Annotated in this window: 41 protein-coding genes and 1 pseudogene (2 of these 42 running past the window's edge); 12 read left to right on the forward strand and 30 right to left on the reverse strand. The window is 39.8% G+C overall.

The window, feature by feature from the left end; all coding sequences use genetic code 11:
* The 20 genes and pseudogenes from C2M33_RS02200 to C2M33_RS02300 form a co-directional block, all read right to left on the reverse strand.
* Positions 1-895, reverse strand: partial view of an aminoglycoside phosphotransferase family protein gene (locus C2M33_RS02200; protein WP_105173566.1) — the 5' portion only. 53 nt of this gene lie to the left of the window's left edge; the window shows 895 of its 948 coding nt (coding positions 1-895); it begins with the start codon at positions 893-895; its stop codon lies beyond the left edge, outside the window.
* 145 nt (positions 896-1,040) lie between these two features.
* A complete protein-coding gene (locus C2M33_RS02205; RefSeq protein WP_105173567.1) occupies positions 1,041-3,296 on the reverse strand; it encodes an acyl-CoA dehydrogenase in 2,256 nt (751 codons plus the stop codon).
* A gap of 253 nt (positions 3,297-3,549) precedes the next feature.
* Positions 3,550-5,082 (reverse strand): phospholipase D family protein, encoded by a 1,533-nt coding sequence (locus C2M33_RS02210; protein WP_105173568.1) that lies wholly within the window; start codon positions 5,080-5,082, stop codon positions 3,550-3,552.
* Between the two features lie 158 nt (positions 5,083-5,240).
* The gene (locus tag C2M33_RS02215; protein WP_105173569.1) at positions 5,241-5,435 is read right to left on the reverse strand and encodes a (2Fe-2S)-binding protein; all 195 of its coding nucleotides are present in this window, start codon (positions 5,433-5,435) and stop codon (positions 5,241-5,243) included.
* A gap of 880 nt (positions 5,436-6,315) precedes the next feature.
* The gene (locus C2M33_RS02220) at positions 6,316-6,765 is read right to left on the reverse strand and encodes a hypothetical protein (RefSeq protein WP_158685547.1); all 450 of its coding nucleotides are present in this window, start codon (positions 6,763-6,765) and stop codon (positions 6,316-6,318) included.
* Positions 6,765-7,655, reverse strand: a complete 891-nt coding sequence (locus tag C2M33_RS02225; RefSeq protein ID WP_233999072.1) for a hypothetical protein — start codon at positions 7,653-7,655, stop codon at positions 6,765-6,767. Before C2M33_RS02225 ends, C2M33_RS02220 begins: the two co-directional genes overlap by 1 nt.
* A 101-nt stretch (positions 7,656-7,756) precedes the next feature.
* Positions 7,757-9,106, reverse strand: a complete 1,350-nt coding sequence (locus C2M33_RS02230; RefSeq protein WP_105173572.1) for a hypothetical protein — start codon at positions 9,104-9,106, stop codon at positions 7,757-7,759.
* Positions 9,107-9,222: 116 nt separating this feature from the next.
* Positions 9,223-10,251 (reverse strand): tyrosine-type recombinase/integrase, encoded by a 1,029-nt coding sequence (locus C2M33_RS02235; protein ID WP_105173573.1) that lies wholly within the window; start codon positions 10,249-10,251, stop codon positions 9,223-9,225.
* Positions 10,241-10,960 carry a hypothetical protein gene (locus C2M33_RS02240; RefSeq protein WP_105173574.1) on the reverse strand — a complete coding sequence of 240 codons (720 nt, stop codon included), beginning with the start codon at positions 10,958-10,960 and terminating at the stop codon, positions 10,241-10,243. Before C2M33_RS02240 ends, C2M33_RS02235 begins: the two co-directional genes overlap by 11 nt.
* Positions 10,961-10,963: 3 nt before the next feature.
* Complete coding sequence (locus C2M33_RS02245; RefSeq protein WP_105173575.1) at positions 10,964-11,644, reverse strand: ATP-binding protein; 681 nt, start codon at positions 11,642-11,644, stop codon at positions 10,964-10,966.
* 8 nt (positions 11,645-11,652) lie between these two features.
* The gene (locus C2M33_RS02250; RefSeq protein WP_158685549.1) at positions 11,653-13,137 is read right to left on the reverse strand and encodes a Mu transposase domain-containing protein; all 1,485 of its coding nucleotides are present in this window, start codon (positions 13,135-13,137) and stop codon (positions 11,653-11,655) included.
* Positions 13,138-14,807: 1,670 nt separating this feature from the next.
* The gene (locus C2M33_RS02255) at positions 14,808-15,260 is read right to left on the reverse strand and encodes a hypothetical protein (RefSeq protein ID WP_105173577.1); all 453 of its coding nucleotides are present in this window, start codon (positions 15,258-15,260) and stop codon (positions 14,808-14,810) included.
* Between the two features lie 833 nt (positions 15,261-16,093).
* Positions 16,094-16,249 (reverse strand): annotated as a pseudogene (locus C2M33_RS21520) (RHS repeat-associated core domain-containing protein); the annotation flags it as partial.
* A gap of 258 nt (positions 16,250-16,507) precedes the next feature.
* On the reverse strand, positions 16,508-17,077 hold the full coding sequence (locus C2M33_RS02265; protein ID WP_105173579.1) for a PIN domain-containing protein: 570 nt from the start codon (positions 17,075-17,077) through the stop codon (positions 16,508-16,510).
* Complete coding sequence (locus C2M33_RS02270) at positions 17,078-17,530, reverse strand: helix-turn-helix domain-containing protein (protein WP_105173580.1); 453 nt, start codon at positions 17,528-17,530, stop codon at positions 17,078-17,080.
* A gap of 293 nt (positions 17,531-17,823) precedes the next feature.
* Complete coding sequence (locus tag C2M33_RS02280; RefSeq protein ID WP_105173581.1) at positions 17,824-18,771, reverse strand: tyrosine-type recombinase/integrase; 948 nt, start codon at positions 18,769-18,771, stop codon at positions 17,824-17,826.
* The gene (locus C2M33_RS02285; protein WP_105173582.1) at positions 18,758-19,237 is read right to left on the reverse strand and encodes a hypothetical protein; all 480 of its coding nucleotides are present in this window, start codon (positions 19,235-19,237) and stop codon (positions 18,758-18,760) included. The genes C2M33_RS02280 and C2M33_RS02285 overlap by 14 nt, the downstream gene beginning before the upstream one ends.
* Positions 19,234-19,989, reverse strand: a complete 756-nt coding sequence (gene istB / locus C2M33_RS02290) for an IS21-like element helper ATPase IstB (protein ID WP_105173583.1) — start codon at positions 19,987-19,989, stop codon at positions 19,234-19,236. The genes C2M33_RS02285 and istB overlap by 4 nt, the downstream gene beginning before the upstream one ends.
* Before the next feature lies 1 nt (position 19,990).
* Positions 19,991-21,526: an IS21 family transposase gene (gene istA, locus C2M33_RS02295; RefSeq protein WP_105173584.1), complete on the reverse strand. Its 1,536-nt coding sequence runs from the start codon at positions 21,524-21,526 to the stop codon at positions 19,991-19,993.
* 231 nt (positions 21,527-21,757) lie between these two features.
* Entirely contained in the window at positions 21,758-22,054 is a 297-nt protein-coding gene (locus C2M33_RS02300; protein ID WP_105173585.1) for a hypothetical protein, read from the reverse strand.
* A 294-nt stretch (positions 22,055-22,348) separates the two neighbouring features.
* On the opposite strand from C2M33_RS02300, the gene C2M33_RS02305 reads away from it, so the two are divergent.
* Positions 22,349-23,209, forward strand: coding sequence for a hypothetical protein (locus C2M33_RS02305; protein WP_158685550.1), 861 nt, complete (start codon positions 22,349-22,351; stop codon positions 23,207-23,209).
* 619 nt (positions 23,210-23,828) lie between these two features.
* Here C2M33_RS02305 and C2M33_RS02315 read toward each other — a convergent pair.
* On the reverse strand, positions 23,829-29,978 hold the full coding sequence (locus tag C2M33_RS02315; RefSeq protein ID WP_105173588.1) for an RHS repeat-associated core domain-containing protein: 6,150 nt from the start codon (positions 29,976-29,978) through the stop codon (positions 23,829-23,831).
* Positions 29,951-31,237 carry a SpvB/TcaC N-terminal domain-containing protein gene (locus C2M33_RS02320; RefSeq protein WP_105173589.1) on the reverse strand — a complete coding sequence of 429 codons (1,287 nt, stop codon included), beginning with the start codon at positions 31,235-31,237 and terminating at the stop codon, positions 29,951-29,953. Before C2M33_RS02320 ends, C2M33_RS02315 begins: the two co-directional genes overlap by 28 nt.
* A 305-nt stretch (positions 31,238-31,542) precedes the next feature.
* On the opposite strand from C2M33_RS02320, the gene C2M33_RS02325 reads away from it, so the two are divergent.
* The gene (locus C2M33_RS02325) at positions 31,543-33,813 is read left to right on the forward strand and encodes a CHRD domain-containing protein (RefSeq protein WP_105173590.1); all 2,271 of its coding nucleotides are present in this window, start codon (positions 31,543-31,545) and stop codon (positions 33,811-33,813) included.
* Between the two features lie 85 nt (positions 33,814-33,898).
* Here the strand turns inward: C2M33_RS02325 and C2M33_RS02330 are convergent, their stop codons facing one another.
* From C2M33_RS02330 to C2M33_RS02345, 4 genes are all read right to left on the reverse strand, one after another.
* Positions 33,899-34,558: a hypothetical protein gene (locus tag C2M33_RS02330; protein WP_105173591.1), complete on the reverse strand. Its 660-nt coding sequence runs from the start codon at positions 34,556-34,558 to the stop codon at positions 33,899-33,901.
* A 30-nt stretch (positions 34,559-34,588) separates the two neighbouring features.
* Entirely contained in the window at positions 34,589-35,080 is a 492-nt protein-coding gene (locus C2M33_RS02335; protein ID WP_233999074.1) for a DUF6436 domain-containing protein, read from the reverse strand.
* A 7-nt stretch (positions 35,081-35,087) separates the two neighbouring features.
* A complete protein-coding gene (locus tag C2M33_RS02340; RefSeq protein ID WP_105173593.1) occupies positions 35,088-36,554 on the reverse strand; it encodes a methyl-accepting chemotaxis protein in 1,467 nt (488 codons plus the stop codon).
* Positions 36,555-36,630: 76 nt separating this feature from the next.
* Positions 36,631-37,185 carry an isochorismatase family protein gene (locus C2M33_RS02345; RefSeq protein WP_105173594.1) on the reverse strand — a complete coding sequence of 185 codons (555 nt, stop codon included), beginning with the start codon at positions 37,183-37,185 and terminating at the stop codon, positions 36,631-36,633.
* A 253-nt stretch (positions 37,186-37,438) separates the two neighbouring features.
* Here C2M33_RS02345 and C2M33_RS02350 point away from each other — a divergent pair, with 253 nt between their 5' ends.
* Positions 37,439-41,890: an EAL domain-containing protein gene (locus C2M33_RS02350; protein ID WP_082873989.1), complete on the forward strand. Its 4,452-nt coding sequence runs from the start codon at positions 37,439-37,441 to the stop codon at positions 41,888-41,890.
* Here the strand turns inward: C2M33_RS02350 and C2M33_RS02355 are convergent.
* The 4 genes from C2M33_RS02355 to C2M33_RS02370 all read right to left on the reverse strand — a co-directional run bounded on the left by C2M33_RS02355 (position 41,865) and on the right by C2M33_RS02370 (position 48,996).
* Entirely contained in the window at positions 41,865-44,378 is a 2,514-nt protein-coding gene (locus C2M33_RS02355) for a response regulator (protein WP_233999075.1), read from the reverse strand. The two genes, C2M33_RS02350 and C2M33_RS02355, sit on opposite strands and share 26 nt — an antisense overlap.
* A 336-nt stretch (positions 44,379-44,714) precedes the next feature.
* On the reverse strand, positions 44,715-45,608 hold the full coding sequence (locus C2M33_RS02360) for a cation diffusion facilitator family transporter (protein ID WP_063701154.1): 894 nt from the start codon (positions 45,606-45,608) through the stop codon (positions 44,715-44,717).
* Positions 45,609-45,867: 259 nt separating this feature from the next.
* Positions 45,868-47,802: a methyl-accepting chemotaxis protein gene (locus C2M33_RS02365; RefSeq protein WP_105173596.1), complete on the reverse strand. Its 1,935-nt coding sequence runs from the start codon at positions 47,800-47,802 to the stop codon at positions 45,868-45,870.
* Between the two features lie 228 nt (positions 47,803-48,030).
* Positions 48,031-48,996: an AraC family transcriptional regulator gene (locus C2M33_RS02370; RefSeq protein WP_105173597.1), complete on the reverse strand. Its 966-nt coding sequence runs from the start codon at positions 48,994-48,996 to the stop codon at positions 48,031-48,033.
* Positions 48,997-49,093: 97 nt separating this feature from the next.
* Here C2M33_RS02370 and C2M33_RS02375 point away from each other — a divergent pair, with 97 nt between their 5' ends.
* The 9 genes from C2M33_RS02375 to C2M33_RS02415 all read left to right on the forward strand — a co-directional run.
* Positions 49,094-49,414 (forward strand): DUF962 domain-containing protein, encoded by a 321-nt coding sequence (locus C2M33_RS02375; protein WP_063701346.1) that lies wholly within the window; start codon positions 49,094-49,096, stop codon positions 49,412-49,414.
* A gap of 8 nt (positions 49,415-49,422) precedes the next feature.
* On the forward strand, positions 49,423-50,172 hold the full coding sequence (locus C2M33_RS02380; RefSeq protein WP_105173598.1) for a class II aldolase/adducin family protein: 750 nt from the start codon (positions 49,423-49,425) through the stop codon (positions 50,170-50,172).
* Between the two features lie 9 nt (positions 50,173-50,181).
* Positions 50,182-51,069, forward strand: coding sequence for a bile acid:sodium symporter family protein (locus tag C2M33_RS02385; RefSeq protein WP_063701163.1), 888 nt, complete (start codon positions 50,182-50,184; stop codon positions 51,067-51,069).
* Positions 51,070-51,336: 267 nt separating this feature from the next.
* A complete protein-coding gene (locus tag C2M33_RS02390; protein WP_063701165.1) occupies positions 51,337-52,242 on the forward strand; it encodes a sensor domain-containing diguanylate cyclase in 906 nt (301 codons plus the stop codon).
* A 122-nt stretch (positions 52,243-52,364) separates the two neighbouring features.
* Positions 52,365-53,318 carry an SPFH domain-containing protein gene (locus C2M33_RS02395; protein ID WP_063701167.1) on the forward strand — a complete coding sequence of 318 codons (954 nt, stop codon included), beginning with the start codon at positions 52,365-52,367 and terminating at the stop codon, positions 53,316-53,318.
* A gap of 8 nt (positions 53,319-53,326) precedes the next feature.
* The gene (locus C2M33_RS02400; protein ID WP_105173599.1) at positions 53,327-53,779 is read left to right on the forward strand and encodes an NfeD family protein; all 453 of its coding nucleotides are present in this window, start codon (positions 53,327-53,329) and stop codon (positions 53,777-53,779) included.
* Between the two features lie 103 nt (positions 53,780-53,882).
* A complete protein-coding gene (locus C2M33_RS02405; protein WP_063701171.1) occupies positions 53,883-54,719 on the forward strand; it encodes a patatin-like phospholipase family protein in 837 nt (278 codons plus the stop codon).
* Positions 54,720-54,808: 89 nt separating this feature from the next.
* Complete coding sequence (locus tag C2M33_RS02410; protein ID WP_105173600.1) at positions 54,809-57,007, forward strand: carbohydrate-binding family V/XII; 2,199 nt, start codon at positions 54,809-54,811, stop codon at positions 57,005-57,007.
* A 200-nt stretch (positions 57,008-57,207) separates the two neighbouring features.
* Positions 57,208-57,671: the 5' end (the start) of a methyl-accepting chemotaxis protein gene (locus C2M33_RS02415; RefSeq protein ID WP_105173601.1), read on the forward strand. The gene runs 1,162 nt beyond the window's last position; the window shows 464 of its 1,626 coding nt (coding positions 1-464); the start codon lies at positions 57,208-57,210; its stop codon lies beyond the right edge, outside the window.

A 57,671-nucleotide genomic window follows, 5' to 3' on the forward strand; every position in this document is an offset into this window, starting at 1 on the left:
TTTTTGCATGTTCTGGGCTCCAACCTGCTAAAAAACGATAAAAATCGCTCCATGCGTAACACCAAAGCGCTCGCCAACTGCTAACAACATGCGCAGGGTTTACATTCGGTTGATAACGTTTTAGTGCCTGTGTAAGGGTGTCAAAATAGCGATTTAAATAGTCATCTGCAACTGATTTTAATGCCGTATCATCTAAGCAACTGCCTAAAAAATACATGACATCAATCACCCCAACACCCTTACCAACATATTGAAAATCATAGCCAAGAACATGCTGGTTTTGTGGCGTAATCGCAAAATTGGCAAGCTTAGCATCACCATGAATTAACGTTTGAAAAGGTGACTCACCCAGCGCTATATCAATAGCGTGCGCCTGCGCTTTTAAGCTTAAATCGCTCATACGCTGTAGCTCATCGGGCCGCGTTGCTAAATGCCAGTAACTACCTCGCGGCCAAAGGCCATCGGCAGAGCTTGCTAAATGAAAAGCATGAAAGTGTGCAAGCCAGTTTATAATTGCTTGAATGTCGCTGTGTGTAGCACTTGCTGGCTGGTAGCCAAGCGCACTGAAATCAATAAATACCAGCACTTGTTTACTGCCCTCTTGTATTGCCTCAATACAGTGGATAGCCGCAGCTTCATGGGGTAATTGCTCAGCGTAATGCCGATACCAATTAAATTCGACTAAGTAAGATTGGCGCTTTCTGGCAAGTGCAAAATCACTTTGTTTAATACGACTATGATTAATCTGGCTAGGCACTTCAATCGCTTTAATTACCCTCGCATCACCATTCATTTGGCAACGAATAATCTCACCGCATCCGCTCCACACTGATGCCGCTTGCTGTAGCTCTGTAATGTTTGAAAAGTGAGAAGTAACAAATTGCCTAAGATCCATAACGCTCTGTACTTTATATAAACTGATGGCAATGGTAGGTGAAATTAGCTATTGGCACAACGGCCTATAGGCAATAAAAAACCCGTGCTAAACACGGGTTTTCGAAGATAAAGTCCTAATACAGCTAAGGACTTGCATTGTTGAATTACTCGTTTACCACACTTTTAAGTGGGTTAACTGGCTTTGCATTGTCATCCAGTAAGTTCATATCAAAATCGAACTCATCAACACGAATCGCTTTTTCTCGTTTCTTGTTGTAATCAATCAGTTTTGCATACTCTTCTTCGTTGATAACACTTGCAACAAGTGCATTATCAAGTGTTTCTGCAAAACGAACGCCCGGCTTGATAGTCTTAGCACGCAGTGCTTTTTTAACTTTTGCAAGTAAATCAAGGCATGCCATTTTCGCTTTGTACGCTTGCTCATTGATGTAATGACCATCACCTTCAATTGGTTTAACCAAGTGAGTGATTTGCGCTTTAAATGCCGTATCCATTTGCGCTTGAGTCGCAAGTTCACGGATTAAATCATCACTGATCTTAGGCATTTTCATTGAGTAGTTCATCGTAATGAAACGCATAAATTTACGAGTACCACTTGCAGGGAAGTTATCTAAGAACTTATGCAATGCTTCTTCAGCGCTTTGTAGTGCAAAGCGAGTCGCATAGTGGAAGTAAGGCGCAGCTTGCTCACGTTCACTGCTTGCTACTTTTTGCTCGTAGTATTTAATTGATGCCATCGCCGCATACAAGAAGCTCATTACGTCGCCTAAACGTGCAGATAACATTTCTGCTTGCTTAAGTTTGCCGCCCAGTACCAATAACGAGAAGTCAGCGTAAACGGCAAGTTTTGCAGATAGTTTGTGCGCTGCTTTTTCGTAATCACGTACTTCTGGTAGTGACGATTTAGCACCCGCAGTAAACGGTAATACACCTAAACGGAAAGCTCGTAAGCTATTAGCTACGCTGTAACCCACTGTTTTACGTAAGATGCTGTTGAATTCTTTATCTGCATTTTTGTCTTCGCTGTGGATAGACTCAACCATAGTTTGTAGGTAAGGGTGACAACGCATTACACCTTGACCAAAAATCATAAGGTTACGAGTAAGAATGTTTGCACCTTCAACTGTGATTGCGATTGGTTGTGCAACATATCCACTTGCTAATGTATTTTGCGGACCATTTTGAATTGCTTTACCTGCTTGAATATCCATTGCTGAATCAAGCACGTTACGACCAATTTCTGTCATGTGGTATTTAGCAATCGCAGTAACTACAGATGGTTTTAAGCCCATGCCTAAACCTTCTGTTGTTAGAACACGCATTGCTTCTTGAAGGTAAGTTTTACCTGCGATATCAGCAAGCTTCTCTTGGATACCTTCGAATTGACCAATCGCCAGACCAAACTGCTCACGTACTGCTGCGTACTCTGAAGCACCTTTAAATGCTACTTGTGATGAACTAACACCAAGTGCCGGTAACGAAATACCACGGCCTGCACCTAAACAGCTAACCAGCATTTGCCAGCCACGGCCGATGTTCTTTTGACCACCAATGATGAAGTCCATTGGTACAAATACTTTTTCACCGCGAGTCGTACCGTTGTAAAAACGGATGCCCATAGGATCATGACGATTACCAAGTTCAACACCTGGGTGATCTTTAGGAATAAGCGCACAGGTAATACCTAGGTTTTCTTTGCCACCTAGTAAACCATTAGGGTCAACTACTTTAAATGCTAAACCTAATACTGTCGCAATTGGCGCAAGTGTGATGTAGCGTTTGTCCCAGGTAATTTCTAAACCTAACACTTCTTCGCCATTGAACTGACCACGTTTAACAACACCGATATCTGGAATACCACCCGCATCTGAACCCGCTTCTGGGCTAGTTAGTGCGAAACATGGAATATCACGACCATTTGCAAGACGTGGTAAGTAGTGATCTTGTTGCTCTTTAGTACCAAAGTGAAGTAATAGCTCACCTGGGCCTAATGAGTTAGGAACCATCACGGTTACCGCAACCGCAGAACTCTTAGTCGCGATAGTCGCAACAATTGTTGAGTTTGCATAAGGGCTGAATTCTAAACCGCCGAATGATTTAGGAATGATAAGCGAGAAAAAACGCTCTTTTTTCAAGAAATCAAGAATGTAGTCAGGAAGATGAACACCGTTTTGAATTTCAGAATCATCAATCATTGATAATAATTCTTTCACTGGGCCATCTAAGAATGCTTGCTCTTCAGCGCTCAGCTTAGCTGCTGGCACGTCACGAAGTGCATCGAAATCAGGTTTACCTTGGTAGATTGAACCTTCTAACCAAACATCACCCGCATCTAACGCTTCTTGTTCTGTAATTGAAATACTAGGTAATACTTTTTTTAATTTTGTACGTAAGCTCATAATAAACTCATCCGACCAGATAGTAATACCTACATTACGTCATAAAACGAGCAATAGATCAATTGGTCCAACCAGTTTTTTTAACATTTTTTTATATTTATTTTTTCTTTGCACGCTAAGCACTTGAATACAATGGGTTTACACGTGTACGCTCAAACGCCTTTTTTTATCCCGAAATGGTTAACAACTAAAGGCTGAAAACAAAAAGCCCAACTAAAAAGTTGGGCTTAGGTATAAATACTGAAGGAATGGCTTATAGCTCATCTTCGATAGGGAATAACGAAATAAACCACACTTGAAAGCGTCGCCACGAAGACGTTTGTGGTTCTTCATCAAACTGCTCATTACTCACTGTGTCGAGCCAAACTAAGTCATTATCTTTGAGCTCAACTTTCCAGGCATATTCAGGCACTTGCGTATCAACCCAATGGGCCAAAAAGCGGCTAAGCTTTTCGCTTTCGATTAATACGCCCATCTCGGTATTTAAATCAAGCGAGCGAGGGTCGAGGTTCATGGTGCCCACAAAAATCTTTTCATCATCAAAGGTCATGGTTTTTGCGTGTAAACTTGCTTGTGATGACCCAGTTACTTTACGCCCCGCTTTGCGCTTAATGGCCATTAAGTCACTGGGTTTTAACTCCCACAGCTTAACCCCACCTTTTACGAGATCTTCTCGGTACTTTTTATAACCAGCATGCACCGCGGATACATCAGTAGCTGCTAAAGAATTAGTCAGTACAGTGACATCAACGCCCTGCTTTGCCCAATTGGTTAGTAATTTAACGCCCTGCTCACGAGGAATAAAGTAAGGCGACACAATAATTGCTTTTAGTTTCGGCTCACCCATTTCTTTAAATAACATTGGCGACATATTGGCCGATTTTTCACTGACGTCGTTCATTACCTTATCGGGATGATCATAAAACAACACAGACTTTTGCCAATCGAATTCTATTTCATCGTGCAATAAGCGTTTTACAAAGGCGCTTTCGCGTAACTGCTCAACGTAATTACTCTGCTGATTCTGCTCAACATAGGTCGATAAGGATTTAGTGATATCAATAAGTGATTGCTCATCACGTTCACCGTGCAAATCTTCAACAGGGTAAGACAGCTGATGATTCCAATATAAATCAAATGCTTTTGATGCCTCTGGCACAATTTCGCCAACACTCATAACATCTAAATCAATAAATTCAGAATGATCTTCAGCCGAGAAATACGCATTACCTATGTTGCGCCCACCGGTGATAAAAATCCGATTATCAACGATAAAGCTCTTGTTATGCATGCGTCTAGAAAGCTGGCTAAAGTTGGTAACAAAACCAAGCGCTCTAAAACGACGGTTAGGAAATGGATTAAATAATCGAACTTCAATATTAGGGTGAACAGCCAGTGCAGCTAAATCAAGCTCACTGTCGGCTTGCGATAAGTCATCAAGCAACAAGCGAACTCTTACTCCCCTATCTGCGGCTTTTAATAAAAAGGCCGTAAATAAAATGGTGGTTTGCTGTCTGTGGTATAAATAGTACTGCACATCAATGGTGTGCTCTGCAGAATCAATGAGTGCCAACCTAGCTACAAAGGCATCGACCCCATCTGCTAAAGGATAAAACCCTGATAACCCAGGATGATTATTACCCACTGCATCTCCTATGGTACTGGGTGTATCCGCTGCAATGGCATAGCTTGGTTGAATGGACTCTCGTGAAGGTAACTGCGCACAGCCCGCGGTGATTAAAATGAGTACTGCACAAAAAAGTGATTTTGAAGAGTCTATTATCATGGCTTCCTACCAATGACCGTGTGATACACGTATCTGCTTTGTTATAACCCTAATAAATGAAGGGGTTAAAAGCAAATAAAAACTCGTAAGTATGGGGATAAATTAGAAGAATTAAACGAAGGAAAAATTGTTAAGCACGCATGCTTAAGAGCAAGTAATTAAGCTACTTGCTCAGTCATATCTGCAATTTCGATCAGTTTGCGATTAAGTATTTTTTTACAACAACCACAACACTTGCCGCACTGGCTACCCACTTGCAGCTCTTTAGATAAATCGCGCATCGTCATAGCGCCATCATCAATTGTTTGTTCGATTTTTTTATCAGTCACACCATGACATAAACAGATATACATGAATGCAAACCACTCTCATTTCTCTTGATGGTCAGCATATTAATCTAAACGGTAATAGTTCGCAATAGTGTTATAGGCAATATTTGCATAACTTTTATACCGAAATTTCCTAAATGGCACACAACTAAAAATTTTCCCTTACGATTTGGGCAGTTAGTTAAAGGCGGCTAAAGAAAAAATTTTAAACTTTTTTGAGGGGGTTAGTTTTGTAGTTGAAAGAAAAAGAGGGGATCGCTTAAATACAGAGCATTAGGTATGTAAAAAAAGAGAAGCCAACGCTTCAGAAACTCGTAATCGTTAGGAACATATCTGGTTTTTCTCAATAAGCAAAAGGCAAAAAGAATGACCTGATCCTATAGTCTTTTCACGGACTTTAGCCTCCCTATGAGATTAATATCTGGCAACTGTTTGACCATACAGCCAACGCTTGGTTTGTATAAAAAGCTATGTGATCAAGTGAGTAAAATTGGGCTGGTAGCTAATTCTTTTGATGGGATGAATCGTTTTTATAACTTCATTTGCCATTCAGAAATCGTTGAGCTTATAAACCTTTTATTTCAACCAGCTCCACCAACGAGCTAAAAAGCACTCAAACAACTAATTCTGTATCGACTCATTTATTGCAAATAGCCGCCACATGAATACACCTCATTAAGGGCAAATAAAACAAGTACCGTGTTCATGTAAATTCAGTAAACGGTGTTACTTTAAAACAGCAGTGCTAGCTATTTGAGCCAGCGCCACTAGATGGTGGCACTGACACAGATTGCACGGCCTGCTGTTAGCAAGTGCGCAGCTCTACTGGGGTTAACTGCGCACGTAAATTTCAACAAGGCACATTACTCATTACTTCACTATAACTACTATTTGCTTAAGATATCTAATTAAAACAAAGACTCAAATCTTCATGATTCAACTGTCCCAACTCTTGATAATTTGTAATGCAATATTCAGTAGAATAATTGTTTTTTAAACTTTTTGGAGCCGAGACGATCCACCAAGAAGTATCATCTGCATAGGCTATATTAATTTTAAAAATACTAAATTTAATACCAAACTCTTCAGAACCACTTGACTTACCTAATATCACATCATCCGTCTCAATTTTAGCAACGCTATTCCCTGAATTAATAAATAGCCAATCGAATGCAGTCCTTTTAGAGTTACCTTCATGCTCAAGAAACTTGAAAGCACCATATTTCAGAGTATTATCTGCTGGGTCTACAGCCCTAACAAAAATAAACACTCCGCTGTCTACCTGTTCACTTTCTATATTTTCACTACATGCTGTTAACGTTGCAAATAATATAAATAAAATAAATTGTCGCATTAGTAATTTTTCCATAAAAAAGTTGATGGTGCAGAGCACTTTCCATTACTACAGTGTCGTAACTGATAATCTGTTCGAATTAACTTAGCCTTTTCATAATTAGGAAACACCTCATAATTTAACTTATCACTATAAATACCAATCAACTTCATATCTTTCGGGTTAGAGTTATTAATGGAAAATAAGTGCGTCTTTTCGTATTTTTCATAGTAAGGAACACGGAAATGATGAAACGCTCTGTATTGCACTCCTGTTGGCATTGAAACTCCTGAAGTAAGATCAGGCGTTTTGGGAAATTTTCCAGCAAAGCCTAACGAGGCAGAAAAAACATCATCAACTAGCGTATCTTTCCATTGCCCAAATGATTCATACAATATTACTGGGGTTCCATCAGGGTTATGTTTAATAAACTCATACTGGACATTTTTCTCAAAGGTATTCCTAACATTACTTGATTCAAAAAATTGCTGATTTAAAGAACTTCCCTTACCCGTAATATCTTTTTCATCAGTAATGTAACGATTCAAATTAGTGTTTTCAATGTTGTCTTTTACTAAAGTCCGTTGATTCATTAAGTCCATTGTATCACCACCTTTCGTATGAGCGAACACCCCAGTAATTTTTGCACCATTGCCTAATTTACTAGCAGCGTAATTTGCAACATTTCCAGCAAAGTTACTATGGCGGCTATTCATAGAAGTTTTTCCTAAAGATTCCCCTGTATCAGAATCTTTTACCTCAACTTCTACACAAGACTTAATCCGAGTTCCCGTTTCAGCCTCACAGTATCCTGTCGGGTCAGTTCCTGCTAATGGATTATTTCTTATATAGCTATAAGGGTTAATGCCTTGTGAGTCCTCAAAATTCATCAATAGTGGATCCACACTCATAAATCGACCAAGGTTATAATCGTACACCCGACCGTTCATATGAATTTGTGGGAAAGATGAACCCTTAAACTATCAAATTGGCCTCCAAGATAAGAGTTACCTCAAGAAGAACGACTGTCATAAATTGAGTTAAATGACCAATCCACAACTCCTTCTATTTCCTTTGCAAGGTATAAAGGATTGATTGAAGATAAGGCATCAGCTTGTTCTGTCATTATATTTTGGATCAACTCTTTTTTCTGAGTATCTAGACATTCCCACCAGTTGGGTGAAAAAGCATGATTTTCACAGTTCAACACAACCAAATTGAATAAAGCGCTTCCAAGATCCCTTCCTTGTTTCATTAACTCCGCAATAGAACTTATATAAAAGCTTGCTACATGTTCACAGCTTTTGTGCCAAGCAAATAAGACACTCCAGCCCGTCTCCATAGGTGCAAAGCTAAATGTGATCAAACTTAAATCAGCTTCTCTATTTGAAAATGTTTGAAGTGGCCTGCCTTGAAAGTCGTAATCAGGATAGATTAAACCAGAAAAACTAACATTAGGTTTGTCTGTACAACAAAAAGCCACCCATTCTATATCTTCATATCTATCGGATTTGAGAGACTTATCATAGTTTTCCTTGATCCTGAGCAGCTGTTTTAAGCCATATGCCATTCCTGCTTTATTTTCTTCAGCAAATTTGTACTCCACAGAATTTTCAGGGGAAAGACGCATTTGAAGTTCTAAAGTTTCAATGGCCTTTTGCTTTGTTGAAATCTCTTTGCATATTGCTCTGTATGCATAAAGTATTGCTTGCTTATTACTTGGAATTAACAGCTTATTGTCAATCTCTTCAAAAAGAGTATTATCGTGGCTTTTACAAAAACCAAAAAAAGTTGATGCCTTGTTTATCCCTGTTAGTTTGTAAGATACTTTCCCTGATTTGCTAATATTTTCCATGTCCACCTGGTATACGTGACCATCTCTAGCTATTGGTTGAAGGCATTGACTCCTCTGTATTGAATGCGCACTGATATATTGATCACACGAATCACCAGCCTCAAAATGTAAACAAGTTCGTTTCTTTGAAATAGATTTGCTCTTCTGGTGAAAAGCTTTCTTATCAATGGATATTCCTCCCGACATTTCGACCATTTTTACTTCAGCCAAACTTTCATCATAACTTTCAAACCGCCAAGCAATCCCATCTCTTTCTGCATCTTCAAACAGTTTGCTCAATACATCATCAGTAAGGCTCTCATCTTTAGATACAAATGCTGTTCTTTCAACCTTTTTAACTTCCCAACCAAATTTCTTAATATAATATGTAGCCTTTCGACATGCATCATCCTGGTTTAATGAGTTGACTAAGAAGTATGCTGTTGCAAATTTAATTCTAAGCTTCTCCTCAGTTGCCTGTGTAGGAGTAATACTTATATGTATAAAATAAAGGTGAGGAATAATCACAGGCTTTCCATAGAGTTGTAATTTTATTTCATCACGTTAAGCCAGTTTCACTTGTTAGTAAAGGCTGACTATTGAGTTTACTTCCTATTTTAATACCTAGACAAAGCCAGGTGTCATTACTCATAGTGCCCACTAATACCAAGTGCCTGCTCTAGCTGCAAATCAGTAATTCCATAATTCTCAAAAGCCTGTGCACATAGGCGCGGCTTATTCATCGCTGATGGGTGACAATTCTTATATTCTTGCTTTAAAAACGTGTCTACAACTTTTGTGTACACTTGGGTCGTGGAGATATCTTCATGTCCTAAGTAGACCTGAATGACTCTAATATCAGCATGATTTTCTAGCATATGAGTTGCAGCAGAATGACGGAAAACATTACACGCTGCATTAACATCAAAACCCGCACGCCTTAGGTACTTTTTGCTCAGTTCAGACATTCGGCATGGCTGAAATCGATGTCCACGATTATTTAAGAATAGAGCATTCCCACTATCAGGTTTCACTAATCCTGGTCTCACTAAAGTTAGATATAGAGACAACCAAATCCAGTTCTCAGTGGACATTGGCGTATAGCGTGTTTTCTCACCTTTTCCCTTTCGAACCAATAATTGGCTACCTTGCCAATCTATATCGTGAATTGTGAGGTTCACTAATTCATTGCGCCTAATAGCTGTACCATAAAATATCTCTAAGATTGCACGATCTCTTATCCCCATCTTTCCGAAATGTGACGTTTCTTCCAAAACTAGCTGAATTTCTTCTGAGCTTAAAAAGCAGGTAGGCAGTTTTTTGGGCGCTTTAGGTGATTTAACTGACTCAAATGGATTATGTTCGAACACATCTAATTCTGTCAGTCTTGCATAGCAAGTCCGAACAGCGGTAATCCGGTTTCGAATTGTTGCTTTGTCCAAGGGCAAATTTGAGATTGAACTGATGTACGTAGGCAACTCACGTTTATACTGCTCTAGAACATGCTTATCCACATCTAATGGGGATTGAATCCCCTTACGCCTTAAGAAATCGTAGTACAACATCATGCTAGATGATTTAGTTGTTACCGTAGATAAACACTGACCATCTCCGATGCATGTATCTAAGTAGAGGTTGTTGAAGCCGTCAAATGTGCTCACTTCATAACTCATTGTGTTGTACCTTTTCGAGCATACTCACAATCGCTTGATTTGGAGTGCAAAATAGGCATTCACAATGTGATTTACCATTACAATCCAGCACACCAAACTGCTGTGCGCCGAATGAAAGCAAGGTATCTAATGTATTTTTTCCTACCTGTTGATATGGAGGGATAGCTATCGTGTCATATTCACCAATAGCACAGCGCTTTAACGTCATAACTGCTGAAGGGCTAATATGAATTTGGTTATGACCAACACAATGCGATTCATTAAATACAATTGGTGATTGATACAACACCCAATACGCGAACGGTTTGCCCCGCTGAGCTCGTGCAATACGCTCTGCATAAATCGCAACTAACGCCTTTTTGATCACTATAGGAATAACCAAGCAGCCAGTAAACGTCTCATGACCTGTAAAATTCAATACACCTAACCGTTGCAATGATGCCCTTATTGCTTGTCCCTCTGCTGTTCTGCTTGACGGCAACAGCTTACCGTAAGAGCGATCTCCTAGCCCTACATGAAAATGATTTAATACTTCATCAGAAATGAAACCACTGTTACTTTTTTCATTTTTATCATCGCAATGCATCAAAACATCATGGTAGTGGTTAAACATGCTTGGTAGAACCTGCACACGCACAGTGCTATCTTGCGGGTGGCATGGCATAGTGCAATTACGTATTTCGTAGCGACCAATTCTGAACACTCTCATTATTTACACCCTCATCACATGCGCTTTGAACATCAAACATTTCATAATGTTCTCGCCTGTAACCTGATTTGAAAACGCCTCACTCCATTGTGCGGGTGGTTTTTCAGCGGTGAAAATAAAGCTTCCAGATTTTGCTCGTGAGCACACCAATTCGTTGAATAAGCTTATTTCCTTATCAATCATTTTTTCAGGTGAAACATCTTCTACCAATAAGACCCGCGCTTTATTCAAAGTTTGTAAATACGCTGCCATATTGCCTTCTGAGTTGGCGAGTCGTAATTCAATGATTAAATCAGCGAAATCAAAACTCATTAAGCTAAACTCTTGGGATAACACCTCATCACCCAAAGCACAGGCAACAAAAGACTTACCTCTTTTTGGCTCGCCATAAATAAACACATTAGAGTGACGTTTCACCCATACACTTGATGCCAACTGTTCTACGGCATGACGATGAAGACCAGCACAAAATTGATAGTTAATAGAGTTCACCGTCGCATTAACGTATTTCAATTTTGCCTTTTTCTTGAGCGTTCTATATTTGGCGTTCTGACGATGCAATAACTGAGCATCAACCATTCGCTCAATTGCTTTCAATTCACTTTTGGTAAATGCAGGCTCACATTCAAGCTCAAAACGCATTCCAGGTAATCTCAAAACTTTTAGTTTGTCTTCGAGTTGCATAGCGCCCCCTACATATCTTGTTCATTTTGCAGAATGTGAAAGTAACGCTCTATTTTTGGAGCATATTTCCCCCCAAGTCGCGTAACTTCCTTACATGCTTGAAGGAACAACTTCTTTTTATCTTTGGCATTATTAGGCACTAATCGTCGATACAATTTTTTAATGACGTTACAGTGTTTTGCCGCAGGGATTGAGTTTGGATTCGAGGTTGTGGCGTAGATTGACTGAACGATGATGACTAATGGCTTACCAATTTTAGATGCCCACTTAAGGTTATTTTCAAGATTTTGCTCTGCCATAAAGCGATGACTTGGTTCCATAAACTCTAATTTAAATGAAAAACCGCCCACTTCATTACTTCGGGAATACTCAGCCACCAACCTTCGTTCTTGATAAAATTTTACTTTTTTGTCGTACAATTCAAACCTTACCCAAGTACCTTTGAGGTCGTAAGGAACCATATAAAAGTGGTCATCGACTTTTAAGTAATAATCAGTAGGAACTTTACAACGCTTGCACTCTAATAAGCTATTAAAAGGCGGCACCTCTACTTTCATCAATACCTCTTTTTCATAATCAAGATACTTATCGTATGGAGAGCAATGTTCACCTTGGGTTTTGATTTTATTAAACTCTATCGCCATAACACCCAACCACTCATTCAAGTCATCATAAGAATCAAAGTAAAGCTCCTGGGCTTTTGGATAAATAAACGAATAGAAGTCTTTTATGCGTTTTTCTACGATAGCTTTGTCTTGTGGGCTATTACTTCTAGCAAAATGAATAGGCCATCCATAGTGATTTGAAAATGCCTGTAAGAGAGCAATTGGCTCTTTAGATTTGCCATGAACTTTAACTAATGCACAGTCATTATCAGCACCAATAAACTCCGTGAAACCGCCAAAAAACATAACCGCAGCGTTCAGTCCTCCCAACCAATCAGAAGTAGTCTGTCTTGGGGTAGCATAAGGGAAAATACATTTCGAAAAACCTAACGCCGACATGAACATTAAACTACTGAAGCTTTTAGTATTTAAATGCTTCCCCGCATAATCGATAAAAAGAAACTCGCCAGCACAATGAAACTGTTTCATAGTCACTTTTTGCTTATTAAGCACATGCTTTATTTGCTTGTAATAACTAGACCGAGAAGGCGTTGTAGGATCTTTTTGTACTCGTTGTTTGTATAAGTAATTGGCTGTGACATGCCTGGAACGAAGCAGTTGAGCCACGTCGTCATGGAGATCTAATATTTCAGTACGACTGAAATATTGATAAGCCTCAGGGTAAAACAACTGATGGACGCTTTTTGGGGTTAATAACTTTAACTCATCAAGTGATAGGTTTAACTGCGAAAACTTGTTTCGAATAGTCCCAATAGTTTGATGTGATGGCCCATCAATAATTGCCAATAACTGCTCTATTTTACGATTTGAAATTCGCTCACCTTTGACTTCATAAGTGTTGCTAATTTCCAGTATCTTTGAAATCATTCGCCCCGACACCATACACACCTCCTACCGCTCAATGGTTAAGCTCTAGTATCAACACAAGCACTTGTCAAAATGGAAAATTTTCAAAAAAAGTATGTAAATACAAACTGTTCGGAGGAGTTGCATAAATGAATGCACGTCATAAACTTTAAGATTTTTTTGAATTGAGATTTTAAAAATAAGAAAGTCAGGAAACCCAACTAGTTAAAATTCAGAAGGTTAAAAATATCAAAAAGTGTTTTTTTAAAATAAATGGAGGATTATTTTGGAATTGAGTACGGAGCGATATGCCGATAGCATTCACCCAATGTTAAACATAAATTTTTTTTGGAAGAAATACACCTAAAACAAGGCAAGTTATCGAGTTCTTCCTCAACCTGAATTGAACAAAAAACACACAATCGTAAACTTTTATGAACAACAAAATTGTAGCGTCCAAACCAAAAATGCGAATAGAATGGTCAAAAGTGGCAGACAGTTTAAGCGAAGATAAAAATTAAAGCTGGTCTAAATTAAAAAATTCATTGGTCAATATAAAAAGACTATACATTTGTAAAATCTCTGTATTTTCGACCATTAATTCAGAAAAAAATGACCACTTTGTTTTTTATTTTTGACCAAAATGTCCTATCTACCTGACCAAATTTAGATTGGACAAATTCCGAGAGGTAATCGCAATTCAGTGCAAAAACTTTTTTGTGGGAGTTCGAAAATAATAGCAAAAATTTAGACTCGCGCCAATCCTAGAAACCAGACTGGAGCCTCGGATATTTTGCCTTAAAAGATATGTACCTTGCAGATAATACTTTGGCTTTAAAGTTCCAGCTCTTAATGCAAAGCAATTTCATCGATGAAACAACACCACTCATTTTAACTGCAAAAACCTCATTTAGATTACAACTGACCGATTTAGCCAGAAGTGCTTGGTGAGGCATAGTCTTTCTGATTTCTAGACTTTGGGGATGCGTTAGCAAGAGTGCTAATTTATAGTTCTAAACAGCCTAAAAGACTTTCCACCTTGGTTGTTTTTCAAACAAAACATTACCAAGGATCACTTTCATAATAGTGCTTTTTTTCACTATTAATGACAAAAATCGACACTATAGTGGAAATAAGCACTATTATGAAAAACATCTTACTGTGCGAGTTTTAATCACCTTTTTGGGCGTGAACTAAAAAATAAATGCGCGATAGTGGTTTATTATCCCCTTCTTTTGAGGACTTAATAAACCACTATAAATTTTTAGTTTTCGATTTCACAACCTTATATCTTGAGCTTATGTTGCTTTAGAAGGGTCATTAAGAATGATTGGCTATATAACGTAATTTGTTAGCCCCATAAGTAGCTGCACTGTCGTTACATTAGTAATGAACAACAGTGACAACCTCTTCTGCTGACGAATACTCAGTACGTTAACTAAAGTGTCTTGTTTACACCTGTGAAGATTGGTTTGAGTTAGCCATGAAAGAACCCCTCTATTTTGGAGTAGGTATCCCTCAAAATATTATGCTTTCAGGCTGCATTAACATTAAAAATTGACTAGAGCTCCCATAAAAAAGCCCCGTAAAAACGAGGCTATTTGCAGTACCAGACTGTAGACTACCAGGGCTTGAATGAAGCAAGACCTGATCCGTTAATCTGTATTTGCGTTTTCACTTTCGCAGCTTCACTAAATGACGACTACATCACCATTCTCACATGTTATTTCGATAGAACCATTATTAATTTCATACTCATGATAGCTGTCCGGAAGTGCGTAGTATCGGGAGTAAAAGTTATTGAGATCAATTTTTAGTACACCTAATTCTGTTATTACTAAAACATCATTGTTAAGTACGAATGATTCCACAAAAAAATAATCTAAATCTACTTTATATGTAATTTGTCCACTAGTTCTGTTTATTAATGCGAAACTTAAATCGATACCCACAGCGATCAGTTCACTCCCAATATCAATAACACTTGGTTCAATTAAGTCGCTTTGCCAATTAACTTTGAACTTGATATTGTCAAAAGATAAAAATGCAAAGCACGTACTGTTCTCATCGTTGCTAAATATATTTTGCAACGATGAATTTTGAAATTCACTTCTCTCAACTTTATTTATTTTGTAATTCATCATTTATATATCTTTGGTATTATTGTAGTGACAGAGGGAGTCGCATTCATATTACCTCCTCTATAGAAGTAACTAACGTTGATTTCCCCTCGACCTCCTATGTTAAGGCTTCTCAGGACACTAGTACCATGTTGATTCGTTTGCGTACTTACATATCGCCCTTGGGTTAGGGCATTTTGAAAGACAGCCATTAATTGCCTTTCACTTTTTATACCTAAAGTATTAAGGTCTTTAAGGTTTTGCGCTGATCTAGCAATATTGTGAGCGTTACCTGTTGTAACTCTGCCAAAAAAGAAATCAAACTTTGATGTCGCGACAGTAAATGGACTTTTGAAACCTATTGCTCCCATAAACTTACTGGCTATACTCGGCATCCTCATTGAAATGGTGGCAGCTGAACCACCCGGAGTTGCCATTAAAGAACCATAAAGTCGATGCTTAAATGCCCCCCAACTACTAAAGTCTGACTTTGCACTTGCCCATGCTTTATCCCAAAACCCAGGCTTATCCCTGTTCCCATCTACCCGTTCAGATTTTTGAGGAGTGAATAGATCAGATGCTGGTACATCGGGATCACGACTTGATTGAAAAGTTGCCTTTTGTTGTTCACCACCAATATCTGTAATGCTTAAAGTTCCGGCGGAATTAGAGGCACTCATAGATGTAATTGTACCATTGCCGCCAAAATTAGCAGTTACTGTATTTCCACCTGATGAAGTAGAAATAGAATCGACTTTAATTAGGTCTCCGCTGCCATCTCCAGCATCAACATAATTATTACCGTCTTTATCTTTGAATACTTGTGTGTCTTTAGTGACTTCTATTGTTTCTTTTTCTGGAGCATAGCCAGTTGGGTCTGTCCCCGCCAGCGGATTATTCATAATGTAGGAATATGGATTAATTCCCTGAGAGCCTTCATGTACAAAAGGATCAACCGACATAAACCGACCAAGGTTATAATCGTACACCCGACCGTTCATATGAATTAATCGGCCTAACTTGACGCATTGCTTTAAAGAGCTTTTATAACTTTGAGAGTACAGCAATAAGGTAAAGTGTTAAATCACTTTTATGGGGCTAGAAATAACAAAGGCTCCAACAAGGGAGCCTTCGCCAAGTGTAACTTGGGGCCAGAACATCATTACCGGACTGAGCCTCGACCTAAAATTAGGTTATGTGGTGTCATACTAAACAGTATGTCTGCTACACCATACCCGCATGATTACCATTAGTGATAACTATGTCAATCATTACAGCATCATTTCATATTGGCGTAACTTTGAAACAAGTGTGGGCAACTTTTGCTTTTGTAGTGAATTTAAATACTCATCTACTGACATTGGTGGATTTTTCAATGAGCGTCTTTGTCTTTGTGCAGCCAGCAATGCTCGGCTTGGATCCAATTCAAACATGTCAGACAAAAACACATCTGGATGTATGGCTGACAGCCCAAGTGGTGCTAGTTTGTCATCTGGAAAGTCTTTTAAGTTAAATGTCACAATCCCTTCGGCTTGCCCTTTAATTGCAGCGGCAACAACATGGCGATCATCTTGATCGGGTAACTCGATTCCAGCGATAAATGGCTCATAACCTTCAACAACACAGTCAGGCACATGGCGATTCATTAACTCCCGTGTGCGTTGTAATTTCTCTTCAGAGATGTCTGGTTGCTTTTTTAACAAATTTCGCGTCCATTCGTCGTGAATTTGCTCTGTCCATTTCGCCCGATACAAACCTGTTTGCGCCAAATACAGTAAATAACTTCGAAGTGGCGCTGGATACATCACACATGCATCCAGAATTACGGTGTAAGTTGCCATTTAATATCCTAAATTCAACTCCTGATCGAGTGCTGATAATTCATCAAGGGTCGCAAGGCGCTGTTCATCAAGCTGACGTTTGTATTGCATCACATCAACAAACGCGACCTTTCTACGATTGCCCGTTCTTGCATAAGGCAAGTCACCAGAATCAAGTAGTTTGATAAACGTGGGTCGTGACATATTTAGCATATCCGCTGCTTCTTGCGTGGTTAACTCAGCATGTATTGGTGTGATATTAACACTGTTCCCTTGGCCAAGTTGAGTCAGCACTTCAATCATTAATTTAACTGCACTAGCTGGTAATTGAACAGAGTGAGTTTCACCGTCTTTACCTACCACACTAAAATTTTGTACATCACCATTCGCTTCCAGCACGGCTGAAAGTTCTTGGCTACTTAATTTAGCCAATGCGATTTCTTCGGCACTTGGCAATGATTGTACGTTCAACATTACTTTGGTCTCATCTGTTTGTCTGTTTGTCTGTTTGTCTGTTTGTCTGTTTGTCTGTTTGTCTGTCTGTTTGTCTGTTTGTCTGTTTGTCTGTTTGTCTGTTTGTCTGTTTGTCTGTTTGTCTGTTTGTCTGTTTGTCTGTTTGTCTGTTTGTCATTGTAAATAATTGAGCTTTATTACGTGCAAACCTAATCAGTGAGATTGATTAAAATTTAGCACAACGTAATTATCCGAAATATTCGCAAATATGTCAACTTTCGAAATATTCGAAAATCCCGTCCTTGGGTCATAACTCATCGCTGCGCCGCAGGGTGAGTGTTATTATACACTTCTTGCAATTTGACCAAGCTCACATGCACATACACTTGTGTAGTTGATAAATCAGCATGACCTAAAAAGGCCTGTACATGGCGAATATCCGCGCCATTATCAACCATGTGTGTTGCTGCTGCATGGCGATATTGATTGCATGCACCTTGCTTACGTACACCCGCACGTTTAATGTATTTAGCAACCAGCTCTGACAACTGTGCAACCCGAAATGGTTTGCCATTATTCGCAATAAACAACGTTTTGCCTGAGTGCTCATTCACCAGTGTTCCTCTTACTTCCTTGAGGTAGCGATAAATCCAAAAACAGGCGCTTTTCGCAATAGGTACATAGCGGTCTTTAAAGCCTTTACCTTGATTCACCCTCAGTTTGTATTGCTCAAAATCCACATCATCGATGTGTAAAGACTGGAGTTCAAAGCGCCGAATGCCAGCGGCGTAATACGTTTCCATAATGGCTCTATCACGCACACCCATTGCACCATAATGTTCGGTTTGTTGAAGCACTTTATCTACATCGGGTTCACTTAAAATTGGCTTAGGTAAACGTCTGCCGTTTTTAGGTAATTCAAAATGCTCTGTGGCATTTGTTGCAAGCACACCTTTTATAAACAATATGCGCATCATGACTTTCACAGCCGTTAGCCGATAACGAATGGTGGCACGGCATAACGGCTCACCGTTTAATGGCTTACGATAGTGATTTAAGTATTGCTGGTAATTATCAAGAAGTTCTGTGTTGACTCTATCCACTGTTGTAACACCGTGCTTTACTGCCCATGTATTAAACAACGATAATGCAGCTTGCTTACTAATTACTGTGTTTTCGCTTTGACCTTTTGCGCGGCAGAGCGCACAGTAATAATCAATACATGGTATTAGTGCCTGCGTTGTTGGTTTAATGAGTGACATAACGTGCTCCCCATTTCATCAGGTGAAACGCCAATGGCTTCGGGTACATCGCACCATTAAACCACTGAATAATGCGAGGGGCTGGCCGACTTGGGCAAATCAGTTTAATACCACACACTGCCAGCAACATCCCTTCATGATAAATAGGCTCAACAATGCAACCACGGAAGACCTCATGACCGTTGGCAGTAATAAGCCCTGCACATTTTAATACGTGACGAAAACTGGCACCTTCTGCTGTGCTACTGGTTTTAATGTAACGATTTAAACTACGGTCGCAGTAACCAAGGTGATACTGACTAATTGCTTCATGACTAATGCCTCTACGTGCCAGCTTATTGCATGCAGTAGCATCATTTAAAAGCCGTGAATGGTATATATCAAACAGTTGTTTAATATATACCTCATCAATATTGATGCGCTGTAACATCCGCTCGAACTCATCAATTGTCTCAATCTCATTCATGATGCGTCTCCTTCGATGTTTTTATAGCGTTTACGCATTGAGCCACCTTGCAACTCAAGACGATGAGCACGGTGAACAATCCTATCCATAATGGCATCCGCCATCGTAATTTCACCAATGTACTCATGCCACTTACTCACTGGCAATTGAGTGGTGATCAAAAGAGAGCCGGATTCGATGCGTTCTTCTACCAATTCAAGAATGTCTTGGCGATTGCGCTCATTCAGAGGCACCATTGCCCAGTCATCTAAAATTAATAACTTAAACTTGGCTAATTGTGAGCGCAACTTAGGTAATGAACCATCTCTACGCGCAATGTCTAGCTCTTCCAGTAACAAGGCAAACCGTTTATACAGCACAGGGATATTGAATTTAATGGCTTGATTCGCCAGCGCACAGGCAATCCAACTTTTACCAACACCGGTTGGCCCCGTAATAATAAGAAATTGATTACGTTGCACCCAGTCACACTGCACCAAACTCACAAAATGACTTTTATCAATGCCACGCTTTGCTAAGTAGTCCATATTCTCAATGCAAGCTTGTCCTTGCTTTAACTTGGCTGCTTTAAACATACGCTCACGCTTTTTCTGGGACTTAAACTGTATTTCTTCACAGGTTAAAAAGGCCAATACATCAAGCAGCGGCAGAGCTAACATATCAGGGCTTTCGAGTACCTTTTGTAAAGCGCCCGTCATACCCATTAAACGTAGTGCCTGTAAGTTCTCAAATACACTGTGTTCATTACTCATTTTACTGCCCTCCATTAACGTAATACTCAGCACCACGAACATTATGGTGAAGCGGCAAAGATTGCTGCGTGGGTACATCTTCTGGTACTTCATCAAGGTGGCATTGCAAAATAGAGCGCACACTACTCACTGTTCGCGACTTTATGTCACAGGCACAGTGGCAAGCATTCTCAAATCGTATTGCCCCGTATTGCTTTGCCAGTGTTTGCAGGTTGGTGCACGCTTTACACCCTTGCATTGAATAGTCTGGCAAGTTATCAAATTGCGCCATCACCAGCGCAAGCGCACTTTGTCCGATGCGCTCTGCCCATTGAATAAAATGAGCCTTTGATTGCTCTGCATACACACGGTGACTTTTAGGGCGGTGTTGCGGCTCAGTTGTCGCGCCACCTTGCACAAAACTGCGTACATGCATAGCCACTAACTTATGCTGAAAGTACACTTCAACTTTGTTGTTTGTAACCTTGATATCCACCGCTTGGCTGGTTAGTTCATAAGGCACAGAATACGCGTGTCCATGCACATAAATGTGATAGTCTCGATTCACTTTTTGCTGGTGTATCCAACGTCCAATTTCAAAGGGTTGTTGAGGCAGTGGTTTTAAAGTTTGGTGCTCTTGATCTTGGAATCGTTGTAAGCGATCACCTTCAAAGCGCTTAAAAGGCCGTTGATTTAATTGCTCAAGCAAAGCGCGTAAAGCACGGTTAATTTCATCGATGCTAAAAAACTGACGCCGACTCAATACCACGATTATCCAACGAGTGACCAGCAACACACCAATTTCAGCCAATGATTTATCTTGTGGCCTGCGTACACGAGCAGGTTCAATAACAAAATCGTAATGCTCGGCCATTTCTTGGTAACTGGCATTAATAACAGGTGTTTTGCCAGGCTTTGTCACCGCTGATTTTAAGTTATCAGGCACCACAAGCTGAGTCACACCACCGTAATAATCAAACATAGCTTGATGAGCAGACAACCAGTCTTCAAGTTTTTGTGAGCGCACAGCAATGGCAAACACGTATTGCGCATAGCCTGTAACACCAACAAATATTTCGGCATAATGCTGTTTGCATGCAACGGAGTCATACCAAGGAATGCGCTTACCAGAAAAGTCCACAAAGGTTACTTCACCAGGTAAATAATACTGGCGCATTGTCACATCAATTGAGTCAACAAAGTCACGATAGTAATGTGTAAATTGTGAGTAACTGTAAGCATCATCGGGGTTTAGACTACGGTATTCTTCCCAAAGTTGGATCAAGGTTTGATGTTTAGTTTGCATCAGTTGATGAACATGATGCCAATCAGGTAACCGCTTGCTACTGTCTGCTTGTTTTGGCTCTGAAAATAGCCGAACAAGTTGGCTGTCACTGTATTCATTTACTCGCTCAAGAGTGAACGTTATTCTTCCCAGCTTCTTACGATACCGTCGCACTGTATTGGGGGCGACACCCACCAATTTTGCGATACGACGATTTGAATAATGCGTGGTGAATAGCAAACGAAGAAGTTGCCGTAATATTTGTGCGCTCATACGCGCCTCCTTAATTTCAATTTTAAAGAAATCAAGGCACACGCCGACCTGCATCTCATCACTGGATGAAACTTGACAGATAGGCAAAGGAAAGCTTAAATAAAAGAGTCGAAAGGCGAGAGTACCAAACGACATTTTCAGAAAAAGTCAGCACTGCTATGCTGGCTTTTTCACTTTCTGAGCCTTACTAAATTGTGCCTGAGTAATCGTACTTAAGTAACTGTGTGCAATTTAATCCATAGGCTTATCCTTCGGTGTGTATTGGTTTTCAATGCGCTGCCTAGCCAACCAAACAGCAATGTCTTTCACAAGCGCAAATCGTCCCTTCCTGCCTTTAATCGTAAACAGCTCCACAGGAAAGGATTGTTGTGACATGTGTTTGCGTAACGAATGGATACTGCGATAGCCCATCGCTTCAGATAGCTTCTCCCCTGTAAGTAATGGAGAGCCATAATTTTTCATAAGCTCGCGTTCTAACTCTAAAGCCAGTGCGTTCAATCTTTCCTCCTTGCTGTTCATTGGCAGCATGGTAGTCACCTATTAAGACTTAATATGATTTATTAAGAATATGCAGTTTTGCTAAACTTACATAAGGCTTTCTTTTGTAATTAAAGGCACGAGTAAAACGATGCTATACACAGTTAACATGCATATTTTCAATACGTTAGTGTTTTTGGTTGGAGTTTGGCATTCAAATTGCCAAATTTTTAGATGTACACCTTTGAGCATTATTTAACGCTATCGAGGCGAACAAAATCGTTAGCAACGCGATATTGGTGTGCCTGTTTAAAAGCACACCTCAACGCAAAAAGTGCTTATGAGATGAAAAGAAAGTTACTCAATGAGAAGGAATGGGGAAATAAAGATAATGACTGGTTAAATAAGTCATCTCGGTTTTTCAATAAAAAAGAAGCGGGTGAGCCTGTGATCCGATATGACGTCATTAATCAAATTGATAAACGCATAAATGGTGATTTCTGCTCTTTCGCGATACTCTGTCATCCGCTTTGGCAGCTTTTAGATAACAAGCAACCAACAGACACGTTTATAAATCAAGTTTTATCGCAGTTACCCTACAATTACGCCTGTCTTTTGTTCAAAGAAAATAGTCACGGCCAGCTCATTAGAAAAACAAAACTGACTCAAAAAGCAAAGCAAAAGTTAACTCATAGTCATGATATTCATGCGTTAACATGCTGGTTAGCATTTTGCCTAGAGAAAAAGACGGTAGGCTATAATCAAATTGACATCAACCAACTATGTGCTATTCAGCATTTATTAAAAATGGCTATCGTCACCCCATTTTCATCGGTTACTGATGATTTCTATGTGTATGTAAATGAGGTATTTAGTCCGCTGTACTCGCGCATGCCTGTGATGCGCTATCGCATTTTAATACCTAATGAAAATAACGGCTACACGGACTTTAGCCTCCCTATGAGGCTAATATCTGGCAACTGTTTGACCCTACACCCAACGCTTGGTTTGTATAAAAAACTATGTGATCGAGCGATTAAAATTGGGCTGGTAGCTAATTCTTTTGATGGGATGAATCGTTTTTATAACTTCATTTGCCATTCAGAAATCGTTGAGCTTATGAACCTTTTATTTCAACCGACTCCACCAACGAGCTTAAAAACACTCAAACAACAAATTCTGTATCGACTCATTTATTGCAAATAACCGCCACAGAATCCCCTTTATTAAGGGCAAATAAAACAAGTACCGTGTTCATGTAAATTCAGTAAACTGTGTCACTTTAAAACAGCAGAGCTAGCTATTTGAGCCAGCGCCACTACATGGTGGCACTGACACAGATTGCACAGTCTGCTGCTAGCAAGTGCGCAGTTCTACTGGGATTGGCTGCACATTTGATAGCTTTTTGTTCCTCAATAAACAGGCAAAAGGCAAGACAGGACTCAGCTACTTTCATATTTAATACTTAATTACTAAAGCTATAAAAAGCAGGAAACAATACCTCCCATTATTTCCCTATAATTCATTTCCCCCTACATCATTGCGACGACTTTTAATTTTTATAAACAGCCGATAACATAAACTTAGTATTCCCAAAACAACAACAGAGTAAATATTAAGGAAAAAATTTGACAACAACAAATTAAACATAAAAACAGCATCAAAATCAGGATTAACTTCATTTGATACATCCCAAACAATCAATGCTGTAAATGCGGGAATTGATAGTGCAGTTACATAAAAATATGACTTCCAAAACCTTCTAATTAACAAGAATAAAAGTGGTAAAGATAATATCACTCCCAATATCAAATAATACATAATGCTACCTCAATTTTTCATTCATACTTATTTGAACGTACATATCAACTGAGTTCATTCCTTGACTGAAGAGAGGCTTACGAGTAAAAGGGTTTCTAGTTAAAGATCCTATACTCCATCTATTATAAATCTCAGCAGAAAACAATTTTACATTCATTTTTTTATCAAACTTTATCTGTCCACGTAAACTAAATGACCCATAAGAATTGGTACCATAATCGCCTTTACCTCTTCCTTCACCTAAAGCTCCAAGAAGAGTAACAACATCTTTAGCAAAATCCTTAGCATATGTAGTATGTTGGCGCCTAAAGTTCTGTATAAGGATGTCTTCATTACTATTAGCGGCCCACTCCCCTCCAGCTTCATATGCTTCAATATAAGGCTTTAAAGCTTCATGTTCACTAAAACGTTTAGACACATCATGCCCAGGTAAATAAAACCAATCTCCTTTTTTCCCTCCATCAAAAAAGTCTAGAATGCTAGACATAATATTTTCATCTTTCTGAGCTATGTGATCGCCTTTTGAAGGTTGAGTAAAATTAAAATTTGATGAGCTATTATTTACAGTTAAAGTGGCTTGCTGACTAGGGCTACCTATATCTGTAATGCTAAATGACGCACCACCTTTTGAAATGGAGGCACTAGATAATCCATTATTACCAAAGTTTTGCGTTACAGTGACGCCATTGCTGGTTGTAGATTTAGTCGACTCAACTTTTAGAACAGAATCCCCCCCATCGTCTAAATAAAGATTTCCTTTTTCATCTTGTAAAACTTTGTGTTTCTCTGGATCATATTCTATTGTCTCAGACTTATATCCCGTAGGGTCTATACCCGCTAACGGATTATTCATTATGTACGAATAAGGGTTAATACTTTGGCTATTCGTTGGGCTTTGAATAACGGGGTCTACAGACATAAAACGCCCAAGGTTATAATCGTACACCCGACCGTTCATATGAATTAACTCTACATCATCCAAGTGTTCATGGTCCGTAAAGCCACGGTGTGTTTTGGCTTTATCTAAGTCATTTAGTTTTGAATTACCGTATGGCATTAAACTACCGCTTGCCAAACGTGGTTTACCGAATGGGTCAAAATTACGCTGGGCCGTTACATAACCATTTTTATCTGTAAATATACGGGCACTACCCAAGCGGTCTTTATGTGTATAACGGATTGTGGCGCTTTCATTAGTTGTTTGGCTTATAACTGCAATGTCGTCGACATAAGCACGCCATGTAGTTTTACTACCGTTGACTTCTTCTTCATACAATTTGTCACTGTAGAAGGTGGTTACGCTGCCATTCACTTGCTTAAAACGCATATGCTGCGGGCCATAAGTAAAATCAATCGTTTTACCCGCTTTTTTGATTTGCGTAGGCTTGTCCATTGCATTATAAATTGCACTGGTTAAACCATCACCGCTCGTCATGTTACCACGAGCATCATAACCAATTGATTTCCAGCCATTACGATAAACACGTTTAACTGCATTTGGACCACCTGTTGCACCCGTTGTGTAGTCGTATTGGGTTGCGTAGTCTGATTTTGATAACAAGTTACCGACCGCATCATAACTGTAACTAGTAACTTCATAGCCATCCACATAATTGCGTTCTAGGCGATGTAAGTTATCGTACTCATAGGTTTCGATAAATTTATGCTCATCAATCCCTATATTACCTGTGGTGACATCCACTTGAGTTAAATTACCAAAGCCATCATAACCTTGATAACTGATATTCATCAGCTTGTTACTGCCTTTTGCGACCGCTTTTAACAGCATTTGGCCATTTCGACTACTGAATGTAGACGTTTCTGACGTACCGTTACCTAAATCAGCAGCAGTGATATTGCCAAACGCATCTTGGTCAGTCACTGTTTTGTAAATATATCCACTTGCCGTATTTTTGATACTTTGCAAGTAACCACTGTTCGTATAATCGTAGCTAATAGTTAAATTATTTGGATAGCGTAACCCCTTAACTCGCCCGTAGTTGGCATCATAAAACGTGGTTGTTTTGTATGTTTTACCACTACCAGCAATAGTTTGTGTAGTTGCTCTACCAATGCTGTCAAAGCTGAATGATTTTGTAACTCCATTGCCTGTTGCTTGGTTTAATTGCCCAAGGCCATAAGTTGCTCCATCGTAGGTATAATTTAAAGTATTTTCACCTGTTGCTGTGCGACGTGTCACACGGCCAAGCACATCAGTAATATACGTAAGTGTTTTACTCCCAACACGTGACTCTTTTTGCAACTCACCAAAGCCATTGTACTCAAAATTGGTCACACCTTGGTTAGGGTCATTAACTTGTGTTTTACGCCCCAAAGCATTGTACTTAGCAATGATTTTATTGCTATTAGCATCTTGAATAACAGCAGGTAAGCCTTGGCCATTATAGCTATAACGTGTAATGCCGTTATTAGCGTCTACCGTTTCCATTAATTGCTTAAGGCTATTGTAAGTACGAGACATGTCAATCGTCTTACCTTCACAATCTTCAGATGCAGTTATATCCGTTCTCAATCCAGCATATGCATAGGTCGTTTTCATATCACCACAATGCTGGTTGGTCACTTTTTCAGTTAAACGACCAAGAATATCGTAACCTGTATAACTTACGCCATATGCAGTACTACCTTCTTTGTAAGGTATTGATTCGAATATTTTATAACCTAAATCGTTATACTCTACATCTGTAAAGACCCAATCACCATTAAAGTCTTCGACTGCTGTACGTAGCACTCGCCCTAGCTTATCTTGGTAAACCTTCTGGGTTGGTTGGCCTGCACTCACTGAAACAACTTGTAAAACTGCGTTAGTAGGGGCCTGAGCATCTGGAAATTGAACGGCAGTGTATACTATTGGTTGTCCGTCTGTTTTACTACTAAATGGTCTACTATAATCGTCATACGTATAGACTGTCGTTAAATATGAGGAGCCGCTAAGTTGTTGTCGTGTTTTTGTCACCTTGCCTGTAGCAGGATTAACATGGGTGTAACTCAAGTGATTTTTAGCGTTTTTTAGCTCGTACGGGAAGTAACCATCAACTGCAATTGTATTGCCGTCTTTTGAATAAGCCGTTTTAGTTGTTCTGGTTTGATTTACCCACGAACCACTACTATCTCGTACTTGAGCAGTAGCGCTCACTTGCGTTGGCAAACCATAATCATTGTATGTAGTTACAGTTGTCGTGCCCTTTCCTGACGTTGAAGTACCATGAAAACCACTAACCGTTATATTTCTAGGCTTTCTGTTTGCATGATAATTCGTAAGGTTAGTAACAACTTTAGCCGTAGGATCTAACTCTGTTGTTGACGTAATTGGGTCTTGCGAATTTCGGCTTGTCAGCGCATGTTTAGTAAGTGTCTTTGAAGTTAGCTTATCTAGGAACCATGTGTTTTCATCGTAATTGTAACTCATCACTTCGGTTGTTTTGTTAACACCCCAACCGTCTGTTAGTTGTGTGACTTTCTCTTTTACATTGCCATATTTATCAATGCTATTAACTGTAACAGTTTGAGTAGACACTTTCGTTTTAGAATAAGAGTTACTACTACTCTCACTTGTGGAAGGTAGTCTAGTTATTATTTTTGTTGTTTTAGGGTAAATACTGTATACTCCAGCAATTGAATGATTTGGATTATCTAGCCATTCAATTTCTTTAAAACTTAACGCCTGCGTTTCTGAACTTTCAGCATTTAATAAGTTATGACTACCATAGTTCTCTTTAGCGAATGTAGCTTGTCGTGTTAACTTTCCTTGATAAGGGAAAACTTGCTCAAAGTCAGATTGTGTCACAATACCTTTCGTAACATCTTCTACAATGATTGACTTGAACCCCATAAAGCCACGGCCTTGACCATTATACACTGCACCGAGGTAGTTATATTTAGACTCATTAAAACCACCTAAGCCATTACTTTGCTTGAAATTAGCAACGACATACATTGATGATGCAAAGTTGAAATAGTCATTTCCATTAACAACTTCTGATTCTAGCCTGTCATAGTTGAGACTGTTACTGGTAAGCGGCCTCAAATACCACTCGCTTTTTACGCCTAAGCCATTTTCTGTACTCTTAATAATATCAACAGGCGAATAATCACTTCCATCATTTCCAGAGCCTGCCCCGTAATTCCTATTGATATATATGCCGTAGTCGTCTTCATAACCTGAAAATTCACCACTTGCCGACCCATTAAACGAATACCCTTCATCTAACTTGTGATTAAATACAAAACTTCTTAGCCCAGTACCAAATGCGTCTACAAATGCTGAGTCATAAGCACTACCAATAATTGGGGTTAGTTTTTTCGTTGCTGATATAGTACCTGACTTAGATTGCGTAAAATGAATAGCACTAAATTGATAAATACTTTTATCCGCAGTAGAAGAGTTAATTGACTGTTTTGAATTTAAAGCTTCTGTTGTATAAGTAAATCCATAAAGTTGGTTTCCACATTTTTTACTAACATGATGACTTGGTCTTGCACTGGGGATCAGAGCACATCCTTCATAAATTATACTATCAGGCATTAACAATTCAGCTTTGCCATCATTATTGATATCTTCAATTTTAAATGCGCCTAAGTACTTTGGTACTGTTCTCAAGTCTTGCTCAGATGAAGAGTGGTAGATATACTCTGGCTTTGTTGCTACTAGGCCACTATCTAATAATACTTCAGAAGCAAAAGCTAGATTACCTTCATTAAGACGGTACGTTAGGTATTTAGAGCTACCTTGGTACTCTAAACCAAGCCAATCAGATAAACCATCACCATTGATATCCATAAGATAACTTAACCCTGGAGCTAAAGGGTCTTCACTCACATCAAATGGGCTCGAATGTACATTACTATAATTATCATCACCCAAATAAAGCTCTGTAGGTATTGGTTGCAAAAATGAAATTCTATTTCCGGCACCCGTTTTAACTTTGATAAAGTCAATAGTTCCATCACCAGTCAAATCGCCTACAGAGTTTATATCTGTTGACAATGTGTATTTAGATGAGCCTGCACTGTATTTAGTTAAATTGAAGGTTTTATAAACTGTTGAAAACGGCCTTGTTTTACTTTTAACATTTAAATATATTTCAACTTTGGGTGTTGCACCGGGCTTGAACACAACCACATCTGGCCAACCATCATTATTGAAATCCGCTATTGAGCGAATATGACTATCTCTTAAACCAAAATAAGTAGAAACCGGCATAGATATACCAGCATTTATTGTACTCCCACTACTACTTAGTTTGATTTTTAAGACACCAGAATTAATAAACCATTCATCACTTCGACCATCCAAATCAAAATCACCATCGTGACACTCTGATTGAAGGGTAAATGGGTTCTTAGTACAATTTTCAAACTGAATATTATTTTGAGTGAATTCACCTTCGGCATTAACATAGTATCCTTGCCAATCACGGACACCATCACCATTAATATCACCACGTGGTAAGACTGCACTTAAACTACTTATGTTTGAATAGAGCATATTGCCATTTTCACCCATTGGCTCAACAACATATGACTGCTCTGAATCATGCCAATCAAAAAGAGTTGGCTCAAAACAGTTAGAACCATTTTCGCAAAGCTGAACACTCTGTAATAATCCTCGACCCGATGCAGTACTCGTTTTATAAGCTAAAGAATACTTCCTTATCTCATTGCCGAAACTATTAACTGTAATACTTTTTAACCTTTGCGTAGTTCTAGACTCACCTCCAGCTGCAAAACTTGAGTAGAATATATTTTTATCTTCATATTCGAACTCTACTGACTGCCCATTTGTAGAAGTTGCACTATTCACTGTGTAATAAATTGCCTGTAAGAGTTTTTCGCCAGCAGACTCAGCGATATACTCGTAATTAATGAAGTTTTTATTGGTAGAATCATGCTGATAATCAACTAACCATGAGTAGCTAGCAGATTTACCAGTGTGGATTAGTCGAGAGTTCGCGGTTTTTCCGTAATAAGCAACAGACCCGCTTTTATCCTCTACTTTAAACCATGTAGAACTACCATTTAATGAGCCGTTTTGTGTTACTCGGGTGAAGCTATCAATTTCTGTTCGATAAACGGTACCTGAATTGCCGTAAACACCTGATATTGCTATGAGTCGCTGCCCATTAATACACAAACGGTCTTTGTTATTATATTGAGGGCTCTGTGCAAACCATCTTGTGCATAAGTAGCTGAACAGCGAGAAATACTTGAACCAGCAGATAATGACCAACCTACGCCAGCGATACCATTTCCGCTCCTTGAGGAGTAATTAAGTGATACTGAAGGCTGAAAACCTGCCCTACTTGGCGGTAAATTTATAGGCATTGTATAACTAGCTGCACCACCTTGAACACTTGCGTTACCATTTATAGCCCCTATAGATTCAACATATAGCTCTGGAATTTGGCTAAATGAACCATCTGAAGGCGCGACAGTAGTTTGCGAACCAAATGTTGATGAATCGAGTATATTAAAGTCACGAAATATTATTTGGCTATCAGCCCATCCTGATTTAGTAGCTTTTGCGCAGACTCGTTTAGCAGCTGAAATGGAGAAACTTGTAGTATATGACTGCCAACTAGAGTCACTACAACTCTGATTTTTAGGAACTAATTTATATTTAAGGGCTGCACCTTGAGATGACGATAATGTAATAAGTGTGTCAGGAGTAATTGATGATGAAACAGGAGTTATCGTTGGAGAATTTAGTCTTAAATTATAATCAGCAAAGCTGATTTGACTGTCAATTTGACCATATTTTGTGGCTTTAGCGCAAACACGCTTAGAAGATGGCAATAAAAAAGAGCTATTATAGTTAGACCAACCACTATCTGAACATGTGCTGTTTATAGCAACAAGCTTATATTTAATTGATGCATTATCAGCACTTGATAAAGTAATTTTCTGCGCTGAATCAATAACTCCAGCACTTGGGGAAATAGTAACCTTATTTAGAATTGCTATAGATTGAGTTTCTACATAATTACTATATTGATAAGAATCTGTTGATGAGTCTAAATTTACAGCTCTGATTCTAAACTTGAATGGTCCAGTACCCTGTATTGAATAACTATATGGGGATTCGGCCCAGGAAGTTTCTAATGTCGTATAAAATGAGGTATTTGGAACTGATACTCCAATTTCAAATTTTACATTAGATAATGTAGGTCCGGGAAAAGAAATTGAGCTTGCCCGATAAACTGAAGAGCTTTGAGACGAAAATATATCGTCGTCATCGTTAAATCCATATTCCCAAGTTAACTGGATAGAATTCCCAACAACTGTCGCTGTAACATTAGTTGGGGGATTTAAATTACCTGTTGGAGCTGAGTTTGCCAAACATGTAAAAAAAAGAGTCAATGATATGAGGAAAAAAGTAATTTTACTTGACACAAGCGTAATCCTTTATATGTTATTATTGTTCCACTTCAAGGTAAATATTAAACATATTTGTTGCCATTATGTCAACACACAAGAATTTAGCTAAACAAAAATTAACTTTTAATAGCATCTAAATAATGGTTTGAATTAATAGTTATTGATACGCATACTTCTCAGAATAAATAAATATCAATACTAAAGAACCAGATTTTAACTTTTGAATAACCTTTTGTGATCGCTTTTTATACACCAGCCGTAAGCCTTATTGAAATGGACACGTCGTAACGTCCGAACATACAAAGATATAAGGAAGAACGATGAAATATATACTCCTGGTAAGCAGCTTACTTTTTCTCACCGCGTGTAGCGATGATGATGACGACAACGAAGTAGTCACCCCTCCCCCAGCTCCAGAATTCACTCCAAGTAAAACCTATTCTGTAACTTTAAGTGGCAAACAAGAAGTGCCAATGAATGACTCAATGCAAACAGCGACTGCAACGGTAGAGCTTGACGAAAGTTTAATGCAATTTCGTGCAACACTAGATGCAAGCTCAGTCGAAGGTTTTAGCGCAGCACACATACACGACGGTGATTTAGGCGCTAATGGTGATGTTGCTTTTGCATTTGAAGCCACTACCGATGGTATGTATGAAGTCGCAATTACCGACCTTGATGAAAGCTTGATCGCTGATTTAATGGATGGCGATTGGTACATTAACCTTCATACCGAACAATATGCAAACGGCGAACTTCGTGCGCAAATTGTGCCTGATACAACCAGCATCATCTCGTTTGTTTTAAATGGCGATCAGCAAGTGCCTATGAACGACAGTGACGCAATGGGTTACGGCTATGCATCTTATGATAGCGCCACGACAGAATTACGACTTCGTGCGGTGACTATGGGTGTTGATGACGCTACAGCAGCTCACATCCATACAGGAAAATTAGGTTCAAATGGTGATGTATTTGTGACTTTAGAGCAAGACGACGAAATCATGACTGACTGGGTTGTACCTGAAGATACCATGATAGACAGCGACACTCTGGCAGTACTTTTAGACGGCGGTCACTATGTTAACGTTCACACACCAGAATTTGCCGGTGGCGAAATTCGCGGCCAAATCTTAACAGACAACTATGCAGTTGCGACCTTTGACTTGAGTGGTGCACAAGAAGTGCCTATGGTCAGCACCATGGCTGATGGTGATGGTTATGCCCTTGTTGATACAACAGACTACAGTGTAGAGCTTACTGTTGTCACGTCAGGCTTAGACGATGCAAGTGCTGCGCATATTCATACAGGTCGTATCGGTACTAATGGCGATGTATTAGTAGCTCTTGAACAATCAATGGACGACAGTAACGTCTGGATGACACCAAGCAACACGCAAATCAATGCAGATATTTTTGCAGTGCTGGCTTCTGGCGGTCACTATGTGAATGTTCATACACCTGCTAATGCTGGCGGCGAGCTTCGTGGGCAAATCCTAACCAGTAACTATGGTTTTACGAGTTTTAAACTAAGCGGTGAGCAAGAAGTTCCTGCACTCGAAACTGATGCAAGCGGTGAAGGCTATGCATTAATCAACATGGATAACTATGCTTTAGAGCTATTAGTAAACACAATGGGTGTTGATGATGCAACAGGTGCACACATTCACACTGGCCGAGTTGGCACGAATGGCGACGTACTCGTTGCACTTGAGCAGTCAACAACTGACGCAGGCATGTGGATGACACCAGCAAATACCATGATCAACGCAGAGATATTTGAGGTACTTGCATCAGGAGGTCATTACGTTAACGTACATACGCCTGCTAACACGGGTGGCGAAATTAGAGGTCAGATCCTAACTGACAACTATCAGCTCGTTACTTTCCCGCTTAGTGGTATGCAAGAAGTGCCAGCTGTTGATACGATGGCATCAGGTAGTGGTTATGCATTAGTTAACATGGATAATTACCATCTAGAATTAAGAGCGTTAACCGAAGGTGTGAGTGACGCCACTGCAGCTCACATTCATACAGGTCGTATAGGCACCAATGGCGACGTACTTGCTGCGTTAGAGCAATCAAGCGATAACATGAACCTATGGCAAACACCTGAAAACACCATGATCAATGCAGATATTTTTGCAGTACTCGCATCAGGTGGTCACTACGTTAATGTGCATACTCCAGCTAACCCAAGTGGTGAACTACGCGGTCAAATCCTTACCGATAACTATGTGTTTGTCACCTTCCCGCTTTCTGGTGAACAAGAAGTGCCCGCAGTTACAACGGATGCATCTGGTGATGGTTATGCGCTAGTGAATACCAATGATTACAGTGTTGAGCTGCAAGTATTAACATCGGGTGTAAGCGATGCAAGTGCTGCACACATTCATACCGGTGTAGCCGGTGAAAATGGCCCTGTGTTAGCTCCTCTTGTACAAGACAGTGATGATATGAATCGCTGGATGAGCAGCACAGGATTAATGATAGACGCCGATATCTTTTCAGTTTTAGCTTCAGGCGGTCATTATGTAAACATTCATACGCCTGCAAACCCAAGCGGTGAGATACGAGGCCAAATTCAATAATTTTATAGAGTCAGAGGCCAATATTTTTGGCCTCTTTTATGACTGAGCAAAAGAATATTACGTCATAAAAGTTCTACCATTAACTTTATTGGCTCATGATATTTGGCACTCTAATCCGCTCTGATTCACTCTTATCTTTATTCAAAACTGCAAGTGTCTCATTATCAATCCATCTAATACCGCCCAGTAAGCCATTAAACAGAAACTCATCAGGCTCAGCACTAAATAAACGTTTTGAAAACAGCACTTCCCCGATTTTATTTTTAATTTTTACAAAACAATCAAAGCTCATCGATTCGTGATGGCACTCTAATTCTGCAATAAGTTTTCTGTTACGGTTATGCTTTTTTCGAAAGGTATAATGGTTAACAAAACTATCTCTCAAAACCGCTGCATATGCTTGATTGAACGGCTCTATTGGCCATTCATACATTACTGTTAATTTAACTAATGCTTGCTGCAACGTATCTAATAGGCATAGTTTCTTTTCATTCTCAGCCAATCTATTAAATGCTATAAAATCAAAGGTTTGATAAAAGTTAAGCACAGAACTACTTAACTCTGTGGTCCCATCACGTTTATCCGATTCACTTAACTTAATAATTACTCGGTAAATTCCGTTAGTCTCTATCTGACAAAAATACCGTTCATAATGGGCGTATACACTTCGAGAAAATAAGGTAAATTTTCTACATTCGGCTAGCTCTTGTTTAAAGGCCCACAGCTCAAATTCTTTTAATTTCATGTTTATTTTTAACGCTGCTTTTTTAAGAGTTCAATGAATCTCACAATAACATCCCTCAGCATCAGAGTTAATAAACTGGCTATTAAAACCCGCACGTAAGTTTGCAATTACTAACTCAACAAAGCCATTCTGACTTGAACATGCGAGTCCTTTTGATAATGGCCCTGCATACACAAGCTGTTGATTTTCTGAAACAAGTACTGCCGCAGGTTGAGCGGGTAATATTGCAGCAACCGCCGATTTTGGTTTAAGTTTTATCACTTCAACACCTTGTTCTGCAGCATAGCTGCTAAGGCTTGATATGTGCGGTTGTGAGCGTGCTGAGCATACACAGGTGTTTTCATCAATAATGTACAGGGTATCGATATTGTTGATGCCAAGCTCCATACTTTGTTGAAAAGTAGGCAGCCAATTAGCTGCGGCTAACTTTTTATCTGGATCAAAGGTGCTTGCTTGTTGAGAATAAGCAAACACCAAGGCCAATACTACAGAGGCAACCCAAACCAGAGTTGCTACTATCACCCATTTGCTATTTGAATTTAGCAATACCTTGCTCCAGCACATCGATACTTACATCAATTAACTGCACGCGATCGGTGAGTTTTTCAATCATCAGGTTGTCGTTGGCTTGATTAGCAATTAAGGCTTGTGAATTCTCGGCAATAGCACGTGTATTGCCCGCTTGATTTTGCACTACATGTGCAACCGATTGTGAACTGCTTGCGGCAACATTCACCTGCTCTGTCATTTCGGTAATTTGCAGCTTCATCTGCGAACTAATCGCCGACAACTGCTCTATAAGCGCAACACTACCCTGCATCGACTTGGTTGATGAGGCGCTGTTTTGCATCAAGCTTTCAAGCGTATTGGTTATTTTATCTGTCGTGTGTTTACTGCGCGTTGCCAAGTTTCTCACTTCATCAGCTACCACCGCAAAACCGCGACCTTGTTCACCAGCACGCGCAGCTTCAATTGCAGCGTTTAACGCAAGTAAATTCGTTTGCTCAGCAATTGACGAAATTTCATTGAGTAATTCTGAGATATGCGAACATGCACTTACAAGTTGGCTAATATTTTGGTCAGCCTCTTGAAGATTATTAGCAAGCTCAGCTGTTTTGCTGTCTGTATTCGCCACCTCATTTAATGCCTCTGTGGCACTTAAATGGAGCTGCTCAAATTGTGTTTGCAGTTCATTACTCTCTTGTTCCACATGAGCGAAGCCTTCGGCGACTCGTTCACCTGACTGCGCGATATCTGCAGATAACTGCTCACGATGAAGTGCTTGCTCATGCAATTCGTCGTGTACTTCAAGTAATTGTTTAGACTGATTTTTTAAAACACTACTTTGGCTTTGAACATCACCAATCACGCTCGATACAAAACCTAGTAAGCGGTTAAAACCCGCTACGGCTTCACTGTTTCTGTCATCCGCTCTTAAACTTATGTTAATGCTGTTTTCGTCGGCCATTATTTGCTCTGTCGTTGTGCTTAACGATAAGCCAGAACTACGTTCACGATGAAGGGTTTTAGCAATGTAACCCGCTACAATTGCTTCAACAATGGCGTACACAGCATGAATAAGTACGGTGCTAAAATACAATCGGTCTGGGTCAAAAACATATAAGCCTACTTCGTTTATCTGTAAAAAGTAAAAACTCAAATGGTGTACGGCCACAAAAGCAAGTGCAGTAATAAACACGCGCCATTCAACAAACATGATCAATACGGCCATTAAAATAAATATTTCAAAATGAACTTCAATAAGCCCGTAGCTTTGTTGGATGTGTAAAAACGAAAACATCATGCAACCGGCAGCAACAACATGGGCTGTTAATTTGCTCGTTGGGTATTGATTGAGCATCCAAAGCGGTAAAGACAGCAGTAATAAACCGGTTATTACCCCCGTTAATAAGGTCGAATAGATAAAGCCTAAAACCAAAGACTCAACAAACAATAAAAGGAACAAATAAGTAAAAAGGCGGCGTACACTCGTCATAGATAAAGCCTTAATTATTAAATAATTTACAAAAATACAATTAATCGAGCTAATACGGTTTGATGCGCATCATGGTTCACTTTATTAATTGCAATAATGCTCTAAATTGTTCTGTCCCTGCTTTTTCCAGCCATTGAAATATCACGCTTTCTGTACAAGTAATAATAGCACCTGCTGCCGATAGCTGCTTAACAGCCAATTCTTTATGTTTTTCGTTACGAGATGCAATGGCATCTTCAACCACAAACACCTGATAGCCATTGGCAATTAAGTCTAAGCAGGTTTGCAGAACACACACATGCGATTCTGTACCCGTTACTACTATTTGCTGACGGTTAAAGTCAGCCAATTGACGGTTAAATTGCGCCTCTTGGCACGCGCTAAAATGCATTTTGTGATAACAGTTATTGCTATTTATAAAGGGTAAAAGTTGTTCACTACTTTTACCTAACTTGGTTGGGTTTTGTTCGGTAAATAAATAGGGAATATCTAAAGCTTTAGCTGCTTTTATTAACTTTTCGGTCTGATTAACAGCTAAGCCAAAGTCGTTAATTACCGGTTCAAGCCCTGCCTGAAGGTCAATAATCAATAACAATGCATTACTTTTTTGGCTTATAAATGAATGGCGCATCACGTTCTCAAACTGCTGATAATTGAACTAGTTATAGCATAGGTTTCAGTTTCAGCAACAAGTAGACCTTATTACTATTTTTTCTTTTCAGAACCATTAATTACGGTCATAATTGTGCTATATTTTGTTAAAAATTATGCGCAAATAATAATTTAGGGTTAATCAGTCAGTGCCTAAACTTTTTCTTTTGATTTTCAGTTTGCTTTTTTTCACGCTCACTTCCTCTGCGTTTGCACAAAACTATGCTTTGCAAATGCAGCGTATTTCGACTGATGAAGGCCTTACACAAGGCAGTGTAACTAAAATCGTGCAAGATGATTTAGGCTTTATTTGGATTGGTACCTATCAAGGCCTAAATCGATACGATGGATATCAAGTTGCACCTTTTGCTGGTGAGTACATACTTGATCAGCGACAAATTACCGCGCTGCATAAAACAGAAAATGGCAACATTTTCGTTAGCACTGAATACTCAGGTGCTTTTTTTATTGATCCTAAAACCCTCAAAGTTGAAAAAATCTATTCGGGCAAACTCGACCCTGAAGATGTTTTCTTCTCGCCTATTCTAGCAATCACTGAAGACGACCACTTTTTTTACTTTGCTATTGCTCAACACGTTTATTCATACAACAAACAATCTAAAAAGTTTTTGCATGAGTTTTCTATTAATAAAGAAGAGCATATTGTGCGAGCGCTGACCTTGCACGACAACTTTTTATATATAGGTACATCGAATGGGCTTTTTTCGAAAAATCTGGCTGATGATCATATCTCGCATATTCCGCTAACGGATAAAGCCCAGATCACCGAAGATAATAAAAACGTTAAATTTTTAAGGATTGATGCGCAGCTTGGCTTATTTGTCGGCACCGTAGAAGGTATGTTTGATATCCCTTTTAACGCTAACCGTTTACTGGCATTTGATAAGGTAAGACTATTAATCCCTAACTTAAATATTTGGGATTACTCTGTTAGCTCATTCGGTGAATATATTGTCACAGAAAAAGGCTTATATGAGTTTAATCGTCAAACCATGTCGGTTGAGTTCATCTTAAACTTTGAACAAAGTAAGTTTTTGATGACTGACAATTCAATCCAAGATGTAATGATTGATAAAACAGGGCTGCTTTGGCTGGCATCCCGCTCACAAGGTGTATTCACCTGGTCAACTCTCGCAAGACGTTTTAAGCATATTGAATTAAAAAACAACCAAGCTCACTTTAATAATAATGTTTGGACTGTATTACAAGATCAAAACAACACGGTTTGGATAGGTACTGATAATGGCTTGATGAAATACAATCAACTCACTAAAGAAGTCACCCCCTACTTAGTGAGTGACGACGAAAAAGCGTTTCATGGTCAGCACGGTATTTATGGTATTACCGAAGCCAACCTAGATAATAGCGATCGTTATTTATGGTTGATGAAATACATTGGCCTTGCCCTCTTTGATAAACAAACTGGCAAACTAGTGCCTTTAAAAGGCAATGCAGAAACCATTCACCTTTTAAGTTACGGCCCAAACTGGGGCTTTAGAGCAATTGGCAATGATCAATTTGCCTTTTTAGATGACAATAATTTTTATAAATACAATGGCAAAACCGGTGAACTTTCAACAATTAAAGGACTAAAAGAGCAAGTAGACCTTGTTAATGCCCATGCTTTTTTAGAGCCACTGCCTAACTACCCCGATGAATATGTTCTGAGTATGTCTGGCCAGTTGTTCCGCTACAATGAGCAAACTCAAAAGTTAACACTGATATACCAAACAGAAAACTATAACCCATTAGCGTTCACTACCATTGATGACTGGGTGATGGATTATAACAACACCCTGTGGCTTGGTTCAGCTGACGAAGGCCTCATTGGCATTGATGCTAAAACCTATGAAGTTAAACACCGCATTAATATACAATCGGGCTTAAAAGCCAAATCTGTATTTGCATTGCAAATAGACCGTTTTGGTTTTTTATGGTTAGGCACTCAAAATGGCCTATACCGTGTAGATTTAAGTTCTTTAGAGCTCGACAGTTATTTCATTCGCGATGGTCTAGCCGTTAATGAATTTAATATTGATGCCGACACAACCCTACATAACGGACAACTTGCGTTTGGTACTACCCGCGGCGTACTTTTGCTCTCACCTGAAGATTTTTTATCGTCGCCTGTCGAAGTGGGAAACATAAACACCGAGATCACCAATGTATCTTTGCTTTCTCGTGAGCTTAACTACCACCCATACAAGTATGTAAATACTCCGCTACAGATCACTTCTGAAGATATGGGCTTAGCAGTCACCTTTTCGAATTTTGATACCATTAATAAAGATAAAACATCGTATCGAGTAACCCTTGATGGACCGACTTCACTGCAATACGACAAGCTAACAACCAATGAGGTCTTTTTCACTAAATTACCACCTGGCGATTATGTGTTATCGGTTTCATCATCGTCCGAGATAAGTGATGCCGTTTCTGCCACGAGGCAGTTGAGATTTAATGTTGCCCACGCACCTTGGTCATCCCCTGCTGCAAAAACAAGCTACGCCATTATTATATTAGCTATTTTGTTTTTTATATTTTGGCAATATCGTGCACGTCAACAAGTGATACGCCGTGCCCATGAAGAGGTTGTCCAATCTCAACAACAAACTGAGCTTGCTTTAAGCACCAATAAAAGTGGTGTTTGGGAGATTAACCTCGCAGAACAATTTTTAAGAACCACCCGGTTTTCAGCTGAACTTGGTTATACCGAGTACAAAGATGGTATTACCTTAAAAGAGTTTGTTAGCTTAGTTCACCCACACGACCGCAATAATGTAACGAATCAGTGGCAATTATTCTGCAAGCAAACCAATAACGAACAGTGGAACATAACTTATAGGTTAAAACATAAAAGTGGTGAGTGGCTTTGGTATGAAGATGTTGGCCGCAGCGTTGCACACGATGATAAAAATCGACCATTAAGAGTTACGGGTATTTACACCAATATTACCGAGCAGCGCGCTAATGCTCAGCAAGCCAGTGTGCTCGGTGAAGCATTTGGACAAATTAACGACTGGTTGTTAATTTTAGACAATCAACTCAAACCGTTTTCAGCTAATGCCAGCTTTGGTGAAGCATTCGCCACACCAAGTAATATTGCTGAACTCACAACATACGACTTTATAAGTGCCATTGGTCGTGCCAAATTCCTTGAGTATATCGACGTACTTAAAACACTTAAACCAAAACAAAACTGGAAAACAGAGGCTGTTATTCGCACACTAAAAAGCCCTGCACACCCAGTTCACATTAGTGTCACGGCTGTAGCAAAAGAAAGCCAAGCAATTAACTATTACGTAATTGTTATTTCAGACTTAACAGAGCAAAAACGCGCTGAGGACGATTTACGTTATTTAGCGAATTATGACCCGCTAACAGGCTTGCCAAATCGCTCTTTGATGCATACAAAAATTAGTAACTGTATAAATAACGCTAAAAAGTACAATAAACTCGCTGCCCTGCTCTTTATCGATTTAGATAAGTTTAAGCCAGTGAACGACTCTTTTGGACATGCGGTAGGTGACCAATTGTTGTGTAACATCACGCAACGTGTCAGCCTTATATTGCCCGAAAATGCGGTGATTGGTCGTCAAAGTGGTGATGAGTTTTTAGTCCTTGTAAAAGACCTTCACTCACCGCAAACACTCAGTGAGCTGGTTAAAAAGCTTACTGAGGAACTGGCGAACAAAGTAATTATTGACGATTTTTCGATTAACATTTCAGCCAGTGTTGGGGTTGCACTTTACCCTTTTGATGCTAAAACCGCAGACGATTTAATTAAAAATTCAGATATTGCCATGATGCATGCTAAGCAATCTGGCCGTAATAACTTCAAATATTTCACAGAGCAAATGAACAACCAGCTAACCAAAAAGCTGTTGCTTGAAAATGCCCTGAAAGACGCCTTTAAAGATGATGAGTTATTTAATAACTATCAGCCGATTGTTAATGCCAAAACAAAAAAAATAAATGGTGTTGAGCTCTTAATGCGCTGGAAAAACGAGCAAGGTTTTGTATCACCGGCTGAGTTTATTCCTATTGCCGAAGAAATTGGTTTAATCGATGCATTGACTGAGCAAGCCCTTGATAGAGCATTAACTGAGTTATTGCCAATGCTTCGTGCTAACCCACAGTTTTATTTATCATTAAACCTGTCGCCAACGCATATTTTAAAATCGAACTTAACTGAGCGCTTACTACTTATTTTGAATAATCACATGGTAAAGCCTGTTCAGCTACGCCTTGAGATTACAGAAAACACACTATTAGAAGATAAAGAGAAAGCTTCTAAGCAGCTGCAAAAGCTTAAAAATGCCGGCTTCAAACTATTACTTGATGACTTTGGTACGGGTTATTCGTCGCTGACTTACCTTAGCCAATTCCCGATCGATGTGATCAAAATAGACCAAAGCTTCGTGCGTAATATCGGCCAAGATAAAAGTAATGAATCAATTATCAAAACCATCCATGCGCTGTCATCAAACTTAGGTTTATATTGTATTGCTGAAGGGGTTGAGACCAACGAGCAAATTAGCTTCTTAACAGAGATGGGCTGCGAAGACTTACAAGGTTACTACTTCGCAAAACCCATGTTGGCCGATGAACTCCTTGCAGAGAGCACGATTCAAGCAATTATCGATCGTCTAAACGCGCTTTAAACCATTTATTTAAGCAGCGATAAAGCTCATCTTTATTAATCGGTTTTGAGATAAAGTCATCCATACCCGCGACAAGGCAACGCTGTTGATCTTCTTCAAACGCGTTCGCCGTGATAGCAATAATGACAGCTTCGCCATACAGCGCAGGGTTCTGTTTAATTGCTTGTGTACACTGATAGCCATCCATGTGAGGCATTTGGCAGTCCATCAATATAATATCTGCCGCATAGCTTTTAAGCTGCTCAAGTGCCTGTAAGCCATCGTTTGCCTTTTTAATCGTACACTGGGTGTCTTGCATCATTTTTTGCAGCACGATTTGATTGACTGGGTTATCTTCAACAATCAATACATTAATGCCATGAAGTGTTGGTTTGTCTGTACTTTGCTCGGCGCTTGCTTCTGCGTCGCTCACAGTGACAGGGATGGCAACAGTAAACTCGCTCCCCTTACCTTCTTGACTCACCAATGAAAGCTGCCCATCCATCAGCTCTATAATGCGCTTACTGATGGTCAATCCTAGCCCAGTACCACCATATTTTCGGGTAGTCGATATATCGGCTTGGGTAAACTCTGTAAACAGTTTGGCCTGTTGATTGGCTGAAATACCGATGCCTGTATCACGAATTGATATTTCAAGAGCGCCATCGACCATTTGGCAATGCATGCTTATTTCACCTGACTCAGTAAATTTACCCGCATTACTCAAAATGTTATTGATTACCTGGCTAAATCTTAGCGGATCTAAACGGATATACTCAGGTATATCGTTTGCTATGCTTAAGTTAAATTCGACACCTGTTTTCACACTGGTATTGCTAAATACTTTTGCTAACTGTTGCAGTAAGGCCTTAATCTCAACGGCACGATTTTCCAACTTAAGTGCACCCGCTTCAATTTTAGAAAAATCTAAAATATCATTTAAGATCAATAGCAAATTATTGGCACTTTGATGGATCATCGCCAGCTCATCACGTTCAGTTTCAGGCAACTTAGGGTTGTCTAATAGCAGTTGAGTCATGCCTAAAATACCATTGAGCGGGGTGCGGATTTCATGGCTCATATTCGCTAAAAATTGTGATTTGGTGCGGTTCGCTTGGTTCGCTAAGCGCACGGCTTCGACTAGCTCATTGGTTTTATCATTAACTTGCTTCTCGAGCTGGGCATTAAAATCGGTCAGTTTGTTATTCAACACTTCGTTTTCGTGATTCGCTTGATGTAAGCGATTAAAATTAAGCGCCAGCTTATTTGCTAAGCTCGAGAACTGCGACTGTAAACGGCTCACTTCTAGCCAAGTTTGTGGTAAGTCGGTCTCTGTGATTGCCCGCTCAGGTTCGAATTTGTCGATTTGTTCAGCTAGCTTTTCAATGGGGGCTATCAACCAGCGGCTCAGCTGCGTGATAAACACACTGGTTAACAAAATAATGAATAATATCATCACCAAAGACTGACCCCATGCACTTACCGCAACATTGTTAGCATGTTTACGGTTAAGCATGGTCATCACTATCCAGTTATGCTCGGTTGAGCGGGCTTCTCTGGCATAAAACTGCTGCTCATCCTCAGCGTCAAACATCTTAAAACGAGCTTCCTCTGCAAACGAGTTAATTTCTTCATCTGTTAATTGCTGTAACTCTTTAAAATCATCAAGCGTGCTAAATACCACTTTATTGGTCGCATCTAAAATCAATAACTCACCTTGATGACTGAAAAGGCTTGGTCTGAGCCCTGCAAAGTAATCGAACATCAGTGAGCCTTCGACAACCCCAGTAAAGGTATCTTCAATATAAATCGGTGCTGATACCGCAACGATGGGTAAAGAGCCAAAACCCCTTCCTTTAAAGATTGTTGAAATATAACCAAGCTCATTATTTGGCGCATTTATAAAGTAGTCACGGTCTGCCACATTGGCGCGGATTTTTGATTGCTGCAAACTAATCGCTAACGATTGCGGATAAAAGTGAGTGACATCGGCAAGGGCATCAACAATGATTTGCGTTCTAAAATCTGGATACAACTTTGCCATATTCTCAAGGGCAATTTGATGCGGAACACCATTGGCAATACTTCTGGCCGTGAGTACCACCCCTTTTTTATGGTGGTCGAGGTGGCTATCAATTGTGCGAGCGATTTCTTTTGCTTTCTCTTTTAACTGTGCATTTATTTCATACTCAATACGCGCATAGTGATTATTGGTTAACACTATTGAGGTTAAGATCACCACCAGCACAACCAGTAAGGTCACTACATAGTTAAGAATTTTATATAAAGACGAATAGTGTTTATGCCACGAATAGCGACTAAAAAAGAAACTAAGTAAATCAATAACCGATAAGTAAATTGCCGCATTTAAGCAGTATTTAGCAAGTGCAATGGCAATCGTTAAGATTGGAAGACCTAAAAAGAAATGGCCAAAACTCCACAGTAAGGGTAAACCAATTACAAACCAAAACAGCATCCCTCGTAAAAAGACTGGCCGCGCTTTTGACAAGCAGAATACCTGCAAGCAGATCAATTCTAAGGCAAACACAATGGAAGGCCACGCATGCCCCCAGCGGTAAAAAATAAACCCCGTACTTATAATAAAAGTGATAATTGCATAGCGCCAACCGAGTAGCAGCAAGCTTAGGATCACAAAAAACTGACCAAGCAGAAATTCTGAGCTATCTAAAAACCAAATAGGGAGCAGATTAACAACTCCCGCGATACAACCGAGCAGTATCGCGGCTAAAAAGTTGAAATATGAAGGCTTATTTTGAAGCAAAAAAGGTATCCTAACTTCATAGTGATACCTTTAAATTAAAAGAAAATTAAACAATTTGCCACTTTAATTAACATGGTGACATTCATGACTCTCAATTTGCAGCACACTTTTTTTAATATTAAAGCGCGAGAGCAGTAGTTTTTCGACCTTTAATCGACACGCCTCATCATGTTTTTCAACGGTGCAATGCTGCTTCAACACAACGTGCGCACCAACAATAATGTCTTTATCTTGGCGCATCACAGTCACGTTATGTACATTTTGTACGTGCTCAACCGAAGCGATACTTTGTTCAATATCAGCTACATCCGGTAATTTACTGCTATTTTCGAGTAACCCTTTCACGCAACGAATGATCACTTTAACCCCAGTAAACAAAACAAAGGTGGCAATCAACATACTCGAAATAATATCGATTTCTGCCCAACCAGTTAGGTGAATTAGAATACCTGCAAAGAAAGTTGAAACCGTTGAAATTAAATCAAAAAATGAGTGTAAAAACACAGCATACACGTTGATGCTTGCTTTACGCCCTTTGTATAAAACCCAAGCTGCTGCGCCATGAAATAAAAAGCCTATAGCCGAAATCACTGACATCAAATAGCTGTTAATTTGTAAATCATGACCATCGCTATGATGAAGGTAACGCTCACCTCCTTCATACAAAATAACTAAGCTAATGCTCAGATATAAAATACCATTGATCAAACCACCCGTAAGCTCTGCGCGCTGATAGCCATCATTAAAGTTTTTCGCGAAATATATCGCCATGCTTGAGGCAATAAGTGCAATGAATAAAGAACTGTTATGAACAAACAAATGCCCAGCATCAGCAAGAACAGCAAGCGAATTTGAAAAATAGGCGCCAATAACCTGTATCACCATAAACGAACATGTTATGGCTAAGGCAATCAACAAGCGGCGTCTAGATGCTTGGTGTGTTGTAATATCTGTCATGAAGAAGTGAAATACCTATTCGCTGGAAAGTGGTAATGATATAAAGTCTCAATTGTAATACGTGGCGAGCGCAAACGCACTAAAAACTTGGTTATTTGTCCCTTTTTGAAAGTTTTTTGCGTGATGTGTTAGAAATGAGAAAGGAATTAGCAGCGAATAAGTAAACTGAATCACTCACTTGTAAGCTAAAAAATATTAAGGCGTTAACAACACGTGTTGTTAACGCCTTTTACTCGAAGCAGATTTAAAAAGCAGGCTATTAAACTTTAAACTGACTGACTAAATCTTTAAGGTGCTGAGCACGCGATAATAAGCTTTGCGTACCACGCTGTTGTTGCTCAGCGTTATCATGTATTTGCATTGCACTGTCTGAAATATCATGAGCCGACTGATTGATATGCTCAACCACCGTGCCCTGCTCTTCTGTGGCTGCTGCAACTTGATGATTGCCTTGGCTGATAATCTCAAACTTCTGCTGAATAGACTGAAGTGCAGACACTGCAATATGCGTAAGCTCAGTCACTTTTTGACTACTTTGCGTACCTTCGGCAATCGCTTCTTGTGATTGCAATGATGAGCTTTGTAAACGCGAAATCTGTTCCCTAATTTCAGAAGTCGATGTTTGCGTACGCTGTGCAAGTGAGCGTACTTCATCAGCGACGACCGCAAAGCCACGACCTTGCTCACCCGCTCTTGCCGCTTCAATTGCCGCATTGAGTGCCAATAAATTAGTTTGTTCTGAAATTGCATTAATTACTTCAACAACCGAGTTGATCTCAGCGGCTTGATTTGCAAACTCACCGATACTTTTATCAACCGTGATCAAAATGTCATTCAGTTCATTCATGGTTTGCGCTGTGGCAGCCATACTTTGATTGGTTTGCACGGTTTCTCGTACCGCTTCTTCCGTGTCGCTTGCTGTGCGATGAGCAATATCAGACACCTCGTTAATAGTTTGCCCCATTTCTGTAATAGCTGTGGCAACTTGATCGGTTTGCGCGCGCTGATCTTCGGTAGCAACAAAGGTTTTATTGGCAAAGCTCGCAAGGTCATCAATCCCCTCTCGCATCGCTTGCTCGGTAACACTTATTTCATCTACCAACTCGGCCACTTTACCTATAATGGCATTAAAGCCCTTTGCAAGATGCCCCAATTCATTATCAACACTGTCATCTAAACGTTTTGTTAAGTCACCGCCTTGGCCTGCCATACCGAGTAGCTCGTCACCAACACGGCGTATTTTCTTACTGAGCCAATTCGCAAAATAAAGCGTCAGCACTAAGAAGATACCCGCAAGCACAACACTCACAATAATCGACATCCAAACGACTGCATTAATCGCGCTTGATATCTCTTGCTTAGGCTGAACCGCTACAAGAGTAAGGCCTGTTCCTTCAATTGGCATAACCCCAGCATAAACATCTTCATCAGCGAGCTCCACTTGCGATAGAGTAAAGCCAGTATGTTTACTGCTCAAAAAGCTTTGTAATGCGCTTAATGAAGCGACGCTTGTGACTTGTTTACCAATATAAGCATCGTTTGCGTGTGCAATAATTCGCTTGCTGTCATCAATTAAGAATAAATACCCTTGCTCACCAATTTTACGCGACGTAACAATGCTAGAAATATCTGAAATATCATAACCAAGCCCTGCCACACCGAGGCGTTGCCCTGCAATTTCAACCAAGGTGTTAACGTATAAAGTGAGGTGTCCGCCCTGCTCACTCACATCTAAAGCCAGCGCTTGGCGTTTATCTGAACCGATGAAATCAAAAAACCAACTGTCTCTTGGCTCACTTTGTGAGATTGATTTGAAAAAGCCGTCTTGTGTGTAATAACTCATTGAGTTTTTGCTTACCCAAAACACCGATGACGCACCGCTTTTTCTTTGTAAGTCAGCAAAGTACGCCATTACACGTTGATGAATTGGCGAGCTTTTCTCACCTTCGTTCATCCACGTATGCAGAATTTGGTTTTCAGCTAAAGACTGTGACACAGAGATCGGGTAACGCATTTGAGCGTCAATTTCAGCAGCCACTTTACCCACAGCGTCAGGCAATAATTGCTTTTCGGTTTGTTGGTAATAAAGCCGAGAAAATTGGCTGGTATTGATTAAGGCGCTAACCACAGTGACAACAAACAATGCAATTAACACAAAACTAATAAAAATAGTGCGCAGCGATAAGTTTCGCATTCAGCAAGCCTCATACTTAATGGTGGAGTTTTGGTTTTAGATCATCCTTGCGTCTTACCTATAATTTTAGGTAACAAGTCTGTGTTAAGCAATTGCTATTTAAGCTTTTACTATTGTTTTTGTATGAATAATTATCAAACTCAAACAGAATAGGAACAAACGCCAGCTTGTACCTTTTATTAGTTAAAATAACAGCTACAAACAGCTTACTGAATAAAATCGTGCTTATTACGACCCTGCTATTATTGCCATTTTTTGCTTATAGGATTTTGGCGACATGCCATACCAGCGATGAAATGCATGATGAAATGCACTAATTTCAGAGTAGCCACATAAAAAGGCTATTTCAGTGATTGAGAGATCTGTTTCGATTAACAATGACACACTTTTTTGCTGTCTTAAACTTGCTAATTCGTTACTAAAATTTGTGCCCTCTTTTGCAAGACGGCGCTGCAGTGTTTTTTCACTCATATTAAGTGCTTTTGCCATTGCTTTACTGGTCGTTTGGCCTTGAATTAAATGCTCTTCAAGTAAAATTCTCAGCACCTGCGTCACATTCGTTTGCGTCACCAGTTTCATCTGGCTTGATAACACAGGTTCACTATCGGTATTTTCGCTAAAAAAAAGGCTATGGGTCGTTGCGCCGTATTCAATGTTGCAATTAAAGTGCGCATTAATCTCACTGTGTGGCTCTTTACGCTGCAAGCAAATTCGCGTTGGGTGCCAATCTTTTCCCTTTACAGTGCGCGCTATTTTTACACAAAACGCCATGGGCGCTTCGTAGCTTAGCAATGACATATCGCGCTCACCATCACTAAAGTTAAAGCGAAGTTCATACTCACTACCATGATCTATCAAAGACACATTATGGGTATCCCCCATCAATTTTTGATAACGCAATATCAGCCGAAAAGCACTCAATAACTGAGTTGACTGAATAATCGCCATGCCTACCACCGGAATAGCCCGTACATTCATGTTACTACCAACATAAAGACCTAAATGGGTGTTTGGTAACATGGCTTGCGCTTGCTTCCAAAGCATACTGACACTGGCTTGTGGGTATCGGGCTGTTTGGCTACTTAATTCTGCTACAGGAATATTTACCGCTGCAAACAACTCATTAATTGGTAAGCCCTGCCATTTAAACGACTCAGCCATAGCACGTAGCCACCAGCTTGATAAGGTTCTCATGAGCGTCCTAAATAAACAATTTAATGACCTATATTATCAAGTAAATAAAAGAATAAAAGCCTATTGTTTACCTGTAATTAACAACGGAGACAACAATATGGGCACTGTAGCAAGTAAACGCGAGTTCGCGAGCTTTAAAGAGTTTTACCCCTATTACCTACAAGAACACAAAAATAAAGTCTGTCGACGCTTACATTTCATTGGCAGCTGGATTGTTTTGGCTATTTTGTTTGCCGCTATTTATCAGCAGCAATATAGCTGGCTAATTTTATGCCCTCTAGTGGGCTATGGCTTTGCTTGGGTTGGTCATTTCTTTTTTGAGAAAAATCGTCCCGCTACTTTTACACACCCTTTTTATAGCTTTATCGGTGATTGGGTCATGTTTAAAGACATTATTGTTCGCAAAGTACCATTTTAGGAAAAGCCATGACCATAAAACACACAGTATCAGAACAAGAATGGCAAGCCCGTGTTGAGCTTGCTGCCGCGTATCGCTTAGTTGCTTTATATGGCTGGGATGATTTAATTTTTACCCATATTTCAATGCGCGTTCCCGGCACAGACAACGAGTTTTTGATTAACCCCTATGGCATGATGTTTCACGAAATTACGGCATCAAGTCTAATCAAAGTAGATCAACAATGTAATAAGCTGCATGACAGTGAATACCCAGTTAATCCTGCGGGGTTTAATATCCATAGCTGTATTCATATGGCGCGAGATGATGCCCATTGCGTTATTCACACCCACTCACTCAATGGCACGGCGGTGTCTGCAAACAAAGACGGCTTATTGCCTATCTCTCAGCAAGCTGTTGTTGTGCACTCAGGTTTGGGTTATCACGACTACGAAGGCATAGCCCTTAACCCTGCAGAGCAAGACCGTTTAGTGAATGACCTAGGTTCTAATAACTTTCTAATGCTACGTAATCATGGCCTATTAACAGTAGGTAAAACGGTCGCTGATGCATTTTTGTTTATGTATGTTTTTGAAGCTGCATGCGCTGTACAAACTCGTACTTCACAAAATACCGAGCAACTCGTACAAGTACCTAGCGCGATTATTGAGGGTATCAAAGGGCAAACTGAAGTTGCTACTAAGGGACTGGGTGGCGCAATTGCTTGGCCTGCCTTACTGCGCTTACTCGACAATAAAAGTCCGGGTTACGATCAATAAGGATATACCATGCAAATTGATATCATGACTAAAATAGTGCTGCCTTTAGCACTATTTATCATCATGTTTGGCATGGGGTTAGGGCTTAAAAAGCAAGACTTTGGGGCATTATTTATTAGCCCCAAAGCACTTTCAATAGGCTTAAGCTGCCAACTACTGTTATTGCCAAGCGTTGCGTTTTTATTAGCAATGAGTTTTACCCTAACCCCAGAGCTCGCTATAGGTCTGATTTTAGTGGCTTGCTGCCCTGGCGGTGTGACTTCAAACCTCTATACCTATTTATTCAAAGGGGATGTTGCGTTGTCAATAAGTCTTACAACGCTAGCCACATTTATCTCACCGTTTACCTTGCCACTAATTATGCATTTTGCCATGCAAACGTTGAGTGTGCCGGGCCACGAATTCGCTTTGCCAGTGATTAAAACCATAGTGCAAATGCTGATGATAACGGTGCTTCCTGTTTGTTTAGGGATGGTCTTTAATCATTTTAAAGCCCATTTCAGCTTGAAAATAGAACCCTTTATCCGTCGTTTTTCGAGCGTATTCTTAATTGTGATAGTGCTTAGCATTATTCATAAAAATGCCGACCAAATGCTGAGCTTTTTTGCGACTAGCGGCATTGCAACGCTGACATTAAACCTCAGCACGCTGTTACTAGGGTTGTTTTTTGCAAAAATATCGGGCTTAGATCACAAGCAACAAATGAGCATTGCGGTTGAAGTTGGGCTACAAAATGGCACTCTTGCCATTTTAATTGCGAGTACCTTAATCAATAATGCCGCTATGGCAATTCCTGGTGCAACTTATAGCTTATCAATGTTTGTGACGGGTTATATTTTTTGTCGTTTATTTAGCGCGCATCAGACAAAACACCTTGCCATTCTCAACAAGGCATAAAAGCCAAGAGTGATGACTAAAAACAAGGAGGTTTTTAATCATTCAGAAATCACAAAGTAATAAAAAACAGTTAAAAATTAAGATAACCAAACGAGCTAAAACAAACCTAATAACAAAGTTCATCACCCATCCTCACTATTAATTTTTTATTTATTTTTCAAAACTATACCTAAATTATTAGTTATAAATTTAGCCTTGTGGTCAGTCTTGTTTATTAAGATATTTTCGTTCACTATCAATTTATGGCTTGTTATATAGGGACATATTGTGGCCGAACTTAAAAACTCTAAACTGCCCGTCCATATTGCTGAATTAAAGTTTGCACTTGATAACGTACCCGCATACGTTTATATAAAAAATGAACTCGGGCATTACGTTTATGCTAATAAGCTTACCTTGGGTTTATTTGCCTGCTCTGAGCAGGAATTACAACATAAGAGTGATGTTGACTTCTTCCCAATTTCTGACGTAAAAAAACTAGCGAAAATAGACAAACGAGTGCTTAGCGGTGAACGGACTCGTGAAGAAGTTAAGCTAACCTTTCCTGACGGACATCAATATATTTTCTGGGAAGTGAAAACCCCTATTATTTGTGACACAGAGCCGAACAAAGTCATCGGCATTTTAGGTATTGCTACAGACATTACCGAACGAAAACACCTTGAAGAACAACTCCTTTATGCTGCCTCTACCGACCCGTTAACTGAACTTTTAAACCGCCGCTATTTTTATATTCGTTTATCGCTTGCGTTACAAATGAGCAAGCGCGACCAAAACTACGGCGCGGTGATATTTATCGACCTGAATAAGTTTAAAAAGTTAAACGACCAATATGGCCACAACACAGGCGATGCTTATCTTGTTGAAATTGCTAATCGAATGAAAACGGTTGTGCGCGAAAAAGACTGTTTAGCCCGCATTGGTGGCGATGAGTTTGTTGTATTACTTGAAGGGCTTGGTCGTGATGAGCAAACAGCTAAACACAACGCTCATCGTGTTGCCGATAAATTACAAACGGCTATCGAGGTTAAATTTATTCTTCAAGATATCAGCTATAAGGGCTCAGCCAGTGTTGGCGTCACCATGTTTTTAGGCACGCAAAAAACAGCCGATGAAATCGTTGCACAAGCTGACCAACATATGTATTTGATAAAACATGCACTTAAGTATTAATACAAATCCTAAATAATTAGACGACTCTTAAGCTGGTTGCAATTACAAATCATTAGCGTGCTTTGCTTTGTGGTGGTAATCTGAGCAGTGAAAAATAATAGTAATTGTATTAAGGAAAGTACATGGATCCCATTTCAAGTATTTTAGACCTCTTGTTAAATGTAGAAGTCTTTATTCTAATTTTTATTTTAGTGCTACTAAAAAGCAGCGTTAAATTTGTGCCGCAAAACCGTGCTTGGTTAATCGAGCGTTTTGGTAAGTACCATTCAACCAAAGAAGCGGGCTTAAACTTTATTGTGCCATTTATCGACCGAATTGCCGCTGATCGCAGTTTAAAAGAACAAGCGCAAGATGTGCCTTCGCAGTCAGCTATCACAAAAGATAATATCTCGCTTATCGTCGATGGTGTGCTGTATTTCCGCGTGCTTGACCCGTATAAAGCTACTTATGGTGTTGATGACTATGTGTTTGCGGTTACTCAGCTATCACAAACAACGATGCGTTCTGAGCTTGGTAAAATGGAGCTAGATAAAACCTTTGAAGAACGTGACATGTTAAACACCAACATAGTTACGGCGATTAACCAAGCTTCTGAGCCTTGGGGTATTCAGGTTTTACGTTACGAGATAAAAGATATTGTACCACCAAACTCTGTAATGGAAGCAATGGAAGCACAAATGAAAGCTGAGCGTGTGAAACGTGCACAAATTTTAGAGTCTGAAGGTGATCGTCAGTCTGCTATCAACGTGGCAGAAGGTAAGAAGCAAGCGCAAGTTCTTGCAGCAGAAGCTGAAAAAGCAGAGCAAATCTTACGCGCTGAAGGTGAAGCTAAAGCGATTATCGCCGTTGCTGAAGCGCAGGCAGATGCACTTCGTAAAGTAGGTGAAGCCGCCGATACAGAGCAAGGCCAAAAAGCAATTCAACTAGACCTAGCCACTAAAGCCATTGCCGCTAAAGAAGCGATTGCTCGTGAATCATCTGTGGTATTACTTCCTGAGAGCGGTACCGATGCAAGCTCACTGGTTGCTCAAGGTATGTCTATTATTAACTCTTTGAATAAAAAGCAACAAAGTTAGGTGAACTGATGGCATTTTTAGATACGCATTTAGCCGAAGCCTTAATGATTTTAGGTGTTATCGCACTAATTGTTGAAGTAGCGGTACTGGGTATGAGTACCTACGTATTATTGTTTTTAGGCTTATCTTTATTTGCCAGCGGCTTACTAATGAATACAGGCCTTTTAGACTCGAGCTACACCACCGCGCTTTGGAGCAATATAGTGTTTACTCTTGGCTTTGCAGTGGTACTTTGGCAACCACTCAAACGCATGCAAGATAAAACCGATACTAAGCCGATACACAGTGACTTTGCTGAGCTTACCTTTGTCGTTAACGCAGATGTTGATGATAAAGGGTTAACCACACATCAGTATTCGGGTATTACATGGCAGTTAAAAAGTCATTCTCCCATTGCTGCGGGTAGCACAGTAAAAGTGACCGACAAACAAGTTGGTATACTTTGGGTAGAGGCGGTATAACTCAGCTTGAGTCAAACCTCACTTAGAGTCAAAACTCTATTTAGTTTTGTAACCGTGTTTGCTATGGTTAGAGGCACTCACGGTTACAAGCAAGGTTGCGAAAATGAACAATAACAAGGCACTCGTTGTAGAAGGTGGCGCAATGCGTGGTATTTTTGCCACTGGCGTCCTGGATGCTTTTATTCAAGCTAATTACCAACCTTTTAATCAATGCTATGGTGTTTCTGCCGGAGCTACTAACATTGCCGCTTATCTGTGCGCCCAATACAAACGTAACCATGCAGTGATTACTGATTACTCTTGCCGACCTGAATTTATTGATTTTGTTCGTTTTATTAAAGGTGGCCACCTGTTTGATTTAGACTGGCTCTGGCAAGAAACCATCCGTGATATTCGCCTAGATCTCGACACCTTCGAAAAACAAGCCAGTGAGTTTTATATTGTCACAACCAATATACAAACTGGGCAGGCAGAGTACTTAAAAGCAAGTGCCACTCATCTTGAACAGCAATTAAAAGCCTCATGCGCGTTGCCTATTGCATATCGAGAATTTCCCGTTATCGACAATTTACAGCTTACTGATGGTGGCGTGGCAGATTCTATTCCTATTCGTAAAGCATACGAGATGGGTAATAAAGAAATCACCGTTATTTTATCTCAGCCTCTTGGCTATAAGAAAAAGCCTTCTAAAGCGCCTTGGTTTGTTAAACGTCTTTATAAGAAGACCCCGGCATTAGCTGAAGCCACCTTAAGGCGTGCAGAAAATTACAATCAAAGCATTGATTTTATTACCAACCCGCCAAGCGATTGTAAAATTAATATTATTGCACCGCCCCCCAACTTTGCAGTTGGTCGAACAACGAAATCATTTGAAAAACTCAGTGCGGGCTATGAAATGGGCTTAAATGCGGGTACACATTTTTTAACTCAAGTTGCCTAAGCTAACGCATTAAAAAACAGGAACAATCTTCAAGCGTTTTCGAGGTCATTGGCTATACTTTAAAGAGTTACGTTAGCCAAGGATTGACCATGAAACTCCCCTTAACTTTTATTACTGCCTTCAGGGTTTTAATACTCTCTTTTCTATGTTTATTTTCATTTTTTAGCCAAGCTATTGAGTGGCCTCAACAAGTGCAAACATCACAAGGCACACTCATTGTTTATCAACCCCAACCAGAGAAACTCAACGGTAATACTTTAACAGCCCGTGCAGCAATGTCATTTTCATTTTCAGGCAATGACGCTGTGTTTGGCGTATTTTGGTTTACCGCTAAACTAGATACTGATCGCGAAAACGATACCGTCACTGTTCGCAATATGATTGTCACCGATGTACGCTGGCCTGAATCAAAAGATGCAGGAGAACAAAAATTTACTGCTGTCGTTAATGAAGCAATAAAAGCCAGTCAATTCGAAACCTCGCTTTCGCAACTTACCGCCAGCCTTGAGAGTGCAGAAGCAGCAGAACAAAGTTTAACGCAATTAAAAACCGACCCTCCAACGATTATTTTCAAAGAGCAACTGTCGGTATTACTGAGTTTTGATGGTGAACCTAAGTTTAGTCAGATTGAAAACAGCCAATATGAGCGTGCTTTAAACACCGCCATGACAGTGATTAAAGATAGCAAAAGTAAACTTTGTTATCTCACCGATGGGCAATTTTGGTATCAGGCAAAACAAGCCAAAGGGCCTTATGACTATACTCAGTCGCCACCTGCTGAACTTGTAAAAATGCTCCCTAAAGATACCGAAAGCTCAGATCTAAGTGCACCACCAGCCATTGTTGTAGCCACTAAACCCACAGAGCTTATTGCAACTGATGGCGCAGCTAAATGGAAAAGCCTAACCGGTGGCGAGCTCATGTATGTGTTTAACACTGAAACCCCGTGGCTACGTGAAATGCAAACGAATAACATGTATGTCTTATTATCTGGGCGCTGGTATCGCGCAAAACAACAAACAGGCCCTTGGACATTTGTACGTGGCGACGAACTACCAGAAAGCTTTGCCAATATTCCACCTGAATCAGATTTAGGTGGTCTCAGAGTTTCAGTTGCTGGTACTGAAGAAGCTGACGAAGCAGTATTAGATGCAAAAGTGCCGCAAACAGCGGCTATCAGCCGTAAAGATACGAGTTTAACTGTGTACTATGATGGCAAACCTAAGTTTGAACGTATCCCAGGCACGCAAGTTTCTTATGCCATTAATACGGATGCACAAGTGCTGCAAATTAAAGGCAAATATTATGCAGTCGATAATGCGGTGTGGTTTAAGGCAGATTCCGCGCAAGGGCCTTGGCTTGTTGCTGATAGCATTCCAAAAGATGACATCGCAAAAATTCCTCCAAGTTCTCCCGTTTACAACGTCACTTACGTCGAGATATACGAGTCAACTCCTGAGGTTGTGTATGTTGGTTATTACCCAGGTTACATGTGGTCATACCCTTATTATGGCGTGCCAGTGTATGGAACGGGTTGGTATTACCCGCCATACTGGGGCGGTGGCTACTACTACCCTCGCCCACCAACGTGGGGTTTTAATATTGGCTATAACAACTGGACCGGTTGGTCGTTTGGCTTAAGTTGGAGCAATGGTTTTTTAAATTTAGGGATGAATTGGAATGTTGGATGGCCAACCCATTATCGACCTTATCATTGCTGTAATGGCTGGTATGGGGGTGGTTACCGCGGCCCTGTTATTATTAATAATGGCAACATCAATATTGGTAACAAAATTAATGTTGGCCATAAACCAGGTCATCATGATAAACAGCCAAGACATAACATTTATAAACGCGATCAAAGTAAATCTCGTCTTGCTTCGAAGCAGCAAGTGAAACGCGATTTAAAAACAGCCATCAGCCAACGCGATAAAGCAAACAACGTGTTCGCCGACCAAAAAGGTAACGTGCTCAAGCATGATGCCGATAAATGGCAACAACGTGTTGAAGGTAAATGGCAAACTATCCCCGCTGATAAACAGCAAGAAATCAAAGAGCGTGCACAAAATATTGACCGTCAACAAGTACAAAATAAATTGCAAAGTATAGATAAAAGTAAAGCGAAGCAAACATTGCAGCAGCGCCAGCACACACAAAATAGGCAACAAAATCGTATGCAGCAATTAAATCAAGCAAATAGAGCACGTCAGCAAGGTATGCAGCGCCAACAAATGCGTCGTAATACACAAAGACAGATGCCTCGGCAAATGCCTAATCGCGGTCATTAATGTAAAAACAGGAACAAAGCAAAGCCAGCGTAAATACTGGCTTTGTTATCTTAACCAGAGCCAACGGCCCTCTTTGGCTACCTTTAAGTCGTAATAGATATCTATCTTAAGAAAAAGCCTGCAAAACAATTGCAAAAACTTGCTTAAAACCATTTCTCTATTAGCTTTAATACTAAGTCCTTACAAAAATTTGCACGCTCATGTTAAATAACTACACCGTTCGTACGCGATTAGCCGTCTTGGCTTTGTTACCGGTTACAGTTTTTGTGATCACCTCTATTTTTACAATGTCTATTATGTCGGACATGGTAAAAGGCATCGACAGTTTATATGACGATAGAGTCATCCCCCTTGAACAAATAAAAACAGTATCGGACAATTACGCCGTTAGCATTGTTGATCTATTCCATAAATACCGTGCTGAGCAAATTTCAAAAACTGACTTTCTAGCCGCCGTTGAAAATGCAAAAGACGTTGCTGACAGCAAATGGAAAAGCTACTTAGGAACTAAACTAACCACAGAAGAGCAGCGCTTGGTTAATATCGTGGAAAAGAATCTTGCTGTGGTACAAAGCGCACTCAGCACGTTTTTAACCCAAGTTAAAAGTGACCAACTTAAAGCAGTGCCCAACGAGGTGTTCGTAAAAAATCTTTACGATGTGTT

It is taken from the genome of Pseudoalteromonas sp. T1lg122 (genome assembly GCF_002964825.1).
GTDB classification, from domain to species: domain Bacteria; phylum Pseudomonadota; class Gammaproteobacteria; order Enterobacterales; family Alteromonadaceae; genus Pseudoalteromonas; species Pseudoalteromonas gelatinilytica.

What these genes read in the sequence shown, in the direction of transcription:
- C2M33_RS02205 (WP_105173567.1), bottom strand. Translation starts at nt 3,296, where the DNA reads ATGAGCTTACGTACAAAATTAAAAAAAGTATTACCTAGTATTTCAATT.
- C2M33_RS02210 (WP_105173568.1), bottom strand. Translation starts at nt 5,082, where the DNA reads ATGATAATAGACTCTTCAAAATCACTTTTTTGTGCAGTACTCATTTTA.
- C2M33_RS02215 (WP_105173569.1), bottom strand. Translation starts at nt 5,435, where the DNA reads ATGTATATCTGTTTATGTCATGGTGTGACTGATAAAAAAATCGAACAA.
- C2M33_RS02220 (WP_158685547.1), bottom strand. Translation starts at nt 6,765, where the DNA reads ATGCGACAATTTATTTTATTTATATTATTTGCAACGTTAACAGCATGT.
- C2M33_RS02225 (WP_233999072.1), bottom strand. Translation starts at nt 7,655, where the DNA reads ATGAGTGTGGATCCACTATTGATGAATTTTGAGGACTCACAAGGCATT.
- C2M33_RS02235 (WP_105173573.1), bottom strand. Translation starts at nt 10,251, where the DNA reads ATGAGTTATGAAGTGAGCACATTTGACGGCTTCAACAACCTCTACTTA.
- C2M33_RS02240 (WP_105173574.1), bottom strand. Translation starts at nt 10,960, where the DNA reads ATGAGAGTGTTCAGAATTGGTCGCTACGAAATACGTAATTGCACTATG.
- C2M33_RS02245 (WP_105173575.1), bottom strand. Translation starts at nt 11,644, where the DNA reads ATGCAACTCGAAGACAAACTAAAAGTTTTGAGATTACCTGGAATGCGT.
- C2M33_RS02250 (WP_158685549.1), bottom strand. Translation starts at nt 13,137, where the DNA reads ATGATTTCAAAGATACTGGAAATTAGCAACACTTATGAAGTCAAAGGT.
- C2M33_RS02255 (WP_105173577.1), bottom strand. Translation starts at nt 15,260, where the DNA reads ATGATGAATTACAAAATAAATAAAGTTGAGAGAAGTGAATTTCAAAAT.
- C2M33_RS02265 (WP_105173579.1), bottom strand. Translation starts at nt 17,077, where the DNA reads ATGGCAACTTACACCGTAATTCTGGATGCATGTGTGATGTATCCAGCG.
- C2M33_RS02270 (WP_105173580.1), bottom strand. Translation starts at nt 17,530, where the DNA reads ATGTTGAACGTACAATCATTGCCAAGTGCCGAAGAAATCGCATTGGCT.
- C2M33_RS02280 (WP_105173581.1), bottom strand. Translation starts at nt 18,771, where the DNA reads ATGTCACTCATTAAACCAACAACGCAGGCACTAATACCATGTATTGAT.
- C2M33_RS02285 (WP_105173582.1), bottom strand. Translation starts at nt 19,237, where the DNA reads ATGAATGAGATTGAGACAATTGATGAGTTCGAGCGGATGTTACAGCGC.
- istB (WP_105173583.1), bottom strand. Translation starts at nt 19,989, where the DNA reads ATGAGTAATGAACACAGTGTATTTGAGAACTTACAGGCACTACGTTTA.
- istA (WP_105173584.1), bottom strand. Translation starts at nt 21,526, where the DNA reads ATGAGCGCACAAATATTACGGCAACTTCTTCGTTTGCTATTCACCACG.
- C2M33_RS02300 (WP_105173585.1), bottom strand. Translation starts at nt 22,054, where the DNA reads ATGCTGCCAATGAACAGCAAGGAGGAAAGATTGAACGCACTGGCTTTA.
- C2M33_RS02305 (WP_158685550.1), top strand. Translation starts at nt 22,349, where the DNA reads ATGAAAAGAAAGTTACTCAATGAGAAGGAATGGGGAAATAAAGATAAT.
- C2M33_RS02325 (WP_105173590.1), top strand. Translation starts at nt 31,543, where the DNA reads ATGAAATATATACTCCTGGTAAGCAGCTTACTTTTTCTCACCGCGTGT.
- C2M33_RS02330 (WP_105173591.1), bottom strand. Translation starts at nt 34,558, where the DNA reads ATGAAATTAAAAGAATTTGAGCTGTGGGCCTTTAAACAAGAGCTAGCC.
- C2M33_RS02340 (WP_105173593.1), bottom strand. Translation starts at nt 36,554, where the DNA reads ATGACGAGTGTACGCCGCCTTTTTACTTATTTGTTCCTTTTATTGTTT.
- C2M33_RS02345 (WP_105173594.1), bottom strand. Translation starts at nt 37,185, where the DNA reads ATGCGCCATTCATTTATAAGCCAAAAAAGTAATGCATTGTTATTGATT.
- C2M33_RS02350 (WP_082873989.1), top strand. Translation starts at nt 37,439, where the DNA reads ATGCAGCGTATTTCGACTGATGAAGGCCTTACACAAGGCAGTGTAACT.
- C2M33_RS02360 (WP_063701154.1), bottom strand. Translation starts at nt 45,608, where the DNA reads ATGACAGATATTACAACACACCAAGCATCTAGACGCCGCTTGTTGATT.
- C2M33_RS02365 (WP_105173596.1), bottom strand. Translation starts at nt 47,802, where the DNA reads ATGCGAAACTTATCGCTGCGCACTATTTTTATTAGTTTTGTGTTAATT.
- C2M33_RS02370 (WP_105173597.1), bottom strand. Translation starts at nt 48,996, where the DNA reads ATGAGAACCTTATCAAGCTGGTGGCTACGTGCTATGGCTGAGTCGTTT.
- C2M33_RS02375 (WP_063701346.1), top strand. Translation starts at nt 49,094, where the DNA reads ATGGGCACTGTAGCAAGTAAACGCGAGTTCGCGAGCTTTAAAGAGTTT.
- C2M33_RS02380 (WP_105173598.1), top strand. Translation starts at nt 49,423, where the DNA reads ATGACCATAAAACACACAGTATCAGAACAAGAATGGCAAGCCCGTGTT.
- C2M33_RS02385 (WP_063701163.1), top strand. Translation starts at nt 50,182, where the DNA reads ATGCAAATTGATATCATGACTAAAATAGTGCTGCCTTTAGCACTATTT.
- C2M33_RS02395 (WP_063701167.1), top strand. Translation starts at nt 52,365, where the DNA reads ATGGATCCCATTTCAAGTATTTTAGACCTCTTGTTAAATGTAGAAGTC.
- C2M33_RS02400 (WP_105173599.1), top strand. Translation starts at nt 53,327, where the DNA reads ATGGCATTTTTAGATACGCATTTAGCCGAAGCCTTAATGATTTTAGGT.
- C2M33_RS02405 (WP_063701171.1), top strand. Translation starts at nt 53,883, where the DNA reads ATGAACAATAACAAGGCACTCGTTGTAGAAGGTGGCGCAATGCGTGGT.
- C2M33_RS02410 (WP_105173600.1), top strand. Translation starts at nt 54,809, where the DNA reads ATGAAACTCCCCTTAACTTTTATTACTGCCTTCAGGGTTTTAATACTC.